The sequence below is a fragment of the Propionimicrobium sp. PCR01-08-3 genome (assembly GCF_030286045.1).
GTDB lineage: Bacteria > Actinomycetota > Actinomycetes > Propionibacteriales > Propionibacteriaceae > Brooklawnia.
Genome location: NZ_CP127390.1, coordinates 1,894,910 through 1,952,580, shown reverse-complemented (window position 1 = coordinate 1,952,580; position 57,671 = coordinate 1,894,910). Strand labels below are relative to the sequence as shown.

The 57,671-nt window shown below is 65.0% G+C and carries 49 protein-coding genes, 1 tRNA gene and 1 pseudogene (2 of these 51 running past the window's edge); 40 read left to right on the top strand and 11 right to left on the bottom strand.

Annotated elements, in window-relative coordinates; all coding sequences use genetic code 11:
* The 3 genes in view from QQ658_RS08965 to QQ658_RS08955 are tightly spaced (at most 2 nt apart) and all read right to left on the bottom strand, a layout consistent with a single transcriptional unit that may run on beyond the window.
* Nucleotides 1-1,484, bottom strand: the 5' portion of a protein-coding gene (locus QQ658_RS08965) for a transglutaminase TgpA family protein (RefSeq protein WP_286024520.1). Its footprint begins 688 nt before the window's first position; the window shows 1,484 of its 2,172 coding nt (coding positions 1-1,484); the start codon lies at nt 1,482-1,484; its stop codon lies off the left edge, out of view.
* A complete protein-coding gene (locus tag QQ658_RS08960) occupies nt 1,481-2,722 on the bottom strand; it encodes a DUF58 domain-containing protein (protein WP_286024519.1) in 1,242 nt (413 codons plus the stop codon). Before QQ658_RS08960 ends, QQ658_RS08965 begins: the two co-directional genes overlap by 4 nt.
* Nucleotides 2,723-2,724: 2 nt before the next feature.
* Nucleotides 2,725-3,702 carry an AAA family ATPase gene (locus QQ658_RS08955; protein WP_286024518.1) on the bottom strand — a complete coding sequence of 326 codons (978 nt, stop codon included), beginning with the start codon at nt 3,700-3,702 and terminating at the stop codon, nt 2,725-2,727.
* A 186-nt stretch (nt 3,703-3,888) separates the two neighbouring features.
* On the opposite strand from QQ658_RS08955, the gene mraZ reads away from it, so the two are divergent.
* From mraZ to QQ658_RS08840, 23 genes and pseudogenes are all read left to right on the top strand, one after another.
* On the top strand, nt 3,889-4,317 hold the full coding sequence (mraZ, locus tag QQ658_RS08950; RefSeq protein ID WP_286027081.1) for a division/cell wall cluster transcriptional repressor MraZ: 429 nt from the start codon (nt 3,889-3,891) through the stop codon (nt 4,315-4,317).
* Between the two features lie 177 nt (nt 4,318-4,494).
* Complete coding sequence (rsmH, locus tag QQ658_RS08945) at nt 4,495-5,532, top strand: 16S rRNA (cytosine(1402)-N(4))-methyltransferase RsmH (protein WP_286024517.1); 1,038 nt, start codon at nt 4,495-4,497, stop codon at nt 5,530-5,532.
* Complete coding sequence (gene ftsL / locus QQ658_RS08940) at nt 5,529-6,089, top strand: cell division protein FtsL (RefSeq protein WP_286024516.1); 561 nt, start codon at nt 5,529-5,531, stop codon at nt 6,087-6,089. Before rsmH ends, ftsL begins: the two co-directional genes overlap by 4 nt.
* Entirely contained in the window at nt 6,086-8,014 is a 1,929-nt protein-coding gene (locus QQ658_RS08935) for a peptidoglycan D,D-transpeptidase FtsI family protein (RefSeq protein WP_286024515.1), read from the top strand. The genes ftsL and QQ658_RS08935 overlap by 4 nt, the downstream gene beginning before the upstream one ends.
* Before the next feature lies 1 nt (nt 8,015).
* Nucleotides 8,016-9,590 (top strand): UDP-N-acetylmuramoyl-L-alanyl-D-glutamate--2,6-diaminopimelate ligase, encoded by a 1,575-nt coding sequence (locus tag QQ658_RS08930; protein ID WP_286024514.1) that lies wholly within the window; start codon nt 8,016-8,018, stop codon nt 9,588-9,590.
* On the top strand, nt 9,587-11,044 hold the full coding sequence (locus QQ658_RS08925; protein WP_286024513.1) for a UDP-N-acetylmuramoyl-tripeptide--D-alanyl-D-alanine ligase: 1,458 nt from the start codon (nt 9,587-9,589) through the stop codon (nt 11,042-11,044). The genes QQ658_RS08930 and QQ658_RS08925 overlap by 4 nt, the downstream gene beginning before the upstream one ends.
* Nucleotides 11,041-12,111 carry a phospho-N-acetylmuramoyl-pentapeptide-transferase gene (gene mraY / locus QQ658_RS08920; protein ID WP_286024512.1) on the top strand — a complete coding sequence of 357 codons (1,071 nt, stop codon included), beginning with the start codon at nt 11,041-11,043 and terminating at the stop codon, nt 12,109-12,111. Before QQ658_RS08925 ends, mraY begins: the two co-directional genes overlap by 4 nt.
* 70 nt (nt 12,112-12,181) lie before the next feature.
* Nucleotides 12,182-13,678 (top strand): UDP-N-acetylmuramoyl-L-alanine--D-glutamate ligase, encoded by a 1,497-nt coding sequence (gene murD, locus QQ658_RS08915; protein WP_286024511.1) that lies wholly within the window; start codon nt 12,182-12,184, stop codon nt 13,676-13,678.
* Nucleotides 13,675-14,961: a peptidoglycan glycosyltransferase FtsW gene (locus QQ658_RS08910; protein ID WP_286024510.1), complete on the top strand. Its 1,287-nt coding sequence runs from the start codon at nt 13,675-13,677 to the stop codon at nt 14,959-14,961. Before murD ends, QQ658_RS08910 begins: the two co-directional genes overlap by 4 nt.
* A 34-nt stretch (nt 14,962-14,995) precedes the next feature.
* Complete coding sequence (murG, locus tag QQ658_RS08905) at nt 14,996-16,129, top strand: undecaprenyldiphospho-muramoylpentapeptide beta-N-acetylglucosaminyltransferase (protein ID WP_286024509.1); 1,134 nt, start codon at nt 14,996-14,998, stop codon at nt 16,127-16,129.
* Nucleotides 16,126-17,574, top strand: coding sequence for a UDP-N-acetylmuramate--L-alanine ligase (gene murC / locus QQ658_RS08900; protein WP_286027080.1), 1,449 nt, complete (start codon nt 16,126-16,128; stop codon nt 17,572-17,574). Before murG ends, murC begins: the two co-directional genes overlap by 4 nt.
* Nucleotides 17,571-18,299, top strand: a complete 729-nt coding sequence (locus QQ658_RS08895) for a cell division protein FtsQ/DivIB (RefSeq protein WP_286024508.1) — start codon at nt 17,571-17,573, stop codon at nt 18,297-18,299. Before murC ends, QQ658_RS08895 begins: the two co-directional genes overlap by 4 nt.
* Before the next feature lie 296 nt (nt 18,300-18,595).
* A pseudogene (ftsZ, locus tag QQ658_RS08890) lies at nt 18,596-19,543 on the top strand (cell division protein FtsZ); the annotation flags it as partial.
* A gap of 253 nt (nt 19,544-19,796) precedes the next feature.
* The gene (locus QQ658_RS08885) at nt 19,797-20,567 is read left to right on the top strand and encodes a purine nucleoside phosphorylase YfiH/LACC1 family protein (protein ID WP_286024506.1); all 771 of its coding nucleotides are present in this window, start codon (nt 19,797-19,799) and stop codon (nt 20,565-20,567) included.
* A gap of 133 nt (nt 20,568-20,700) precedes the next feature.
* Nucleotides 20,701-21,222: a cell division protein SepF gene (locus QQ658_RS08880; protein WP_502928907.1), complete on the top strand. Its 522-nt coding sequence runs from the start codon at nt 20,701-20,703 to the stop codon at nt 21,220-21,222.
* 11 nt (nt 21,223-21,233) lie between these two features.
* Nucleotides 21,234-21,524 carry a YggT family protein gene (locus tag QQ658_RS08875; RefSeq protein WP_286024505.1) on the top strand — a complete coding sequence of 97 codons (291 nt, stop codon included), beginning with the start codon at nt 21,234-21,236 and terminating at the stop codon, nt 21,522-21,524.
* Between the two features lie 168 nt (nt 21,525-21,692).
* Nucleotides 21,693-22,865 carry a DivIVA domain-containing protein gene (locus QQ658_RS08870; protein WP_286024504.1) on the top strand — a complete coding sequence of 391 codons (1,173 nt, stop codon included), beginning with the start codon at nt 21,693-21,695 and terminating at the stop codon, nt 22,863-22,865.
* Between the two features lie 257 nt (nt 22,866-23,122).
* Nucleotides 23,123-23,551, top strand: coding sequence for a TraR/DksA family transcriptional regulator (locus QQ658_RS08865; RefSeq protein WP_286024503.1), 429 nt, complete (start codon nt 23,123-23,125; stop codon nt 23,549-23,551).
* Nucleotides 23,552-23,598: 47 nt separating this feature from the next.
* Nucleotides 23,599-24,114 carry a signal peptidase II gene (lspA, locus tag QQ658_RS08860; RefSeq protein ID WP_286024502.1) on the top strand — a complete coding sequence of 172 codons (516 nt, stop codon included), beginning with the start codon at nt 23,599-23,601 and terminating at the stop codon, nt 24,112-24,114.
* Nucleotides 24,114-25,037, top strand: coding sequence for an RluA family pseudouridine synthase (locus QQ658_RS08855; protein ID WP_286024501.1), 924 nt, complete (start codon nt 24,114-24,116; stop codon nt 25,035-25,037). Before lspA ends, QQ658_RS08855 begins: the two co-directional genes overlap by 1 nt.
* A gap of 111 nt (nt 25,038-25,148) precedes the next feature.
* Nucleotides 25,149-26,564 (top strand): pyruvate kinase, encoded by a 1,416-nt coding sequence (gene pyk, locus QQ658_RS08850; RefSeq protein WP_286024500.1) that lies wholly within the window; start codon nt 25,149-25,151, stop codon nt 26,562-26,564.
* A gap of 206 nt (nt 26,565-26,770) precedes the next feature.
* A tRNA-Leu gene (locus tag QQ658_RS08845) sits at nt 26,771-26,853 on the top strand.
* 367 nt (nt 26,854-27,220) lie between these two features.
* The gene (locus QQ658_RS08840; RefSeq protein WP_286024499.1) at nt 27,221-27,829 is read left to right on the top strand and encodes an ANTAR domain-containing response regulator; all 609 of its coding nucleotides are present in this window, start codon (nt 27,221-27,223) and stop codon (nt 27,827-27,829) included.
* A gap of 1 nt (nt 27,830) precedes the next feature.
* Here the strand turns inward: QQ658_RS08840 and QQ658_RS08835 are convergent, their stop codons facing one another.
* Nucleotides 27,831-28,229, bottom strand: coding sequence for a PaaI family thioesterase (locus QQ658_RS08835; protein ID WP_286024498.1), 399 nt, complete (start codon nt 28,227-28,229; stop codon nt 27,831-27,833).
* Nucleotides 28,230-28,416: 187 nt separating this feature from the next.
* Here QQ658_RS08835 and polA point away from each other — a divergent pair, with 187 nt between their 5' ends.
* Complete coding sequence (gene polA, locus QQ658_RS08830; RefSeq protein WP_286027078.1) at nt 28,417-31,086, top strand: DNA polymerase I; 2,670 nt, start codon at nt 28,417-28,419, stop codon at nt 31,084-31,086.
* Between the two features lie 10 nt (nt 31,087-31,096).
* On the opposite strand, the gene QQ658_RS08825 is transcribed toward polA, so the two are convergent.
* The gene (locus tag QQ658_RS08825) at nt 31,097-31,846 is read right to left on the bottom strand and encodes a class F sortase (protein ID WP_286024497.1); all 750 of its coding nucleotides are present in this window, start codon (nt 31,844-31,846) and stop codon (nt 31,097-31,099) included.
* Nucleotides 31,847-32,131: 285 nt separating this feature from the next.
* Here QQ658_RS08825 and rpsA point away from each other — a divergent pair, with 285 nt between their 5' ends.
* Nucleotides 32,132-33,586 carry a 30S ribosomal protein S1 gene (gene rpsA, locus QQ658_RS08820; RefSeq protein ID WP_286024496.1) on the top strand — a complete coding sequence of 485 codons (1,455 nt, stop codon included), beginning with the start codon at nt 32,132-32,134 and terminating at the stop codon, nt 33,584-33,586.
* 81 nt (nt 33,587-33,667) lie between these two features.
* Here the strand turns inward: rpsA and QQ658_RS08815 are convergent, their stop codons facing one another.
* The gene (locus QQ658_RS08815) at nt 33,668-34,807 is read right to left on the bottom strand and encodes a TIGR04053 family radical SAM/SPASM domain-containing protein (RefSeq protein ID WP_286024495.1); all 1,140 of its coding nucleotides are present in this window, start codon (nt 34,805-34,807) and stop codon (nt 33,668-33,670) included.
* A 237-nt stretch (nt 34,808-35,044) separates the two neighbouring features.
* Here QQ658_RS08815 and QQ658_RS08810 point away from each other — a divergent pair, with 237 nt between their 5' ends.
* The 4 genes from QQ658_RS08810 to QQ658_RS08795 all read left to right on the top strand — a co-directional run bounded on the left by QQ658_RS08810 (nt 35,045) and on the right by QQ658_RS08795 (nt 40,210).
* A complete protein-coding gene (locus tag QQ658_RS08810; protein ID WP_286024494.1) occupies nt 35,045-36,163 on the top strand; it encodes a ferrochelatase in 1,119 nt (372 codons plus the stop codon).
* Nucleotides 36,091-36,771, top strand: coding sequence for a dephospho-CoA kinase (gene coaE, locus QQ658_RS08805; protein ID WP_502928959.1), 681 nt, complete (start codon nt 36,091-36,093; stop codon nt 36,769-36,771). The genes QQ658_RS08810 and coaE overlap by 73 nt, the downstream gene beginning before the upstream one ends.
* 91 nt (nt 36,772-36,862) lie before the next feature.
* Nucleotides 36,863-38,947 carry an excinuclease ABC subunit UvrB gene (uvrB, locus tag QQ658_RS08800; RefSeq protein WP_286024492.1) on the top strand — a complete coding sequence of 695 codons (2,085 nt, stop codon included), beginning with the start codon at nt 36,863-36,865 and terminating at the stop codon, nt 38,945-38,947.
* Nucleotides 38,948-39,208: 261 nt separating this feature from the next.
* A complete protein-coding gene (locus QQ658_RS08795; protein WP_286024491.1) occupies nt 39,209-40,210 on the top strand; it encodes a TerC family protein in 1,002 nt (333 codons plus the stop codon).
* A 7-nt stretch (nt 40,211-40,217) separates the two neighbouring features.
* Here QQ658_RS08795 and QQ658_RS08790 read toward each other — a convergent pair whose 3' ends face one another.
* Both QQ658_RS08790 and QQ658_RS08785 read right to left on the bottom strand, forming a co-directional pair.
* Nucleotides 40,218-40,880 (bottom strand): MBL fold metallo-hydrolase, encoded by a 663-nt coding sequence (locus QQ658_RS08790; protein WP_286024490.1) that lies wholly within the window; start codon nt 40,878-40,880, stop codon nt 40,218-40,220.
* 40 nt (nt 40,881-40,920) lie between these two features.
* Complete coding sequence (locus QQ658_RS08785; protein WP_286024489.1) at nt 40,921-41,655, bottom strand: maleylpyruvate isomerase family mycothiol-dependent enzyme; 735 nt, start codon at nt 41,653-41,655, stop codon at nt 40,921-40,923.
* 259 nt (nt 41,656-41,914) lie between these two features.
* Between QQ658_RS08785 and uvrA the strand changes: the two genes are divergently transcribed.
* The 10 genes from uvrA to QQ658_RS08735 all read left to right on the top strand — a co-directional run bounded on the left by uvrA (nt 41,915) and on the right by QQ658_RS08735 (nt 54,083).
* Entirely contained in the window at nt 41,915-44,929 is a 3,015-nt protein-coding gene (gene uvrA / locus QQ658_RS08780) for an excinuclease ABC subunit UvrA (protein ID WP_286027077.1), read from the top strand.
* A gap of 9 nt (nt 44,930-44,938) precedes the next feature.
* Nucleotides 44,939-46,930: an excinuclease ABC subunit UvrC gene (uvrC, locus tag QQ658_RS08775; protein ID WP_286024488.1), complete on the top strand. Its 1,992-nt coding sequence runs from the start codon at nt 44,939-44,941 to the stop codon at nt 46,928-46,930.
* A 172-nt stretch (nt 46,931-47,102) separates the two neighbouring features.
* Nucleotides 47,103-47,987 carry an RNase adapter RapZ gene (gene rapZ / locus QQ658_RS08770; RefSeq protein ID WP_286024487.1) on the top strand — a complete coding sequence of 295 codons (885 nt, stop codon included), beginning with the start codon at nt 47,103-47,105 and terminating at the stop codon, nt 47,985-47,987.
* The gene (locus QQ658_RS08765) at nt 47,984-48,934 is read left to right on the top strand and encodes a gluconeogenesis factor YvcK family protein (protein WP_286024486.1); all 951 of its coding nucleotides are present in this window, start codon (nt 47,984-47,986) and stop codon (nt 48,932-48,934) included. Before rapZ ends, QQ658_RS08765 begins: the two co-directional genes overlap by 4 nt.
* A gap of 28 nt (nt 48,935-48,962) precedes the next feature.
* Complete coding sequence (gene whiA, locus QQ658_RS08760; protein ID WP_286024485.1) at nt 48,963-49,946, top strand: DNA-binding protein WhiA; 984 nt, start codon at nt 48,963-48,965, stop codon at nt 49,944-49,946.
* A 147-nt stretch (nt 49,947-50,093) separates the two neighbouring features.
* Nucleotides 50,094-51,098: a type I glyceraldehyde-3-phosphate dehydrogenase gene (gene gap, locus QQ658_RS08755; protein ID WP_286024484.1), complete on the top strand. Its 1,005-nt coding sequence runs from the start codon at nt 50,094-50,096 to the stop codon at nt 51,096-51,098.
* A gap of 178 nt (nt 51,099-51,276) precedes the next feature.
* Complete coding sequence (locus QQ658_RS08750; protein WP_286024483.1) at nt 51,277-52,500, top strand: phosphoglycerate kinase; 1,224 nt, start codon at nt 51,277-51,279, stop codon at nt 52,498-52,500.
* A gap of 5 nt (nt 52,501-52,505) precedes the next feature.
* The gene (gene tpiA / locus QQ658_RS08745) at nt 52,506-53,288 is read left to right on the top strand and encodes a triose-phosphate isomerase (RefSeq protein WP_286024482.1); all 783 of its coding nucleotides are present in this window, start codon (nt 52,506-52,508) and stop codon (nt 53,286-53,288) included.
* 137 nt (nt 53,289-53,425) lie between these two features.
* Nucleotides 53,426-53,677, top strand: coding sequence for a preprotein translocase subunit SecG (gene secG / locus QQ658_RS08740; protein ID WP_286027076.1), 252 nt, complete (start codon nt 53,426-53,428; stop codon nt 53,675-53,677).
* A 49-nt stretch (nt 53,678-53,726) separates the two neighbouring features.
* The gene (locus tag QQ658_RS08735; RefSeq protein WP_286024481.1) at nt 53,727-54,083 is read left to right on the top strand and encodes an RNA polymerase-binding protein RbpA; all 357 of its coding nucleotides are present in this window, start codon (nt 53,727-53,729) and stop codon (nt 54,081-54,083) included.
* Between the two features lie 13 nt (nt 54,084-54,096).
* Here QQ658_RS08735 and pgl read toward each other — a convergent pair whose 3' ends face one another.
* Genes pgl through zwf form a run of 3 tightly spaced genes read right to left on the bottom strand, consistent with a single transcriptional unit; the run spans nt 54,097 to nt 57,288 of the window.
* The gene (gene pgl / locus QQ658_RS08730) at nt 54,097-54,837 is read right to left on the bottom strand and encodes a 6-phosphogluconolactonase (protein ID WP_286024480.1); all 741 of its coding nucleotides are present in this window, start codon (nt 54,835-54,837) and stop codon (nt 54,097-54,099) included.
* Between the two features lie 3 nt (nt 54,838-54,840).
* Nucleotides 54,841-55,752, bottom strand: coding sequence for a glucose-6-phosphate dehydrogenase assembly protein OpcA (locus tag QQ658_RS08725; protein WP_286024479.1), 912 nt, complete (start codon nt 55,750-55,752; stop codon nt 54,841-54,843).
* Between the two features lie 9 nt (nt 55,753-55,761).
* Nucleotides 55,762-57,288: a glucose-6-phosphate dehydrogenase gene (gene zwf, locus QQ658_RS08720; protein WP_286024478.1), complete on the bottom strand. Its 1,527-nt coding sequence runs from the start codon at nt 57,286-57,288 to the stop codon at nt 55,762-55,764.
* Between the two features lie 372 nt (nt 57,289-57,660).
* On the opposite strand from zwf, the gene QQ658_RS08715 reads away from it, so the two are divergent.
* A protein-coding gene (locus QQ658_RS08715) for a helix-turn-helix transcriptional regulator (RefSeq protein ID WP_286024477.1) crosses the window boundary here: on the top strand, nt 57,661-57,671 show its 5' portion. It continues 709 nt past the right edge of the window; the window shows 11 of its 720 coding nt (coding positions 1-11); its start codon is at nt 57,661-57,663; its stop codon lies beyond the right edge, outside the window.

Sequence of the window (57,671 nt, the reverse complement as noted above, 5' to 3'; positions counted from 1 at the left end):
GTGCCGGCGGTGAAGCCGACGGCGACCCGGGCAGGAATGCCGATGACCTCGGCCATCACCGCCATCGATGAGGCGAAGTGAATGCAATAACCCCGCCGGTCGGTGAACAAGAAATTCAGCAAGACGTCGTAGCCGGTACCTTCGGGGGCATTCAGGTCGTAGCTGAACTGTGCCGGATCGGCCAGCCAACTCTCCAGGGCCAGGGCCTTGGCTCCGGCGGTGGGGGAATCGTCGGTGAGCTGATGGGCGAGGTCGACTATGTCGGCCGGCACATCATCGGGGACGACGATGCCTTGATCGGCCCCGGCCGACGCGGCAGCGATCTCGTCGTCGCTGGGTTGCACCATGACCGACTCGGCGGCATAGGGCAGACCGGTCAGGGCCTGTCCGCTGCGTCCGGAATCGACATTGAGCACGGTGAGGGTCGAGGGATCGTAGTTCCACGAGCCCTCGGCGTCCCAACCGCGGGGGAAATAGGGCACCGGCAGATAATCGGATTCATAGTCGCCGATCGCGATCGAGGTCGAGATCGGCTGCGGAGTGGTTCCGGTGACCTCGGGCACATCGGGATTGCCCGGCTCGAGATCCATCTGCTGCAGGTGCCAGCCGTTGGCGTCCATCGCGGTCAGGGCGGTGTTGCGTAACTGCACTCCGCCTGGCGCCGAGGTGGTGTAGCTGATCAGCGGACGCTCGTCGGGACGATGCAGATTCTCGTTGAGCTCGATGGTCGGATCAACCAGGTCGACCGACGATCCACCGCTTGACGAACCACGGGGCCGCCACGTCGGGTTGTCGGGCGGGATCGCCATGCCGGCGACCACCGCAACCCCGATCGAGATCGCGCCGAGTGTCGCGGCCAGGCCGGTGAAGCCGCGCAGATTGAATTTGGCGGCGTCTTTGCTCGTCAGCCCGCGAGGCCAGCGTTTTTCGTGGTCGATCGTGCGGGAGGCCAACAAGATCAGCCAGCCCACGCAAACCGCGACGATCGAGACGATGCCGGCCGCGTGATCGAGAACGATCATCGAGGCCAGATAGCCACCGAGCAGCGGAACGGCAGCCAGCAAGGCACTGCCGGCTGCGATGAACGCCAGATCGATTCCGATGGTGAGCAGCCCAATGGCGGCGAGCAGCACCACCAGCACCGGGTCGTTGGCGTCCATCGGCACGGTCTGCTGATAGATGTGCTCGCCGGCACCGCTCCACACCAGCCCGAAGACCTGCCACGGATTGTCCTGGGCCCCGTCTCCTACCGCGGCGGCACAGCCGATCCAGATCATCGCGAGCTGGGCCACCACCTGGGCGAATGTCCCCGGCCAGATCCGGGCGGTGAGTCGTCTGGTCAGCCAGGCGGCCAGCTCGAGCAGCACGATCACGATCGCCGCTGCGGGCAGCAACCGTGCGTCCGAACTCAGCTGAGTGAGGGGAATGGCGCCGAGGAAGGCTGCGAGCACGACGGCGATCGAGTTGCGGGCCGAGCCGATCATGATCTCCCTCCGCTCGCTTCGGCCAGCCTGATCCAGGCATCGGGCACCGACTCCGGGGCGCGTACCAAAGCCACCGACCAGCCGCGCTTGGCCAATTCATGAGCGATCTGAGCCTGTGCCGCGCGCCCGGCGGCACCAACGAAGGTGGGGGAGTCGATCAGCAGCGCATGAGCCGTACCCGAACGGGGAGTGGCGTCGATGAGCGTCGCCAGGTCCGCTTGAGTGAGCCGGCCGAGCACGGCCAGCAGGGCCGAACCGGGCGAGCGTGCCTCACCGGTGCCGAGCAGTCCTGCCGCCAGGGATTCGCTGCTTGTCAAGGTGATGTCGGTCAGCTCGGAGATCAGCCGCTGAGAACGGACATTGCGGTCGGAATCGGGGCCCATCGTCAGACCGTCGGCGTCCGCCAGTTCAAGAATCGACCCGGACGAAAGCATCGCCAATCCGACCGACGCGGCGGCCGAGACCGCCCACTCGAACGAACTGTCCCGGCCGATGCCGGCATGTGCAGCGCGCCTGTTGTCGACCAGCAGCCGGACGCTCGATTGCCACGACTGCTCCTCCCGGCGGACCATCAACTCGCCGGCTCTGGCCGTGGAACGCCAATGCACCCGGCGCACATCGTCGCCGCGCCGGTATTCGCGCACCAGCACATCATCCTGGCCGACCAGCCCGGCCCTGGTGCTGCGCGCCTCCGCCGAGGTGCCCGAGCTGCCCGCGTCCAACCCGGCCAGTTCGAAGACGCGGGGGGTGACGGCGATCTCGGTGGTGGAGACGAACGCCATGTCGTTTCTGGCCAGACCGAACGGGTCGAGGCTGCGCACCAGCAGCGGGCCGATCCGGTAACGTCCGCGCTGCACTCCTCTCAGCCGGTACCCGACCCGGTATCCAGCGGCCGGAACTCCGGCCGACAAAGCGAAACGTGGACGAATCCCCATCGACGGCGGCACCACATCTTCAAAATGCAGGAGCCGGGGAATACTGAACCCCGAGCTGGTGAGTTTCAGCGACACCTGGAACTCGGTGTCCACCGGCACACTGGCCACGGCAAGTCTGCGCTCGTGACGCAGACCCTTGACCGGCCAGGAGACCATCAACAATGCGCCGACCGTGACGAGGAAGCAGAATCCACCCAGCCAGAACAGATCGCGCTGGCCGAAGACAATGCCGGCAGCGACGGCGAGCACGCCGAAACACAGTGCGATGCGTCCCCGAATGGTGAGGCGGCGCCAGGCCCGCACGGTCAGTTGCCCCGCGGCAACGCCACGGTCGCGGCCGCTGCGAGCACGGCGTCGGCCCCGGACCGTCCGGCCAGCCGGGCCGCCGACGTCAAAAGCACACGATGCGCCAGTACCGGAGCCAGCAATGCCTGCACGTCGTCGGGGATGACATAGTCACGCCCGGCCATGGCGGCCCGGACGCGCACCGCACGCAGCAACTGCAGCCCGGCGCGAGGAGAGGCGCCCAGCCGCAGATCACTGCTCTCGCGGGTCGCGTCGACGATGTCGACGATGTACTCCTTGACGGCCTGCGAGACGTGCACCTGCCGGATACCCTCGGCGAGCCGGGTGAGGCTCGGCCCGTCGGTCACCGGTTGCAGGCCGGACAGCGGGTCGGCGCCGCCGTGCGAATTCAGCATGTCGAGTTCGGCGCCGCGGGTGGGGTAGCCCATCTCGATGCGGGCCATGAACCGGTCGCGCTGGGCCTCGGGGAGAGGATAGGTGCCCTCCATCTCGATCGGGTTCTGGGTGGACACCACCATGAACGGGGGAGCAAGCCGATGGGTCCGGCCGTCGACGCTGACCTGGCGTTCCTCCATGGCCTCCAGCAGCGCCGACTGCGTCTTCGGCGAGGCGCGGTTGATCTCGTCGCCCACCACGATGTTCGCGAAGACGCCGCCGGGCTTGAACTCGAACTCGCGGGTCTCCTGGTTATAGACCGAGACGCCGGTGATGTCGGAGGGCAGCAGATCGGGAGTGAATTGGATGCGTCGCACCCGGCAGTCGATCGCGCGTCCCAGAGCCTTGGCCAGCATCGTCTTGCCGACGCCCGGCACATCTTCGATGAGCAGGTGGCCACCGGCGAAGAGCACCAGGATTGCCAGATCGATCTGTTCGGTCTTGCCCTCGATGATGCTCGAAATCGCTTGCCGCATGGACGAAGCCAGTTGCTGTACCTGCGGCACGTCGAGTTGTGGGGTCAAGACGCGTTGAGCTGTCATGCGAACCGGGATCCCCTCGGTAGATGGAAGTCAGGCCGCCCATCATCGTACCCGCGCCGGTTGGTGCTCCAGAAGTGGGGAAACTCTCAACTCCAGGGAGAGATGTTGGCTGCAAGTGGAGCTAAATGGAGTAAGGTGGGGCGAAGTGGAGGACGAGGTCCCGATGTGGAGCTGGGGGTGGTGCCGATGTTTCTCGGTACCTACACGCCCAAGCTCGACGAGAAGGGCCGCGTGGTTCTACCTGCGAAGTTCCGGGACGAGCTGGCCGAAGGGCTGGTGGTGACCAGAGGACAGGATCGCTGCCTGGCGATCTATCCGATGGAAACCTTCGTCGCGAAAACTCAACAGATGGCTTCAGCCCCGGCGACGGTGCGCCAGGTGCGCGATTTTCAGCGCATGTTGGCGTCCTCAGCCAGCGATGAAGTGCCGGACAAACAGGGCCGCATTCAGGTGCCGGCCGTGCTGCGTGACTACGCAGGTCTGGACAAGGACATCGTCGTGGTGGGGGCCATCGACCGGGTCGAGGTCTGGAATCCGCAGGCATGGCAGGAGTACTCCACTGCGCAGGAGGCCTCTTTCGCCGAGTTGAACGAAGAGATCTTCCCGGTCTTGTGATCGGGACGCTTCGCTTCGGCGCGGAGAAAGGCAACGACACCGCTGTGCCGTCCGGCTTCAATCCGGGCTCACAGCTTCCTGGCGTCACTTCCCCGATGCCAGGTGGCTCTGGGTTTCGGAGTCCGGATTGAAACCAGGCCGCACAGCCGACGACTACTGCCTGAAGGAGCGAAGCAGATGAGCGAACCCGACGGGACAAGCGATGCTCCCGCCCCGGCAACGCTCGCGACGGGCCCAGGCGGTGCGGTGGTACACACGCCGGTGATGCGAGAACGCATCGTCGGCCTGCTGGCCCCCGCCCTCCGGGCTCCGGGTGCCGTCCATGTGGACGCGACGCTCGGCATGGCGGGCCACGCCGCCGCCATCCTGCAGGCCAACCCGACCGCCCGGTTGGTCGGCATCGATCAGGACGAAGAAGCTCTCACGATCGCCGAGCAGACGTTGCGCCGGTTCGCCGGGCGTTTTCAGTTGGTCCGGGCGCGGTTCGACGAACTACCCGACGTCTTGGACGACCTGGGCATCACCGAGATCGACTCGCTGCTGGCCGATCTCGGATTGTCGAGCCTGCAGATCGACGAGCGAGAACGGGGCTTTGCCTACGCGGCCGACGCACCGCTCGACATGCGCATGGACAACCGGAACCCGCGCACCGCCGCCGACATCGTGAACACCGCGAGCCGGCGTGAACTGACCCAGATCCTGCGCCGCTACGGCGAGGAACCGAACGCCGACCGCATCGCGAAGGCAATCGTCGCCGAGCGCGCCATCGAACCGTTCAGCAACTCCGCCCGGTTGGTCGCGGTGATCCAGGCCTCCTTGCCCGCGGCCCGCCGCTACGGCGGAGGGCACCCGGCCAAACGCACCTTCCAGGCACTGCGTATCGAAGTCAACGGCGAACTGGACGCGCTCCAAGGCCTGTTGCCGGCCGCACTCGACAGGCTCGCCGTCGGCGGACGCATCGCCGTGCTCGCCTACCACTCGCTCGAAGACCGCCTGGTCAAACAGGCATTTGCGCAGGCGGCCAGCGACGCCGCCCCCGAGCGGTTGCCGGTGGTACCCGAACCGCTGTTGGCCCGCTTCGAGGCGCTCGTCCGGGGCGCCGAAAAGCCCACGGACGACGAGATCACCCGCAATCCGCGGGCTGCATCCGCCCGATTGCGTGCGGTTCAGCGCATCCGTCCCGGTTCGATCCCCTTCGGTAAGGAGTCCCGATGAGTGCCCTGCAGACATCGAATGCGGCCCCCGAAGCCAAACCGGGCTCCGAACGCAGGGCCACCCTGCGCGCGGTACCGAAACAAGCCACCCAGCTTTCCCAGCTGCCGTTCATCTTCTTCATCGCGATCCTGCTCGGCGGGGGACTGGCCGGTGTGCTCGTCTTGTCCACCACCATCCAGACCAATTCGGTCGAACTGCAGGCCTTGCAGTCGCAGGAGTCCGACCTGAGCTATCAAGAGGCCGCGCTGGTGGCCGAGGCCCAGAAACTGCGGTCTTCCCAGAATCTTGCGGACGAGGCCTGGGCGCTGGGCATGCGTCCCAACCCGAACCCGGCCTTCATCAAGATGCCCGCCGGCGAGATCGAAGGCGTGCCCGCCCCGGTGACCGGCGACGAACTGCCCGGCATCGTGCCCCCCGCCACCAGCGCCGAGACTCCGGCCGCGACCTCATCGGCGGGGCCTTCCGCGAGCCCTGAGGCCGAGTCCTCGACCGGCGAAAGCCAAGCTGCCGACCAGCCGACGCAACAGCCCTCGCCAGAACCTGAGGAGACGCCGTGAGCAATCAGCGTAACTCCCGCCCGACTTCGGGCCGAGCGTCCTCTTCGGGCCGGGCGTCTGCTCGTCCGCATACCTCGGCCGGCGCTGTTAGGCGGCGCAGACGCAAAGGTCTGCCGATCGCCTCCACCGACCGCCGGATCACCGTCTTCTTCGTCTTCATCGCGATCCTGATCTCGGTGGCCTCGGGACGCGCCTTGCTGGTGCAGGGCATCGACGCCGAGGCGAACGCCCAAACCGCCGCGGAACAGCTGAGCCAGTCCCAGGTGTTGAAGGCCGACCGCGGAGTGATCCGCGACCGCAACGGGCAGGTGCTGGCCGAAACCCAGCCGGCCTTCTCGGTGATCGCCGATCCCACTTCGATCGCGACCAACGGGTACGACCCCGACCACATGACCGATGAGCAGAAGCAGACCGCGGCGCAGGCTCCGGAGGCCATCGCCGAGCTCTTGGTCAAATACCTCGGCGGCGACAAGGACGAGTACCTCGAGAAACTGACCACGACCCGCGCCGAGGACGGCAGCCCCAACCAATACGAGTTGATCGCCCGCAAGGTTTCGGCCGCCGTCTACCAAAAGATGTCCAACGAGCTCACCGAGAACGGCTGGTACGGCATCTACTCGTCACCCGATCCGGTGCGCTACTACCCGAACGGCACCTTGGCGTCCAACATTCTGGGCTTCGTCAACTATGACGACGAAGGCGCGGCAGGGCTGGAATACGGCCAGAACGATCAGCTTCGCGGCACCGACGGAAAACAGACCTACCAGTCGTCGAGTTACGGCACGATTCCGCTGGGCGACTCCACGCTGGTCGAGCCCGTCAACGGGGCCACGTATTCGCTGACCATCGATTCCGAACTGCAGTGGATGGCCGAGACCACCTTGGCCAACGCCGTGTCCAGTTCCCAGGCCAAGAGCGGCACCGTCATCATCCAGGCCGTCGACACCGGCGAGATCCTCGCCATGGCGAACGCGCCGACCTTCGACTCCAACAATCCGGCCGCCGCCGATGCCGACGACCTCGGCAATCGTGCCGTGTCAGACGCCTACGAGCCCGGTTCGGTGCAGAAGGTGCTCACCATGGCGGCGCTGCTCGATGCCGGCCTGATCACCCCCGACACACCCGTCGAGGTGCCGGGCGAGATCCTTTCCGGCGACGCGCCCATCAAGGACGCCTGGGATCACGGCACGCTCAATCTGACCGCTCGTGGCGTGCTCGCCGAATCGTCCAATATCGGCACGGTCGAACTGGCCCGGCAGATGGACAAGGCCGACCTGTCGAACTATCTGGCGTCCTTCGGGCTGGGACAGTCGACCGGCATCGAGCTGCCCGGCGAAACCGGCGGCGATATGGGCATCTTGCCCGGCACCGACATGGCCGACTACACCCGTGACCAGATCTCCTTCGGCCAGGGCCTGTCGGTGACGGCGCTGCAGGAAGCGTCCGCGATCTCGTCGGTGGTCAACGGCGGCGTGTACCACCAGCCGACCGTGATCGCCTCGGCCACCACCGCTTCGGGCGAACAGCTCAACTTCGACCGCGAGGATCCCTACCGGGTGATCAGCGAAGAGGCGTCTGCCGGAATCGTCAACATGATGGAGGCCAGCGTCGCCTCGCCCGAGATGAGCACCACCGACGCCTTGACGATCGACGGCTACCAGATGGCCGGCAAGTCGGGCACCGCCCAGAAGGCCGACGAATACGGAAACTACAACGGCGGATATACCGGATCGTATGCGGCGGTGGCGCCGGCGGAAGATCCGCAGATCCTGGTCTACGTCGTCATCGACGAACCGGCCAATGGCTACTACGGTGCTACTGTGGCTTTTCCGACTGCGCGCCAATTGATGATGCAAGCGTTGCCCAGGTACGGCATCGCACCCACCGCCGATGTGCCCGCCTACACCGACCCTCTCACCTACTGACGTGACTACTGACGATTTGCGGGCCGAGCCCCGCCGAGTGCCCCAACAGCTTTCCGTGCTGCTGGCCGGCCTGCAAGCGGCGTTGCCTGCGGGCGACGACCCGGTGATCGCCGGGGTCTGTTTCGACTCCCGCCGGGTGGCCCCGCGCGATCTCTATGTCGGGCTGCCCGGCACCCGCAGCCATGGCGCGAAGTTCGCCGAGATGGCACGGGACGTGGGGGCGGCAGCGTTGCTCACCGACGCCGAGGGCGCCGGACTTGCCGCCGGAAGCGGGCTGCCGATCGTGGTGAGTGAGGATCCCCGCTACGCGATGGCGATCGCGGCGGCCCGTATCTGGGGTCATCCGGCCCAAGCGATGACCAGCTTCGGGGTCACCGGAACCAACGGAAAATCGACGACCGTGCTGATGCTGGCGGCTGCCTTGAACGCCGCGTCGCACCGGGTCGGCAGCATCGGCACCCTCGGATTCTCGGTCGGGGGGCAGGCCGTCGAGGTCGAGCACTCGACCATCACCACTCCCGAGGCGCCCGATCTGCAGGCGATCATCGCGACCTTGGGTGAGCGCGACGCAGACGTGCTGGCCATGGAGGTCAGCTCGCATGCGCTGGCCCTCAACAGGGTCGCGGGCATCCAATTCGATGTCGCCGGGTTCACCAATCTCGGACGCGACCACCTCGATTTTCATCACACCATGGAGGCCTACTACCGGGCGAAGGCCCAGCTGTTCACTCCCGACTACGCCAGACGTGCCGTCATCAATGGCGACGACGAGGCCGGACGCAGACTCCTCGCCCAGGCTAGCGAACTCGGGCTGCCGGCGGTCAGCGTCGGAATGGGTGACGAGTGCGACTACCGCATCGCCTCCTGGTGCCCCGAGGGGCCAGGGTCGCGTTTCACGCTCAGCCATCCTGCGGGCCGGCTCGAGGCGTCCATCTGCCTGCCGGGCGACTACAACGTTCGCAACGCCGCCTGCGCGCTGGCGATGATCGACCAGGCCGGTCTCGACATGACCCGGGCGTTGCCGGGGCTCGCCACCGCGGTCATTCCCGGACGCATGCAACCCGTCCCGCTGCCCGGCGACGATGTGCCGCATGTCTATGTCGACTTCGCCCACACGCCGCAGGCGATCGCATCCGCGCTGTCGGCGTTCAACCATCCCGGGCACCGGGGCCAGGTGATCGCCGTATTCGGTGCGGGGGGAGACCGCGATCCCGACAAACGCGGACCGATGGGTGCAGCCGGGGCACACGGCGCCGACATCGTGGTGGTGACCGACGACAATCCTCGCTCCGAGGACCCGGCCGCCATTCGCGCCAGGGTGATCGCCGGGGCCAGGGACGCCGTCGCGGCGGCGACACCTGGTGGACACGAGGCAGGAGTCGAGGTCTACGACGGGGGCTCCCGGTCGGCGGCGATCGGGCAGGCGCTCCGGCTGGCGCGTCCGGGTGACGCGGTGGTCATTCTCGGCAAAGGCCACGAGCGCACCCAGCAACTCGCCGACCGGGTGATCGACTTCGACGACGCTCAGGTCGCGCGCGATAGCTGGGCAGAGATCACCCGGGGAGGCACATCATGAGGACGCGCAGTCTGCAACAGATCGCAGAACTCGTCGAGGCCGGCGGTCAGCCATGTCAGGCGGTCGGCGACCCCGGCACCCCGATAGGGCCCGATGTGCTGATCGACAGCCGCGAGACCACCGATGGTGCGCTGTTCGTGGCGCTGCCCGGCGAGCGGGTCGACGGCCATGACTATGTGGCGGCGGCCGCCGAACTTGGCGCCCATGCGGCCATGGTCACCCATCGGGTCGACGCGCCGATCGCTCAACTGATCTGCCCGGACGCCCAGCAGGGGCTCACCGCCTTGGCCCGCAGCCTGCATGCCCGTGCCCGGGCCGATGGTCTGCAGACGGTGGCGATCACCGGCAGCGCCGGCAAAACCAGCACCAAGGATCTGCTGGCCCAGATCCTGGCCGCCGCCGGACCAACGGTCAGCCCCGAAGGATCCCACAACAACGAACTCGGCACCCCGCTGACGGTCTGCCAGGTCGATCCGACAACCCGCTACCTGGTCAGCGAGATGGGCGCGCGCGCCATCGGCGATATCGCCTACCTGACCTCGATCGTGCACCCCACTGCGTCGGTCGTGCTCAACATCGGCACGGCACATATCGGCGAGTTCGGCAGCCAGGACAACATCGCCAAGGCGAAGGGGGAGATCGTCGAGGCCCTCGATGCCGACGGCTGGGCGATCTTGAATGCCGACGACCCGAGAGTGGACGCGATGGTCTCGCGCACCCGCGCCCACATCGCGAAGTTCAGTCTCGCCGCGGATGCCGGGCCGATCGATGCCGAACTGGTCGTCCGCGCCCGGAATCTGACCGCCGACGATCTCGATCGTTATTCGTTCACGCTCGACTGTTCTCGTCCGGGCGCCCGGCAGGCCGGCGAGTCTGCCAAGGTGCGGCTCCGGGTGCTCGGGGAGCATCAGGTCAGCGACGCGGTCGCCTCCGCCACCGCGGCCCTGGCTCTCGGTCTCGATCTGGAAACCGTCGCAACAGCGCTCAGCGAAGCCGGCGCAAGGTCGAGATGGCGGATGGAGCTGCACGAGCTGGCCAATGGGGCAGCGGTCATCAACGATGCGTACAATGCCAATCCGGAATCGATGGCTGCCGCCCTCCGCACGGTCGCCGCCATCGGGGTCCGGCGGCGCCAACGCAATCCAGGTGCCCGCACCATGGCCGTGCTCGGCGACATGCTGGAGCTGGGCGAGGTCTCCGGAAAGCTGCATTTCGAGGTCGGGGAACTGGCCGCGCGCCTCGGATACACCGAGATCGTCGCAGTCGGCGCCTTCGCCGAAGATCTGGCACAGGGTGCCCGAAGCGCCGGGGGCAGCTCCCGGGTCGCGGAGGCCCGGGACGCCGCCGACTCGCTGAACCTGCAGTCTTCGGACGTGGTCTTGGTGAAGGCGAGCCGGGGACTGCGTTTGGAGAAGGTCGCCGAGCAGTTGATCGGTGGAGAGGACATACGATGAAACCGACTATCGCGGCGGGGGTCATAGCCCTGATCGGGACGCTGATCGGCACCCGGGCCTTCATCGGTTTCCTGGTGCGCAAAGGCTACGGCCAGTTCGTGCGGGACGATGGGCCCGCCACCCACACGGCCAAGCGCGGCACCCCGACCATGGGCGGCGCGGTCATCATCGTTTCGGTGACGCTCGGCTATCTGCTGGCGCACCTGCTCACCCGGCAGCCTCCCACCTATTCCGGTCTGCTCCTGCTGGGGTTGTTGATCGCCTGCGGGCTGCTCGGATTTCTCGACGACTGGAAGAAGATCAGCCACAAACGTTCCCTCGGCCTGACCTCCCGGGGCAAGATCATCGGGCAGATCCTGATCGGTGCTGCCTTCGGCACGGCCGCATTGTTCGGTCCGGACGCCTACGGCAACACGCCGGCCAGTACAGCGATCTCGTTCACTCGCGATATCGAATGGCTCAGGCTGCCGCTGGTGGCGGCGATCGTCTGGATCACCTTCATGGTGATCGCCTCCTCGAATGCCGTGAACCTCACCGATGGCCTCGACGGATTGGCGGCCGGCGCGCTCACCATGGTCTTCGGCGCCTACGCATTGATCAACATCTGGCAGCGCAACCAGTGGTGCCGGCCCGGTTCGACCGCCGGCCCGATGTGCTATCAGGTGCGCGACCCGTGGGATCTGCAGGTGCTGGCGGCGGCGCTGGCCGCAGCCTGCTTCGGATTCTTGTGGTGGAACGCGAAGCCGGCCAAGATCTTCATGGGCGACACCGGTTCGCTGGCGCTGGGCGGCGCGGTCGGCGGCATGGCGATTCTGACCCGCACCGAGATCCTGCTGATCATCCTGGGTCTCGTCTTCGTCATCGAGGCGTTGTCGGTGGCCATCCAGGTCAGCTACTTCAAGCTCACCCACGGCAAACGGGTCTTCAAGATGGCTCCGCTGCACCACCACTTCGAGCTCTTGGGCTGGGACGAAGTGACCGTGGTGATCCGTTTCTGGATCATTTGCGGCGTGTCGGTCGTGGTAGGGCTCGCACTCTTCTACGCCCAGTGGATACTGGGCCAGTAGGCGCCAACGCCTGCCAGTCGACCGCAACCAACTGAATAGATCGGCTCCTACTTCCCCAGGAGGACGAAAAATGACATCGACGAACCCACTCGCGTGGCTGCCCGCCGCCGACCGCTACTCACCGTGGCGCGAGGCAAGCGTGGTGGTCGCAGGATTGGGCACGTCCGGATTCGCGGCAGCCGACGCGCTGCTCGAATTGGGCGCCCGGGTGATCGTGCTCGACGACCTCGACTCCGATGAGAATCGTGACAAGGCCACCTTGCTCGAGCACCTGGACGCCGTGGTGCGGCTCGGCCCCGGTTCGTCGGCAACCATGCCCAAGGCGACCGACCTGGTGATCACCTCGCCGGGCTGGCGTCCCGACTACCCATTGCTGGCCCAGGCCACCGCCCAAGACGTGCCGATCTGGGGAGATATCGAGCTGGCCTGGCGGTTGATGCATCCGGATCGCATCGTGCCCTGGCTGGGCGTCACCGGAACCAACGGCAAGACCACCACCACCCAGATGCTCGATTCGATGCTGCGGGCGGCAGGCCTGAAATCTGCCGCGGTCGGCAACATCGGTCGTCCGGTCATCGAGGCCATCAACGACGAGGTGCCCTATGACGTCTTCGCCGTCGAACTGTCCAGCTTCCAGCTGCATTGGGCGCATTCCCTCGAGCTTCACTCCGCCGTGGTGCTGAACGTGCATGCCGACCATCTCGAATGGTATGGGCCGTGGGCCGGGGGCGGCGACGCGGCGATGGACGGCTACCGGGCCGACAAGGCACGCATCTACCACAATGTGCGGCACTCCTGCGTCTATAACGTGGCCGAGCCGGTCACCGAGAAGATGGTCGAACAGGCCGAGGTGATCGAGGGCGCCCGTGCGATCGGTTTCACTTTGGGCATCCCGTCGGTCTCGATGATGGGCGTCGTGGACGACCTGCTGGTCGATCGGGCCTTCGTCGAGCAGCGCCGGGACTCCGCGCTGCCGCTGGCCAATGTGTCCGATGTGCACCCGAACGCGCCACACAATATCGAGAACGCGTTGGCGGCCGCCGGGCTGGCACGCAGTTTCGGCGTGCCGGGGCCTGCTGTCGCCCAAGGCCTTCGTGACCTGAAGCTGGGCGGTCACCGCATCGCCACGGTGGCCACCATCGACGGCGTGAAGTGGGTGGACGACTCCAAGGCCACCAACCCGCATGCCGCGAATTCCTCCATGCGGGCCTTCGAGTCGATTGTCTGGATCGCCGGGGGACAGACCAAGGGCACCAGTTTCGACGAACTGGTGCAGACCCATGCGTCCAAACTGCGGGCGGCGATCGTGCTGGGCATCGACCGTCAGGTGGTCGCCGAAGCCCTGCACCGCTACGCGCCCGATGTGCCGCTGATCGTGATCGACAGAACCGACCCCACCACAGCGATGGACGAAGCCGTGCAGGCGGCCGCCGCGTTCGCCGAATCAGGCGACACGGTCTTGCTGGCCCCCGGAGGAGCGAGCAAAGACATGTGGCCGGGCTACGCGGCCAGGGGTGATGACTTCGCCGCAGCGGTGGCCAAACTACCCGGCGGGGGCACCAGGTGAGCACCGTCAGTGATCTGCGGCGGCCCCGGCCGGCCACGAAGCGGCGCCGGAGCCGGGGACTGGGCGCCGGTCTGGGCCAGCTGGGCACCCGCGGCAACTCCAATATCGCACGTGCGCTGTCCCATCCGCTGGCCGACTACTACCTGGTGCTGGTCTCGGCGTCCTTGCTGGTCGGGCTCGGGGTGCTGATGGTGCTGTCGGCTTCGTCCCCCTGGTCATCGGTCACGAACCAGGGCGACGCCTACTACTACCTGGTGCGCCAACTGGTCTTCTTGTGCATCGGCATCCCCGTCGCGTGGTGGCTGTCGCGGCGCGGCGAGCAGGCCTACATGGTGTTCGGCTGGCTGGGACTTATCGGCTCCATCGGCCTGCTTGCCTTGATCTTCACGCCTTTGGGATTGGACGCCTACGGCAACCGCTCCTGGTTGCAGATCCCGCTGCTCGGCACCATCCAGCCGTCGGAATTTGCCAAGGCGGCCCTGATCCTCTGGTCGGCCGCCGTGCTGGCCAACCGGACGAAGACCTTGAACGATCCCAAACGGCTGCTGTTTCCGTTCCTCGTCGGATTCGGCGTGATCGAAGGCATGGTGTTGCTGCAAAAGGACCTCGGCACCGCCCTGCTCATCGCGCTGATCATGTTCGCCATGCTGTGGTTCGTCGGCGCGCCGATGCGGGTCGTCGCTGCGCTGGGGGCAGCCGGTGCGCTGTTGGTCGGTGCGCTGGTGGTCACCGACACCGAACGCATGCACCGGCTGTTCAGCTTCATGAACCCCGGTGAGGCGAGCAGCGATCAGCCGATGAACGCGATCTACGCGCTGGCGTCCGGAGGCTGGTGGGGTGAGGGCCTCGGCCGCTCCAGGCAGAAATGGGGAGGGTTGTACAACGGCGCCCAGACCGATTATGTGCTGGCGGTGCTCGGCGAAGAGATGGGGTTGTTCGGCACGTTGTTCGTGCTGGTGCTGTTCTTCGTGCTGGCGTTCACCGGACTGCGGATCGCGGCCCGCTCGTCGAGCAGGTTCCTGAGCTACGCGGCGGGCGGCATGACCGCCTGGCTCACCATTCAGGCATTGATCAATGTCTTCGTCGTCATGCGGCTGCTGCCGGTCGTGGGGGTTCCGCTGCCCTTCCTCAGCCAGGGTGGCTCTGCGCTGCTCGCCAACCTGATCGCCGTCGGGATTCTACTCGGCGCGGCCAGGCAAGAGCCCGAGGCGGCCAAGCTACTCGCCGCCGGGCACAAAGGCAGGCCGCCTAAAATGACCAGCGTTGTCGATACCCGCCGGTGACTCGGGCGGCTGAACACAGAATCGGGGCAGATATATGGTGAGCGTCATCTTGGCCGGTGGCGGAACCGCCGGCCATACGTCGCCGTTGATCGCCACGGCGCAGGCGATCGCGGCGGCCGAACCGGATGCGCAGATCACCTGCGTGGGCACGGCGCGTGGGCTCGAGACCAGGGTGGTGCCCGAGGCCGGGCTGAGCCTGGAGTTGGTTCCGGCGGTGCCGCTGCCCCGCAAGGTCAACGCCGATCTGTTCAAGGTTCCGTTCCGGCTCGCCGGGGCGGTGCGGGTGGCGAAGAAGATTCTGCGCGACCACGGTGCCGACGTGGTCTGCGGCTTCGGGGGCTATGCCTCCCTGCCCGCCTATCTGGCCGCGCGGGCGCTGAAGGTGCCGGTGGTGATCCATGAACAAAACGCGTTGCCGGGGTTGGCCAACAAGATCGCCAGCCGGTTTGCCGTCGCGGTGCTGACATCCTTCCCGAGCACCGAGCTGCCAGGTGCCCGCTTCGAGGGACTCCCGGTGCGTCAGTCGATCACCGACCTGGCCGAGGCCGGACGAGCGTCCCAGGCCGCCGGCGCCCGGCAGGAATTCGGCCTGAACCCCGATCTTCCCGTGCTGCTGGTCAGCGGCGGCTCGCAGGGGGCGCGCAGCCTGAACGATGCGGCGGTGGACGCCGCCGACCGGCTGCTCGCCGCAGGTATCCAGGTGCTGCACGTGTGGGGGCCGAAGAACTTCCACGACGGGCTGACCGAACGCGACGATCCGGCCACCGGTGCGCGTTATGTGCCGGTTCGTTATGTGGACGCCATGGAGCGCGCCTACGCCGCGTCCGATCTGATGTTGGCCCGCTCGGGAGCCGGGACCGTGGTGGAGGTCGCCACCCTCGGGCTGCCCGCGATCATGGTGCCGCTACCGATCGGCAACGGCGAACAGGCCCGCAATGCCAAACCGCTGGTCGACGTCTCGGCCGCGATCTGCATCGATAACTCCGAGCTGACCGCCGACCGCCTGGTCCGCGAGGTACAAGCTTTGTTCGCGGCACCCGGCAAGCTGGCGGCGATGTCGCAGGCTGCGCAGCAGCTGATGCGTCCGGGCGCGGCCCGACGGGTTGCCGACATCGTGCTGGCCGCGGCGCGAAAGACGACTGCCCGCAAGGCCGGAGGGGAGCGCTGATGCTGCGCGACGTGGTCGATCTGCTGCCGGCCCGCGAGGCCGGTTCGCTGCATTTCATCGCCATGGGCGGGGCCGGCATGAGCGGGGTCGCCGAGATGTATCACGAGCTCGGCCGGCCCGTCTCCGGATGCGACCGCGCCGATTCGCCGACTCTGCAGCAGCTGACCGCGGCAGGCATCCCGACCGCAATAGGGCATGATGCGGGCCACCTCGATGGCGTCGATACCGTGGTGGTGTCCTCGGCGATCCGCGACGACAATCCGGAGCTGGTGGCGGCCCGCGAGCGGGGTCTGCGCATCTGGCACCGTAGCGCAGCACTCGCCGCGTTGATGATCGGCAGGCGCGGCGTCTCGGTGGCGGGCACGCATGGCAAGACCACCACCAGCGCGATGACGGCGACCCTGCTCGCCCACGCGGGCCGGGAGCCGAGCTATGTCATCGGCTCGCCGCTGGCCGCCTCGGGACGCAGCGCCCACCTGGGAGCCGGTGATGTGCTGGTCATCGAAGCCGACGAATCCGACGGCAGCTTCCTGCAATACCCGACCGAGATCGCCGTGATCACGAACATCGAGGCCGACCATCTCGACAATTGGGGCACCCCGCAGGCGTATCACGAGGGCTTCAAGCGATTCGCCCACGGCTCCACGGTCCGCTCGGTCGTCATCAATGTGGACGATCCGATCGCGCGTGAACTCGCGTCCGAACTGCGGGCCGAAGGCCGGGTGCAGGTCATCGGATACGGCGAGGCGGACGACGCCGACTACCGCATCTGCGGCCCGAGCTTCGAGGGAACCAGCTCGTCGGCGCGCCTGGCCACCCCCGACGGCGACCACCGGTTGCGGCTGCAGGTGCCGGGCCGGTTCAATCTCGCCAACGCGACCGCGGCGTTCGCCGTCGGACGACTGGCCGGTGTGGCCTGTGACGATTTGCTCCAGGCGGCAGCCGAGTTCACCGGCACTTTGCGGCGCTTCCAGCTGGTCGGCACGGTTCCGTTCGGCACCGATCCCGAGCAGGCGCCCGTGCGCATCTACGACGACTACGCCCATCACCCGACCGAACTGCGTGCCTCGCTCAACGCGGCGGTGCGCGTCAAAGGGTCCGGACGCCTGATCGCCTGCTTCCAGCCGCACCTGTACAGCCGTACCCGTGACTTCGCCACCGAGTTCGGTGACGCTCTCCGGATCGCCGACGTGGCCGTGGTGACAGATGTCTACGGCGCCCGCGAGGAACCGATGCCCGGCGTCAGCGGAGAACTCATCGCAGCTGCGGCACGCGGCGATGACGGCACCGAGGTGCACTACGTGGCCGACAAGACGGAGCTGCCCGGCTTCGTCGCCGGTCTGGTGCGTCCCGGCGACATGGTGATGACCTTGGGTGCCGGCGACATCACGCTGGTCGGGCCGCTGCTGGCCGACCAGTTGAAGCAGCGGAGCCGCCGAGGATGACCTCGAACGGGCAGTCAGGGCGCGCCGATCTGGGGCCCAAGCTCGACCTGCGGCGCAAGAACCGGCAGCGCGTCCGGCGTAAACGCGGCATCATCGTGATTCTCGTCGCGGTACTGCTGGCGCTCGCCGGCTGGCTCGCGTTGTTCTCTCCGGTACTGGAGACCCGCGAGGTGAGCGTGACCGGCACCGAACTGACGTCGGTGGACGAGGTCACCCAGGCGGCGCAGGTTCCGATCGGCACGCCACTGACCCGGCTGCCGTCGGATGCCATCCGGCAGCGGCTGCTCGCGCTTCCCGAGGTTGCCGATGTCAAGCTGCACCGCAACTGGCCGCACACCCTCGAAATCGAGATCATCGAACGCACCATGGTCTATCAGCGGGTCAACGGTGACGGCTACCAGTGGGTGGATGCCACCGGCAAGATCTTTCACACCTCGGCCGAACCTGCCGCAGGCATCACCGCCACCATCGACAGCGATGAGCAACGCATGTTGGCAGATGTGGCCACCGTCGTGCAAGCCCTGCCCGCGGACGTGGCCGGCCAAGTGACCCAGGTCACCGCATCTACCCTCGACCACATCGTCCTCGACCTTGCCGACGGCCGCCAGATCGTCTGGGGCAACGCCGAACAGTCATCGCAGAAGGCGGCACTGCTGCCGGTGCTGCTCGCCCAGCCGGGTACCGTATATGACGTCTCGGCCCCCGGGCATCCGGCGATCCGGTAGGCCGGTCATTGGCAGAGCTGCACCAAACCCTCGATCAATACTTGAGGTTCTGTGCCGATCGGCGTGTCCGGTCTCAACCGCGCTTTCGACCCCACGATGTGGGCCAACTGAGCGGGTGAGCGGGCAGTTTCTTGATCCGGATATCCTCCGGATCACCGATGACGACAGCTTTTGGTGGGTCGCTCGGCACACAAGCCGCGCTGGTCAAGGCAGAATGGGTGCAGTTCGGTGGACGTATGAGCAAGACATGAAGACAGATCGGTGCTTTGAGCACTGGCAGGGAATGGGGCGGACTGGTGGCCACTGCATCGCAGAATTACTTGGCAGTCATCAAGGTAGTCGGCGTCGGCGGCGGCGGTGTGAACGCGGTCAACCGCATGATCGAATCAGGGCTCAAGGGCGTTGAGTTCATCGCTGTGAACACCGATGCGCAGGCCTTGCTGATGAGCGATGCCGACGTGAAACTCGACATCGGCCGGGACCTCACGCGGGGTCTGGGCGCCGGCGCAGATCCGGAGAAGGGCCGCCAGGCGGCCGAGGACCACGCCGACCAGATCGAGGATGCCCTGAAGGGCGCCGACATGGTCTTCGTCACCGCCGGTGAGGGCGGTGGCACCGGCACCGGTGGTGCTCCGGTGGTCGCCAAGATCGCCCGGTCTTTGGGTGCGCTGACCATCGGCGTGGTGACCCGCCCGTTCTCGTTCGAAGGACGCCGTCGCGCCAACCAGGCCGAATCCGGCATCGAGATCCTGGCGGACGAGGTCGACACCCTGATCGTCATCCCCAACGACAAGCTGCTCGAGATGACCGATGTCCGGGTGGCAATCCTGGATGCCTTCAAACAAGCCGACCAGGTGCTGATGCAAGGCGTGTCGGGCATCACCGATCTGATCACCACACCGGGCTTGATCAATCTGGACTTCGCCGACGTCAAATCGGTGATGAGCAACGCCGGCTCCGCATTGATGGGCATCGGCTCGGCCCGCGGCGAGGACCGTGCCAAGGAGGCAGCCGAACAGGCAATCTCCAGCCCGCTGCTGGAGGCCAGCATCGATGGGGCGCGTGGCGTGCTGCTGTCGATCGCGGGCGGGTCGGATCTGGGTCTTTTCGAGGTCAGCGAGGCCGCGAACCTGATCGAGCAGGCCGCCCACGACGAGGCCAACATCATCTTCGGTACCGTCATCGACGATGCCCTCGGCGACGAGGTACGAGTCACCGTGATCGCTGCCGGATTCGACGCCGGTCAGCCGACTCCGAAACCTCGGCCCAAGCCGGAGGGAGCCGTCAAACCGGCCGATGGCGTTGCCCGCGTCAAGCCGGAGCCCATGATCAACCGGGCGGACGAGACTCGGCGCCGCTTCCCGTCTACTTCGCAGGCCGAGGAAGACGACAAGGAGCCCACGCACATGACCAGGCGTCCGGTCACCCCGCCGGCCCCGATCGACGACGAAGAAGACGACGGACTGGATATTCCCGACTTCATGAAGTGAACCGGCCATGTTCGCCACGATGATTGATCCCACCGACAACGGCGGGATAGGGGTCGGGTTCACGGATCGGCTCGGCGGCGTCTCAACCGGGACGACCGGCCAGCTGAATCTTGGACGCAGCGACATCGACGAAATCGATCACCTGCGTCAGAACATGGCGCTGGTGCGCCGTGCCGCCAGAATCACTCGAATCGCCGCGGTTCACCAGGTGCACGGCATCGACGTACACCTGGCCGACGGCGATGGGCGCGACTGGTCGGGCGATGCCTGGATAGGCGATGGCGCCCCGGGCAAATCCCGCCTTCCGGTCGCGGACGCCATCGTCAGCACCACGCCGGGCCTTGCTCTGATGATTCGGGTCGCGGACTGCGTGCCGGTGATCTTTGCCGATCAAGAACGAGGAGTTTTCGCCGCGGCTCATGCCGGACGCCTCGGCCTGCTCGCCGGGGTACTGCCGGCCACGGCCCAGGCGATGCACGAGGTCGGGGCCAGGCAGCTCAGCGCCTGGATCGGGCCGCATATCTGCGGAGCCTGCTATGAGGTTCCCGAGCAGATGGCCCACGATGCGGCCTGCCAACTGCCCGAAACGAGGGCACACACGAGTTGGGGGACTCCGGCCATCGATCTGGGTGCCGGAGCAGCGGCACAGTTGCAGCGGCTCGGCGTCGAGGTGCACCGTGTCGACCCCTGCACGTTCACCACCGACACTCTCTTCTCGCATCGCGGCGATGGCCCGGGTGCAGGCCGTCAGATCGGCCTGGTCTGGTCGGCCCGTTAACGGCCGGGTTTCATGAAAATCTGTCGGGCGTGTCGCGCGCAGATCTTCCTGGCGGTCGCGGTCGGGACCGATAAGCTCGTCCAAGGTTGTGGAATTGGGATTATCCCGGATCAGGGATCGGCCTCGGTTGAGCATGGAAGGGTTCACAATGGCGCAGGGCATCAGAAAGGCGGCGGCGTGGCTCGGGTTGGTTCGTGACGATGAGGACGATCGCTACGGCGATGATGTCGAACAGTTCAGCGAACCGATCTACGGTTATGAGCAAAGCGAGGAGGTCTCGACCGTGACCCCCATCAACCGGCGGCCGGCTTCACCAGGCCACCATCACGAGCAAAGCCAGGCGCCGGAGCCGAAGGCTCAGGATCTGGTCAAGGCCGACCTCGGACGCATCATCACCGTGCACCCACGCGCCTTCAATGAGGCGCGGACGATCGGCGAGCATTTCCGCGATGGCGTCCCCGTCATCATGAACCTGACCGACATGGAAGATTCCGACGCCAGGCGGCTGATCGACTTCGGCGCCGGGCTCATCTTTGGGCTACGTGGCACGATTGAGCGTGTGACCAGCAAGGTGTTCCTGCTGTCACCGTCCAATGTCAACGTGACCGCCGAAGATAAGGAACGCATCAAGGGCGGTTTCTTTAACCAGAGTTGAGGTTCGCCCGGATGCAGTACGTCGGCTGGCTCTTGTACATGCTCCTCCAGATCTATTTCTGGATTCTCATGGCTCGCATGATCATCAGCTGGATTCCCCTGCTGGCCCCGCGTTGGCGCCCCCGGGGATTCGTCGCAAGTCTTTTCGAGATTGCCTATACGTTGACAGACCCGCCCATCAAGCTGTTCCGTAAGATCATTCCGCCGCTGAATCTCGGGGGCGTAAGTCTCGACATCGCCTTCATGGCAGTTTTGATCGCACTTATCGTCCTGCAACGCGTGGTCATTGCCATTTTCTGGTGAATGCCGACCGAACTGCGTCCGCCTTCCGCGTGGTTATCGGGCGTCTCAAGGCACGATGGAGTAACCTGAACAAGTCATAAGTGTGCTCCGGCACACTCAAAGACGAAGACAAAAGGTCGGGCTAGATGGCTCGTCCGGAAACATGAGCCTGCTGATCTGGAGTAAGAGATGACTCTGTCCCTCGATGAGGTCCGCAATATTCGCTTTCCCATGGCGCGTAAGCCAAATGAGGATGGCTACCGGGCCAGCGCGGTCGACAATTTCATGGACAAGCTGGAAGTCAGCTACGCCCAATTGACGGAAGAACTTGACCAACTGCGTGCTGGCGGGGGTGCCGCGCAGGCGAGTTCGGCCGAGGCCGACGAGGAACTTCGTGCGGAACTCGACAAGGCCAAGGCCTCCTCGGGCGAACTGAACGCCGAACTCGAGCAGTTGCGCGATGCCCAGTCATCGTTGCAATCGGCAAACAGCCAGCTTTCCGAAGAAAACGAGCGATTGGGCGGTGAGGTCGGCCAGCTTCGCCGGCAGCTCGATGAGCTTCGTGCCAGCGGCGATCTTGCCAAGACCGGAGGCGATCAGCTTCGTTCGGAGAACGACGACCTGCACCGCCAGCTGGAGGAGCTGCGTAGCCAGCTCGGCCAGACCCAGCAGGAGCTGGCAACGAGCCAGCAGCAGCTGGCCGAGGCCAAGCAGGCCCAAGCCTCCGCACCGCGCGTCGTCATGGAGAACACCGATGGCGATGTCCGCCAGATCAAGGTCAGCACGAGCGCCGAGGCAAGCTCCGCAGTCGTGCGGCTGGTCGAGTTGGCGACCGAACAGGCCGAGACCCTGCTCGCTGACGCCGACTCCGAGGCAGCTCGCCGCATCAGCGACGCCACCTCCCAGGCCGAGCGCACCAGCGCAGAGGCACGTGCCCGTGCCGAGCAGCTGGACCACGAGTCTCGTTCGCGCGCCGAGCAGCTCGATCGCGAATCCCGTACCCGCGCTGAGCAACTGGACGCGGAGACCCGCCAGCAGGCCGACCGGATTCTCGGTGAGGCCCGGGGCCGCGCCGACCGGTTGGACGCGGAGGTCCGTGAGCGCCGCAGCGAACTGTTCAGTGGGCTGGAACAAGACCGCGACGTGTTGGTCGACCGGGTCAACCAGCTGCGCGACTATGAAGAGAACTACCGCCGCACCTTCAACGGATTCCTGCAGTCCCAGATCGATCAGCTCGGCCAGGCAAGTTTCGGCTCGAACCATCGTCCGGACACCGACGCGATGTATGGGCTCGGACAGCCGGCGGTTTCGACTCCGCGGCTGGATGCGCTCGTCGATGAGAGCCGGCAAGAACTGAAGTAGGTCGATAGCCAGCCGAAACCCGGCGTCCCATCCTGATCATGGGTGGGGACGCCGGGTTTGTTCGTCGCTCGACCTTCGTTGGAGTTCACGCGCTTCGCGAGTACAGGCGCTACGCGCGCTGCTCTTTCCTTGATCTCGGTAGAACAAATGGCTTTGTTCTACTCTCGATCTGCGTTGGAGTACACTGCCCGCATTGCAGGGTGCGCCGGTCAACCCCTCCCAGCGGTTGGCGGGCCCTCAACGTAACAAGGAGAATGATGGCAACCACGAAATCAGGCGACGAGGCACTCCTCGCCGCCCTGCCGGTCCTCGATGGCGAGGATCCCTGGACCGCCGAAGAGGTGGCCGAGGTCCGCGAGGCATTGACGAGCGAACGCGATCGTTTACGCGAAGCCGTCGCCAAAGCGGAGGCCGAGATTTCCGAACTGATGACCGAGGGCAGCGATGGTGCTGGAAAGGACCCTGCGGACGTCGGTTCGTCCAATTTCGAACGCGATCAAGAACTTTCACTGCACGCCAACCAGCGCAACATGCTCGATCAGACCGAGCAGGCGCTGAAGGCCCTGGACGCAGGCACCTACGGCCTGTGCGAGAACTGCGGCAAGCCGATCGGCAAGGCCCGGCTGGAAGCCTTCCCACGCGCCACGATGTGCGTGAGCTGCAAGCAGCGTCAGGAGCGACGATAGGGGTTTCGGCTCCCCGGTGCGGTGATCCGGAAGGGGAGCAGCCGCAGGTGCAGGTGATACGGCTGGGCACCGGGGCGACCAGCACGGCGCCTGCACCTGGCAAGTTTCGGATCGTGATGGCGGCCCTGGTGATCGTGCTCTACGCCCTCGACCGCTTCACCAAGCACCTGGTGCTGAACAAGCTGACTCTCGGTCAGCCGATCGAGGTCATCCCCGGATTCTTGTCCTGGGCGTTGCACTTCAATCCCGGTGCCGCATTCAGCATGGGAACCGAGTTCACCGTGGTGCTGTCGGTGCTCGCGCTGGGTGTCCTGATAGCCCTGCTGATCTTCGTGGCGCCCCGGGTGCGCAGCTGGCTGGCGGCCGTGGCAGTGGGCTGGCTGATCGCCGGGGTGGCCGGAAACCTGACCGATCGCCTGGTGCGGGATCCCGGACCTTTCCTCGGGCATGTCGTCGACTTCATCGCGGTGCGCGGATTCGCGATCTTCAATGTCGCCGATATGTGCATCACCGGCGCAGCGATCTTGCTGATTATCTGGTCATTTCGCTCGGAGCGGCGCTGATGGCCGTGCTGCTGATACCCGACGGGCTCGACGGTGAACGAGTCGATGTCGCCGCGGCTCGCATGACGGGACTCACCCGGTCCAGAGTCGCCGACCTGATCGATGCCGGGGGAGTAGCGCTCGGCGGAACGACGATCGCCCGGGCCTCGGTCCGCGTCCACAGCGGTGAAATGCTCGAAGTCGACATCAGCGAGCCGGTGCGTGAGCCCAAGGTCACCCCGGTGCTGGCGGACGGGCTGCGGATCGTCCACGAAGACTCGGATCTGGTGGTGGTCGACAAGCCCGCCGGGGTCGCGGCGCACCCCTCGCTGGGCTGGCAGGGGCCGGATGTGGTCTCGCACCTGGCCGCCGCCGGAGTGCAGGTCTCCACCTCGGGCGCAGCCGAGCGGCAGGGCATCGTCCAGCGCCTCGATGTCGGCACCTCCGGACTGATGGTGGTCGCCAAGAGCGAATACGCCTACTCGGTGCTGAAACAGGCCTTTCGTGACCGGAGCGTCGACAAGACTTACCTGGCCTTGGCTCAAGGTCATCCCGACCCTTTTTCCGGCACCATCGATGCGCCCATCGGACGCCATCCGGGCCACGACTGGAAATTCGCGGTCGTTGCCGGCGGACGACCATCGGTCACGCACTACGAGGCGATCGAGGTGCTGCGCGCGGCCACCTTGCTGAAAGTGCATCTGGAGACCGGCCGGACCCACCAGATCAGGGTGCATCTGTCGGCGATCGGCCATCCGTGCGTCGGCGATCCCCTGTATGGAGCCGATCCCGTGTTGGCGGCCCGCCTCGGGCTACAACGGCAATGGCTGCATGCGGTCCGGCTTGGCTTCACCCACCCCGGAACCGGTGACTACGTCACCTTCGACTCCGATCCCAGTCCGGATCTGGCGACCGCATTGCAGGTGCTGCACGCAGAATCGTAGGGGCGGAGCCCGGCTCCCCGAGGACGAACCGACGATTCTGCAAGGCAATTTGTTGGCAATCGGGCCCGCAGAAAATCCGGCGGAATTGGCGCGCTCGGCTAGGGTAGTTCCGTGCGTAGAGCAAAGATCGTATGTACGCTCGGGCCGGCAACGTCGACCCAGGAGCGGATGGAAGAGCTGATCACAGCGGGCCTTGACGTGGCCCGTTTCAACATGAGCCACGGCGACCATGCCGAGCACAAGAAGCGTTTGGACGAGACCTGCGCCGCAGCAGAAGCTGTCGGTAAGACGGTCGGCCTGTTGGCCGATCTGCAGGGTCCGAAGATCCGCCTCGGCAACTTCGTCGAAGGCAAAGTGAATCTGACCTTCGGGCAGCAATTCACCATCACCGTCGACGACATCGACGGGGACGCGAACCGTGCGTCCACCACCTTCAAAGGCCTCCCGGGTGACGTCACGCCGGGAGACACCATTCTGATCGACGACGGCCGTGTCGAACTCGAAGCCGTCGCGGTCACCGATACCGATGTGGTCACCAAGGTGACCGTCGCCGGGCCGGTCAGCAACCACAAGGGCATCAACCTGCCGGGTGTGGCGGTCAGCGTTCCCGCGTTGAGCGAGAAGGACGAAGCCGACCTGCACTGGGCCCTGCAAAACGGTTTCGACATGATCGCGCTGTCGTTCGTGCGCCGGGCCGACGACATCACCCGCGTCCACGAAATCATGGACGAAGAGGGCGTCCGGCTGCCGGTGATCGCCAAGATCGAGAAGCCGCAGGCCGTCGAGAACCTCAACGAGATCATCGATGCCTTCGACGGCTTCATGGTCGCCCGCGGCGATCTTGGCGTCGAGCTCCCTCTCGAAGAGGTGCCGCTGGTCCAGAAGCGGATCATCCGTAAGGCCCGCAAATGGGCCAAGCCGGTGATCGTCGCCACCCAGATGCTGGATTCGATGATCAGCGCGCCGCGCCCCACCCGCGCCGAGACCTCCGATGTGGCGAACGCCGTGCTGGATGGTGCGGACGCCGTCATGCTTTCCGGTGAGACTTCGGTCGGTGCCTACCCGGTGGAGACGGTGCAGACGATGGCCCGCATCGTGGAGAACACCGAGAAGCATGGTCTCAAGGAGATCAGCAAGATCAAGTGGGATCCGCACACCACCGGTGGCGTGATCGCGATGTCTGCTGCTCAGGCCGCCCAGCAGCTCGATGCGAAGTACATGGTGGCTTTCACCCAGTCGGGGGACACCGCCCGCCGGATGTCCCGGCTTCGTGCCGAGATTCCGCTGGTGGTCTTCACTCCGGAGGAGAAGACGGCGCACTGGCTGACGCTGTGCTGGGGCGCCCAGGTGTTCACCACAGAGTCTTATGCCAGCAACGAAGACATGGTGACCGCGGTCAACGAGATCATGCAGGACCTCGGTCTGGTGAAGGCCGACGAACATGTGGTGATCGTCTTCGGCTCCCCGATCGGCGTGATCGGCAAGACCAACACCTTGCGCGTGCACCGCATCAGGGAACGCAGCTAGTTTCGTCCCCGTTCCAGAGTCACGCGGCGAACTGTAACGTGAGAACTCCTTCGGACTGGTCAGGCGGCCGGTTCGGAGGAGTTTTTCGTTTGGGGCGACTTGTAGCACGGACGCTCACGTTATGGCGAGACCGCTTTCCGTCGTGCGTATCCAATGCCCCAAATGGTCAGCGCGAAATAGTTGTGGCAGAATAATGGGGTTGCCCGGCCCGGGTGGCGGAATGGTATACGCGGACGGCTCAAACCCGTCTGGCTGAAAGGCTGTAGGGGTTCGACTCCCCTCCCGGGCACAGACGATTGACGTCTGTCGTTGGGAGCGCGAAGCGACTGAGATGAGCGAAATGAACGCTCGCACTCATACCCGAATCTCTGAACGATCGAGTTCGTTGGTAGGCCGCGGTCCAACACGCCGAATATACCGATTGGTGTCACTGATCCCGGTGCTCCAGGCCGCCCTGCTCGATGCGGCCGTGTCGTTGCCAGGAGTACGATCCTTGCCGGTTGCTGCAATTTTTGATCATGAACCTCCGGTGATCTGGCCGCGTGCGATAAGCTCAAGAGCGCGTCGGGCAAAGGCGCCGTCCTCGGCTGCCCCGCGTATGTAGCTGAATGATGAACCGTCCGGTTCGTCCGGACCTGCGGATTTGAGGGATCACTGTGAGTGACAGTAAGAAGGCAAGTGCGGCCAAGGCCCCGCGCGTGCTGGTCGCCGAGGACGAGGCGTTGATCCGTTTCGATCTTGTGGAGCTTCTCAACGATGAGGGCTATGAGGTCGTCGGCCAAGCCGGCGATGGCGAGAAAGCAGTTGAGTTGGCTCGGGAACTCGAGCCCGATCTCGTGGTGATGGATGTCAAGATGCCGAAGATGGACGGCATCGCGGCCGCGGAGGCCATTGCCTCCGAGAGGATCGCGCCGGTGGTCATGCTGACCGCGTTCAGCCAGCGCGACCTGGTCGAACAGGCCCGCGAGGCCGGGGCGATGGCTTACGTCGTGAAGCCGTTCGATGCGTCCGATGTCGTGCCGGCGATAGAGATCGCGATGGCGCGCTTCGCAGAGATCCGCGCTCTGGACGACGAGATCGACGACCTGGAGGAGCGCCTCGCGTCCCGCAAGATCGTCGACCAGGCCAAGGGGCTGCTGCAAGAGAGCCTCGGTCTGACCGAACCCGAAGCATTCCGGTGGATTCAGAAGACGGCCATGGATCTGCGCAAGTCGATGCGCGAGGTGGCCGAAGGCGTGATCGATCACGCCAAAGCGGGCCGCTGACTCACCCCAGCAGCCGGCAGCTGAGCCTGCCGGAAGCTATCAGGCGTCCGTCGTCATCGGTGAGTTCGATCCGGTAGACGGCGCTGGTCGATCCCAGGTGTATTGCGGTGGCGACGCCGTGCACCCACCCCGAACGGACGCTGCGCAGATGGCTGACGTTGAGTTCCGTACCGACCGCGTGCCGATCGGGACCGGCGTGAGCGGCCGCCCCCAACGAACCGAGGGTCTCGACCAGAACCGCGGAGGCGCCGCCGTGCCACAGGCCGTAGGGCTGTGTGTTGCCGTCCACCGGAGCCCGTCCGCTCACCCGCTGCGCGCTTTGTTCAGTGATCTCCACTCCCAGCTTGTCGTCCAATGGGCTGCGGGGCACGGCGATCGGCCACGGTTCGGAATCAGTCATGAGCATCACTGTCGCACAGCCCGTGGCGACGTCCCATCGGTTGCCATCTGATGAAATGGCGCCGAGCGCGGACAGGCCGCCTCACCGCCGGTTCCCTGAGCGGAGCAGGTGATGATGGAACCTGTCAGAGCTCCCGGCTACAGTCGGTCAGGTGAACTCTCCAGCGCCCAGTGGCCAGCCCAAAGTGATGCTCATCGACGGTCATTCCATGGCCTACCGCGCCTACTACGCCCTGCCCGTGGAGAATTTCGCGACCGCTTCGGGACAGCACACCAACGCCGTCTTCGGGTTCACGTCGATGCTCATCAACATCTTGCGGGACGAACGCCCGACGCACGTGGCCGTCGCGTTCGACGTGTCCCGTGTCACCTTCCGCACCGCGGAATACCAGGACTACAAGGCGACCAGGTCGAAGAGCCCGGACGAGTTCAAGGGCCAGGTCGCGCTGATCTCCGAAGTGCTGGACGCACTGAAGATTCCGCACTTGTCGGTGGACGACTACGAGGCCGACGACATCATCGCCACGCTCAGCGCACAGGCGGACGCCCGCGGCTGGGAGAACATCATCGTCACCGGCGACCGCGACTCCTTCCAACTGGTCGACGGCAACACCACCGTGTTGTATCCGGTCCGCGGAGTCAGCGAACTGGCCAGAATGACCCCCGACGCGATCGAGACGAAATATGGTGTCGTCCCGGCGCGCTACCCGGAGGTCGCCGCGCTGGTCGGCGAGACCAGCGACAATCTGCCGGGAGTGCCCGGGGTCGGCAACAAGACCGCCGCGAAGTGGCTCGCCAAGTTCGACGGTCTGGACAACCTGCTGGCCCGCGCCGATCAGGTGCCGGGCAAGGCCGGTGATTCGTTCCGGGCCCACATCGACGACGTGCGCCGCAACCGCAGGCTGAACCGGCTGGTCAACGACCTCGCCCTCGATTTGGGGCTGGACGATCTGGAGCTGCACGGCTGGGATCGTGACGCTGTGCACCAGCTCTTCGATGCACTCGAGTTCCGGGTATTGCGCGACCGGCTGATCGAGGCCTTCCCGGACGACGAACACGCCGACGAACAGCAAGGTTTCGAGTTCACCGGCGAGCGGTTGGGGCCGGGAGCGCTCGCCGGATGGATAACCGAGCACGGGCAGGGTGAATTGACCGGTGTCGACTTCACCGGTCATTGGGGGTCGGGCCGCGGCGATATCGCGGCGGTGGCGCTGGCGAGCACCGATGGCTCGGCTTGCTGGTTCGATGTGGCCGATCTCGATGCTCCCGACGAGCAGGCTTTCGCTCACTGGCTCGCAGACCCCGGTTTCGGCAAGGCGATGCACTCGGCGAAGGGTCCGATGCTGGCGGCCTGGGAACAGGGCTGGCAACTGAACGGGCTGATCTGCGACACCGAACTGGCTGCGTATCTGCTTCGCCCCGATCAGCGCAGCTACGACCTGGCGGATATGTCGATCAGATACCTCAAGCGGGAACTGCGCGCGAATTCCTCGGGTCAAGAAGCCACCGACCAGCAGATGCTCGATTTCGGCAGCGAAACCACCGACGAGGAATCCGATGCGGCGATGCTGCGGGCCCGCGCCGTCGTCGACCTGACCGATGCCATGTCGGTCGAGCTCGGACGGCTCGGCCAGCGCCGGCTGCTGGACGACCTCGAACTGCCGTTGCAGCGGATTCTGGCCCGGATGGAGCGCACCGGCATCGCACTCGATGGTGAGGTGCTCGATCAACTGCACTCCGAATTCGATGCCAGGGTGCGGTCAGCCGAGCAGGCCGCGTGGGACAGCGTGGGCCGCCAGGTCAATCTCGGCTCGCCCAAGCAGCTACAGGCGGTCTTGTTCGACCAGCTGGATCTGCCGCGGACCAAGAAGATCAAGTCGGGTTACACCACCGATGCGGAGGCCCTGGAGGGGCTCTATGTCCGCACCGAGCATCCCTTCCTGGAGCATCTGCTCGCGCATCGCGACTCCATCAAATTGCGGCAGGCGGTTGACGGATTGCGTAAGTCGGTGACCGACGACGGCCGCGTCCACACCACCTATTTGCAGACCATCGCCGCGACCGGACGCCTGAGTTCGGCCGATCCGAACCTGCAGAACATTCCGATCCGTACCGAGGAGGGCCGCCGGATCCGTTCCGCGTTCTGTGTCGGCGAGGGATATGAGGCCCTGATGAGCGCCGATTACTCGCAGATCGAGATGCGGGTGATGGCCGATGCCTCGGGTGATGAAGACCTGATCGAGGCGTTCCGCAGCGGGGTCGATTTCCACACCGTGACCGCGTCCAAGGTCTTCGGTGTACCGGCCGAACAGATCACCGGCGCCCAGCGGGCCAGCGTGAAGCAGATGAATTACGGGCTCGCCTACGGGCTGTCGGCCTACGGCTTGTCGACCCGGCTGGGTGTGCCGGTGCCCGAGGCACGCGCGCTGATGGACGATTACTTCACCACCTTCGGTGGCGTTCGTGACTATCTTGGCGAGGTCGTGGCGCAGGCCCGCCGCACCGGCTACACCGAAACCTTGGCCGGTCGTCGCCGCTATCTGCCCGACCTGAATTCGTCCAACCGGCAACGCCGCGAGATGGCCGAACGGATGGCGCTCAACGCACCGATTCAGGGATCGGCCGCTGACATCATCAAGATCGCCATGATCGGGCTCGATCAGGCATTGATCTCGGCTGGCCTGAAGTCACGGGTGCTGTTGCAGATCCATGATGAGCTGGTGCTCGAGGTGGCGTCCGGCGAGCACGATCAGGTCACTACATTGGTGCGCGAGCAGATGGCCGGTGCGGCAAACCTGATGGTGCCGCTCGATGTGTCGATCGGCTACGGTCCGACCTGGCTGGACGCCGCGCACTGAGGTACGCCGGTCAACGCTGGACGGGCTGCACCTGCGTGTCGGCGCTCGTCTGGCCGGAGGTGGCGGCTTCACCGGAAGCGGTATCGTCACCGGCCGGATCGCCGGTGACCAGATCGCCGTAGTAGATCATGCGTCCCAGGGCTTCGCCGTCGGGCGCATAGTCGGAGCAGACCACCAAGGCGATCTGTGGCGCGCCCTGCTCGTCGTAGAGAATGTCGGAGGCCGGGTCGTAGTCGGCCACCATGACATGAGTGCTGCCCGAATACCGGTAGCAGGCGGACGACCCGTCCGAGCCACCGACCAGAACCACATCGCCATCGCTCAGCAACCCGTCGTTGAGGTCATTGCCCAGCGCGCCACCATATTGGAAGGTGTGACTGCTCAGCACCGCCTTGCCCTGGGTCGATCCCAGCAGGGGGCCTTGGTCGTACCAGGCGATCGTGTATCCCTCGTTACCAGGGGGCGCAGCCGGGGCGGCACCCGCCTCGTCCAAACCGAGGCTGAGCATCGGCATCTCGAGATCGTGATCGAGCAAGGTCATCGAGATCGGATCGGTGATCTGCTCCGGAGCCGACGGGCAGCCGGCAAGGGGATCGACGGTGGGCGTCTGGGAAGTCTGGGTCGGGGTGGGGGTGGTCGGCTCGGGGGTAACAGCCGGCTCGCTGGTGTCGCGCTGGAAAAAGCGGGCCGCGGCCACGGCGAGTGCTGCCACGACGACCACAGCGACAACGATCAGCGCAATTCTTGTTTTCCGACGCATCTGGCAGCTTTCTTCGACTTGTCCGGGGGATCGGACCTCAATCAAGACGTCCGTTTAGAACCTATCAAAGCCTGGATAACTCACCTAGAGACTGCGGTTGCTGTTCCGATCGGCGGATCATGGCCATCAGCGGCAGTCAGATTGACCCTCTTTGCTACTCGCGCCTACTATTGAGAGGTATTTGCGGTCTGTGTGGTCTCGGACGGAGCAGACGACGCATGCAGGGAATCTGCGGGGCCGTGATGCGTCCAATCGAATACATTTCAGCAATCGGAGCCCTACTACATGACCTCCTCCACTGAGGCCTCGAACAAGGTCGCAATCGACGACATCGGCACGCCAGAAGCCTTCGAGGCCGCGGTCGATTCCACTATTAAATACTTCAACGACGGAGATATCGTCACCGGTACCGTCGTCAAGGTCGATCGCGACGAGGTCCTCCTCGACATCGGCTACAAGACTGAAGGCGTAATCCCTTCCAAGGAACTGTCCATCAAGCATGACGTCGACCCGTTCGACGTGGTCAAGGTGGGGGACGAGGTCGAGGCTCTCGTTCAGCAGAAGGAAGACAAAGAAGGCCGCCTGATCCTGTCCAAGAAGCGCGCCCAGTATGAGCGCGCCTGGGGCACCATCGAAAAGATCAAGGAAGAGGACGGTGTCGTCACCGGTACCGTCATCGAGGTCGTCAAGGGCGGCCTGATCGTCGATATCGGCCTGCGCGGCTTCCTGCCGGCGTCCTTGGTCGAGATGCGCCGCGTCCGCGACCTGCAGCCCTATGTCGGCCAGGAACTCGAAGCCAAGATCATCGAGCTCGACAAGAACCGCAACAACGTGGTGCTTTCCCGTCGCGCTTGGCTGGAGCAGACCCAGTCCGAGGTTCGCCAGTCCTTCCTGCACCAGCTGCAGAAGGGCCAGATCCGCAAGGGTGTGGTTTCCTCCATCGTCAACTTCGGCGCATTCGTCGATCTCGGTGGTGTCGACGGCCTGGTGCACGTCTCCGAGCTCAGCTGGAAGCACATCGATCACCCGAGCGAGGTTGTCGAGGTCGGCCAGGAGGTCACCGTCGAGGTCAAGGACGTCGAGCTCGACCGCGAGCGCGTCTCGCTGTCGCTGCGCGCCACCCAGGAAGATCCGTGGCAGACCTTCGCCCGTACTCACCAGATCGGTGAGATCGTGCCCGGCAAGGTCACCAAGCTCGTTCCGTTCGGTGCGTTCGTGCGCGTCGAGGACGGCATCGAGGGTCTGGTGCACGTTTCCGAGCTGGCCGAGCGTCACGTGGAGATCCCCGAGCAGGTCGTCTCCGTGGGCGACGAGGTCATGGTCAAGATCATCGACATCGACCTGGAGCGCCGGCGCATCTCGCTGTCGCTCAAGCAGGCCAACCAGGGTGTCGACATCCAGGCCGAGGACTTCGATCCGTCGCTGTACGGCATGACCGCCAGCTACGACGAAGCAGGCAACTACATCTACCCCGAGGGCTTCGATCCGGAGACCAACGAGTGGAAGCCGGGCTTCGAAGAGCAGCAAGCCGCCTGGGAGGCCCAGTACGCCGAAGCCCAGGCTCGCTGGATGGCTTTGAAGAAGCAGGCCGCCGAAGCGGAGGAGTCGGCTGTCGCCGCTGCCCGCGCCGAGGCCACCGAGTACTCGTCCGAGCCGACCAGCAACGCCCCGTCAGAGGGTTCGCTGGCATCCGATGAGGCTCTGCAGGCGCTGCGCAACAAGCTGACCAGCAGCAACTGATTGGGTCGGTTCGCCAACTGAACAAAAGAAATTCGGCTCGGAGTCCATTAAGGATTCCGAGCCGAATTTTTGTTCCGGTGGTCAGGCCACCGGCACGGTGTCTGCCCGCATGAGTTCGGCGTAACGCCCGCCCGGCTGGTAGGGGCACATCGGATCGGTGGCCAGCGGATCGCCGGTGCGTGCCCAGGCGCGAGCCCTGGACCCACCGCACCAGCGGTGGAATTCGCAGACTCCGCAGCGTCCGTGGAACTCTTCGGGACGCCGCAGTTGACGCATCAGCGGGGCGTTCTGATAGATGTCCGCCAGCTGCTGCTCGCGGACCGAGCCGACCTCGATCGGCAGGAACCCCGAGGGATACACCTTGCCCTGATGAGAGATGAAGACCACTCCGTTGCCGTCGCGGATGCCGAATCCGGCAGATGCCCGTCCGGCTTCGATCTGTTCACGGGTCTTGCCTTCGGCGAACAGCCGCTGGGCGAGGATGCGCCGGTATTGCATGGCTTCGGTGGTCTTGATCCGGAACGGCGCGGTCGCCGAGCGGGCTCCCCAATGGGACAGCAGCCGTTCGGCCTCGCCCGGATCGAGTTCGGTGAGCTGGGTGCCGCGTCCGACCGAGATCAGGAAGAACAGCGACCACTGCATCAGAGTCTCATTGCTGAGCAACCCGTACATCGCCTCGAGGTCATCCGCGTTGTCGGCGCTGACCAGGGTGTTGACCTGTACCGGAAGCTTGACGGCGGCCGCCTGTCGCAAGGCCTCCAAGGTGGCGTCGAAGGTGCCGTCGACCTGACGCAACGCATCGTGATCGTGCGCGTTCGAGGCGTCCAATGACAAGGAGATGGCGCCGATGCCGAGGTCTTTCATCCAGGCGATCCGCTCGGCGGTGAGCAGCGGAGTGACCGCCGGCGCGAGCGAGACCCCGATGCCGCGGTCGATGGCCGCGTTGACGAGCAGTTCGAGATCCGGACGCCGCAGCGGATCGCCGCCGGTCATCACGATGTGCGGCAGCGGCTTGCCGAACTCGGCGATGCTGTCGAGCAGCCGCAGCGACTCGTCGGTGTTCAGTTCATCGGGAGCCGGATCGGGCATCGCGGTCGCCCGGCAATGCTTGCAGGCCAGCCCGCAGGCATTGGTCATCTCCCAGTAAATGATCATCGGCGCGCGGTCGTATGCCCAGTTGATTGGCTTGACCGAACCGATGCCACCCGGATGTCCTGCCATGAATGGTGCCTTCTCTCGTGTGGTGAATTGTCAGATGCCTGATCTCGGTCGTCCGAGGAATAGCCGCCGATCTTCGTCACACCCTAATCCACTCGTTTCGCGGCGAGGTGCCAGGGGTAGGGGCCGATCGCCGACGTGACCGCGGGCGTCGGAGCGCCGGTCGATTCAAACGCAGAGTGGAGGCCGGCAAGATGGGCTGGGCAAGGGGCCGACGAATCGGGGGATAGGCTCAAAGGCATGCCCGATGCCGATTCGTTCGATGGAATCATGCTCGTATCATTCGGCGGTCCCAGAACCTGCGATGATGTGATGCCATTCTTGCGCAATGTGACCCGCGGCCGCGGAATACCCGACGCGCGGCTGACGGACGTCGCCGAGCACTACTACCACTTCGGTGGCGCGAGCCCGATCAACGAGCAGAACGACGCACTGGTCGCCGCGCTCGACGCGGAGTTGCACGCCCGCGGCCACCGGCTGCCGATCTGGATAGGCAATCGCAACTGGGATCCCTATCTCGGCGACGCTTTGACGCAGGCCTATCAGGCAGGGTGCCGCAGCCTGCTGACCGTGCGGACGAGCAGCTATGCGTCCTATTCGTCGTGCCGGCAATACACCGAGGATCTGGACAAGGCCCTGGCGAAGACCGGATTACAGGGGAAGCTCCGGCTGGGCAAGGTACGGCAGTTCTTCAACCATCCCGGCTTCGTCGCCCCGTTCGTGGCCGGACTCGAGCACTCCCTCGATCGATTGCAGGCCGATAATCCCGGGCTGACCGCAGACGACGTCGAAGTGATCTTCACCGGGCACTCACTGCCGCTGGGCGCTGCACGCAGCTCGGGTTTCGGCGGGTGGCGATCATCTGAAGGCGGCGCCTATGTGGCCCAGCACCGTCAGGTCGCCGAGCAGATCGTCGCAGCGGTACGCGGCGCGCGTGACGGCACGGAGACCCTCGGATTCCGGCATTGGCAGCTCGCCTGGCAGTCACGCTCAGGTCCGGCGTCCCAGCCCTGGCTGGAGCCCGACATCAACGATGCGATCGCCGAACTGCCGGCCGTGGGACGCAAGGCCGTCATCACGGTTCCGATCAGCTTCATCTCCGACCACATGGAGGTGGTCTGGGATCTTGACATCGAGGCCGCAGCGACTGCGGCCCGGCTGGGGCTCGACTACGCGCGGGTACCCGCCCCCGGTACGCATCCGGCGTTCGTGCAGGGGCTGGCCGACATGATCGAGGAACGGCTGGGGCTACGCGAAGGCAGGATCAGCACCGGTGCCGTCGGGCCCTGGCCCGACTGCTGCCCGGCCGATTGTTGCCCGCCCGCAATTCATCCGCACACCAAGGCGGCGCAGCGATGAGTGTTCTCAGCGTTGGGTTGACGGGTGGGATCGCCTCGGGAAAGACCACCGTCGGCAAGCTCCTCGCCGAGCGCGGCGCGCTGATCATCGACTCCGATCTGCTGGCCCGCGAGGTTGTCGAGTCCGGGACGCCGGGGCTGGCCGCCATCGTCGAACGCTTCGGCGCGTCCGTGCTGGCATCTGACGGAACGTTGAACCGGCAGGCTCTGGGGGCGCTGGTGTTCGCCGACGAGCGGGCCCGCGCCGATCTCAACGGCATCGTCCACCCGGCGGTTCGGCAGCGCCGCGCCGAGCTGATCGCGGCGGCCGTCGATGGCTCGATCGTGGTCTCGGTGATCCCGCTGCTGGTGGAGACCGGAATGCAGGACGATTTCGACAAGGTGATCGTGGTCGACCTGCCGGTCGAGACCCAGCTGGAACGCCTACAGCTGCGCAATGGCCTGGATGAGACCGACGCCCGGTCGCGGATCGCCGCCCAGGCAACCCGGCAGCAACGGCTGAGTGCCGCTGACTGGGTCATCGAGAACTCCGGCTCCTATGATCACCTCCGGCAGCAGGTCGACATGGTGTGGGACCAGCTCGTCGCCGAATTGGACGAGCCCCGCTGATCGCTCCGCTCCGCGCCGCGATCGCCATCGGCTGAGCGCAGGAGCGTCTCGATGCCCGGAAATGTCAGTGCCACGACCTAGCCTTGTGGTTATGCGTCCGGTAGAACAAATCACTCGTCGGCTGGCACCGTTCAAGGTGCATTCCGATTTCGAGCCGGCAGGTGACCAGCCCGCCGCCATCGACGAACTCGACCGTCGGATCAAGGCCGGCGAGAACGACGTGATTCTGCTCGGAGCCACCGGCACCGGCAAGACGGCGACCGTTGCCTGGCTGGCCGAACGGCTGCAGCGTCCGATGCTGGTGATGCAGCCCAACAAGACGCTGGCCGCCCAGTATGCGGCCGAGCTCAGGCAGTTCTTTCCGGAGAACGCGGTCGAATACTTCGTCAGCTACTACGACTATTACCAGCCCGAGGCCTACGTGCCGCAGACCGACACTTACATCGAGAAGGACTCCAGTCTCAACGAGGAGGTCGAAAGGCTGCGGTATTCGACGACGAACTCGCTGCTGACCAGGCGCGACGTGATCGTCGTTGCCACCGTATCGGCGATCTACGGGTTGGGCACCCCACAGGAGTACGTCGATTCGATGCTCAGCCTGCACGTCGGCGAGACCCGCGACCGCAGTGAGCTGGTGCACAAACTCGTCGATATGCAGTATGTGCGCAACGATCTGGCAGGCACCCGCGGCACCTTCCGGGTGCGCGGCGACACACTCGAGATCTTTCCGATGTATGAGACCAACGCCGTCCGGGTGGAGTTCTTCGGCGATGAGATCGACGCTTTGTCGACCATGCACCCGACCACCGGTGAGATTCTCAGCAATGACGACGAGATGTATGTCTTCCCCGCGTCGCACTACGTGGCCGGCCCCGAGCGTATGGAGCGGGCGATCTCCGGTATTGAGGCAGAGCTCGCCGTGCGGCTCAAAGAGCTCGAATCGCAGAACAAGCTGCTGGAGGCTCAGCGCCTGCAGATGCGCACCGGCTACGACATCGAGATGATGCGCCAGATCGGCACCTGCTCGGGCATCGAGAACTATTCGCGCCATATCGATGGACGCGCGCCCGGCAGCGCACCGAACTGTCTGCTCGACTACTTCCCGGAGGATTTCGTTCTGGTCATCGACGAGTCGCATGTCACCGTGCCGCAGATCGGCGGTATGTACGAAGGCGACATGAGCCGCAAACGCACCCTGGTGGAGCACGGTTTCCGGCTGCCGAGCGCGATGGACAATCGTCCGCTGCGGTTCGAGGAGTTCACGCAGCGGATCGGGCAGACGATCTATTCATCCGCGACCCCGGGGCCTTACGAACAGGCCAGGGCCGAGGGAGTGGTGGAGCAGATCATTCGTCCGACCGGGCTGGTCGACCCGGAGGTCATCGTGAAGCCGACCAAGGGGCAGATCGATGATCTGCTCGGCGAGATCCGGGTGAGGGCCGAGCGTGACGAGCGCGTCCTGGTGACGACGCTGACCAAGAAGATGGCCGAGGACCTGACCGATTATCTGACCGAGCGCGGCGTCCGTACCCGATATCTGCACTCGGAGGTCGACACCCTGCGGCGCGTCGAACTGCTGCGTGAGCTACGGATGGGGGAGTACGACGTCTTGGTGGGCATCAACCTGCTGCGCGAGGGTCTCGACCTTCCGGAGGTCTCCCTGGTGGCCATTCTGGACGCCGACAAGGAAGGTTTCCTGCGTTCCGAACGCTCGCTGATCCAGACCATCGGACGAGCGGCCCGTAACGTTTCCGGTCAGGTGCATATGTACGCCGACCAGATCACCGCATCGATGCGCAACGCGATCGACGAGACCAACCGCCGCCGGGCCAAGCAGGTCGCCTATAACACCGAGCACGGCATCGACCCACAGCCGCTGCGCAAGCGGATCGCCGACATCACCGATCTGATGGCCCGTGAGGACGCCGACACCGCCTCCTGGGTGCAGGCAAACGGACGCAAGAACGGCTCGAATGCGCCGGTGCTGAGCGACCAGTTGCGGGAGCTCGACACCTCCAACCTGCCGGCTGCAGAGCTGGCGAACCTTATTCAGGAGATGACCGAGCAGATGCATCAGGCCGCCGCAGAGCTGCAGTTCGAATTGGCTGCCCGGTTGCGCGATGAAGTGGCCGATCTGAAGAAGGAACTACGCCAGATGGTGGAGGCAACCCGCTAGCCAGGATTATCTTGACTGCCAGGCAACTCAATGCAATGTGCTGTAGGAAATAGCAACTGTTGGTGACACTGCTATAGTCACTTAAATCGGCGGTGGCGCTACCAAGTGTTCGTCGAATCCTTACAATTCCATATGGAGGCTCGTACCCCCGTAAGGAACCCTCGATGCGCAGCCCCCACACGCCGCACGGCACAGGTCGCAGAATCTGGTCGATCAATTGGTGAGTCCTCCAGATATCCGCTCAATCGGAAGGTATACCCGATGCACGTAACCCCGGTGGTGTGGGTTGTCACATTGACAGTCCTGACACTGGTGTTGGTCTTTGACGTCCGGCACATGATGAAACACCCGCACGAACCTTCGATGAAGGAATGCGGGCTTGCGATTACAGGTTTCGTCTCGGCCGCCATATTGTTCGGTATCGGCATCGGGCTCTTTGCCCGCCCGCTTCCCGAATCCAAGCACTCCAGCTGGGACTACGCGATCGAATTCTTCTCGGGCTATCTGACCGAGTATTCGCTGTCGATCGACAATTTGTTCGTTTTCATCATCATTCTGGGCAGCATGAGTGTGCCCCGCAAATACCAGCAGTTCGCGCTGATGTGCGGCATTATCTTGGCCCTCATCTTCCGCGGAATCTTCATCCTGGTGGGCGCCGCCATCATCGAGGCGGCGGCCTGGGTCTTCTTCATCTTCGGCGCCTTCCTGCTGTACACCGGCATCAAGCTGGTGATCGACTACCGAAAACATGATGACGAGGAGAAAGACGAGTCCGACAATGCGGTGATGCGCTGGATCAAGCGCGTCGTGCCCTCCACGCCGGAATACCACGACACGCACTTCTCGGTGAAGATCGACGGCAAGCGGTTGTTCACTCCGCTGTTCTTCGTGATCGTGACGTTGGGCACCGTCGACATCATGTTCGCGCTCGACTCGATTCCGGCCATCTTCGGCCTGACTCAGGAACCCTATCTGGTGTTCACCGCGAACTTCTTCGCTCTGATGGGGCTTCGCCAGCTGTACTTCCTACTGGGCAATCTGCTGAAGCGCCTGATTTATCTTTCGCTGGGGCTGGCGTTCATTCTGTGCTTCATCGCGGTCAAGCTGGTGCTGCACGCGCTGCATCACTACCATGTGGTCGCGTTCGAGGTGCCGACCATGCTTTCGCTGGCCGTCATCGTGGTGACGATCGGCATCACCGCAGCGGCGTCCCTGATCAAGACGAAGCACGACGGCAAGGACGAAGGGGCAGTCGCGGCCTGAGCCGGATTCACCAGCCGCGGGCCCGCCATTCGGAGAGCTGGCCACGCTGGTCACCCAGCGTGGCCGAGTCTCCATGGCCCGGGTGGACGATGGTCTGGTTGTCGAATCGGTCGAAGATCTCGCGGGTCACATCGTCGAGCAGAGAAGTGAACTGACTCGGTGATCTGGTTGCCCCCACGCCACCGGGAAACAGTGAGTCGCCGGTGAAAAGATGCACCGGAACACCTTCGGCGTCGGGATGCAGCACCAAGGTGATCGATCCCGGCGTGTGGCCGACCAGGCCGATGACCTCAAGCTTGATGGCCGCGGTCTCGATCTGCTCTCCTGACCAGACCGGCGTCGATTCGATACCGGTCTGGTCGGCGATGGCGGCCACATCCGGGGCGCCGGCCCAGGCCTGGGCCCCGGTGGCGTGCACGACTTCGGCAAGGGCCTGAACATGGTCGTGATGCTGATGAGTGGTGACGACTGCGGCGACCGGTCTGCCGGCGATCAAGGTCAGCAGTCGTTGCGCGTCGTCGGCGGCGTCGATCAGGACGAGCGGGCCGCCCGCGTCCAAAAGGTAGGCGTTGTTGTCCATCGGGCCGACGCTGATCTTGGTGCAGGTGACAGAACCGACGGTGAAGCTCACCGGGGATAGCTCGACGGAGGTATGAAACAAACCGGGCATCGTTACTCCTAGACGGTGATGAGTCGTTGCCACCAGTCTTTCAGGCGAGCGGTGGCTGAGCAGGCAGATCCAGTGCTTCGTCCGCATTCAGCCGCCCCGACAGCCAGCCGAGCAGGACGGCGTCCGGCCCGCTGATGACGGTCTCGGCGTTCCCGGCCCCGAGAACGGCAGTGAACCCCGAGCTGGAGAGCAGCCGCACCGCCATGCCCCGGGGAACCTTGTAGGACAACACGATCCACTCCAACAGCCACCTGGCGGTCACCGGGTTGACCTGGCTGACCTCGAAGCCACAGTCCAGATCGACATGGTGGATGATCACTTCGTACAGCCTGGCCAGCGGAAGCAGATCTGCCCGCAGGAAACTGCCCGAGCTGAACTCGACCGACAGATCGCCGGGAATGGTCTCCAAGACGTCGAATCGCTCGCTGAGATTTCCGGCGCTGGTGTCGAGATCGATCTGCAGTTCGAGCGCGCCGCGTTCGGACCCACGTTCGATGGCCAGATCGCGGTCTTCGTCGGAGTCGTACATCAAGCCCCGGCGACCGCCGAGGACCGAATCAATGGAACGGACGAAGGCGTCGGCGTTACGGGCCAGGTGGGTGGCGATGTGCGCGCGCGTCCAACCGGGGAGTTTGCCCGGCTCCTGCCAGGCACGCTCACTCAGCGAGATGGTGTCGCCCAGCAGCCGTTGGGTTGCCTCCAGCTTCACCTTGCGCACTTCGTCAACCGAGACAAAGGAACTCAATGCAGCCTGACGGACCAGGTCCCACGCCATTGCTTTGCCTCACCCGATTCATGCTTGTCCGTTGCCTGCCGGTGCGATCGCTTCGCGGAACGGCCGCCGGACCGCGCTGCCGGCCAAGCCGTATACACCCGCCTGGCAGAGCGAACCTCCGCCTATTATGCCTCCCGGCACAATGCGGGAGGCCGAGAGCAGGGAAATCGTGGTCCCGACACCGAACGGAGCCTGCGCGGTGCGCTGGGTGCGAACGTGCGAACCTCTCGTCCGAAAAATGTCAGAGCCCGCGCATACGATGAACAGCGTGAAAGATCGACTCGTCATCTCGGGTGCCCGGGAGCATAACCTGCATAACGTCTCGTTGGACCTGCCACGAGACGCGATGATCGTGTTCACCGGGTTGTCGGGCTCCGGCAAGTCATCGCTGGCTTTCGACACGATCTTCGCCGAAGGTCAGCGACGTTATGTCGAGTCGTTGTCGGCCTATGCCCGGCAATTCTTGGGCCAGATGGACAAGCCTCAGGTCGACTTCATCGAAGGCCTGTCGCCTGCGGTCGCCATCGACCAGAAGTCCACCAGCCGCAACCCGCGTTCGACAGTTGGCACGGTCACCGAGATCTATGACTATCTGCGGTTGCTGTTCGCCAGGGTGGGGCACCCGCACTGTCTGGTCTGCGGGGCGCCGATCTCGAAGCAAACCCCGCAGCAGATCGTCGACCAGGTGCTCGGCCAGCCCGAGGGCACCCGTTTCCAGGTGCTGGCTCCGGTCGTCCGTGGACGCAAGGGCGAGTACGGCGAACTCTTCCGCAACCTCACCACGCAGGGCTACGCGCGGGTGCGCGTCGACAACGAAACATACCGGCTCGCCGAGGTGCCGGCGCTCGACAAGCAGCGCAAACACGATATCGATGTGGTGATCGACCGGGTCGCCGTGAAGCCATCGGCGAAGCAGCGCATCACCGACTCGGTGGAGACCGCGCTCGAGCTGGCGTCCGGCCTGGTCATCCTCGATTTCGTCGATCGTGATGAGGACGATCCGGCGCGCCGCCGCAGCTACTCCGAGAAGCTCGCCTGCCCGAACGGGCATGACATCTCGCTGGACGAAATGGAGCCGCGGCAGTTCTCCTTCAACAGTCCGTGGGGCGCCTGCCCCGAATGCACCGGCCTGGGCACCACCTTGGAGGTCGATCCCGATCTGGTCGTCCCGGATCAGTTGAAGAGCCTGGCACAGGGGGCTATCGCGCCGTGGGCCAGCCCGATGGTGGCGGCGCACTACTCGCATGTCTTCGAGTCGATGGCGGAGAAGTACGGCTTCTCGGTCGATACGCCCTGGGAGGACCTGAAGCCTTCGGTCCGTAAATACATTCTGCAAGGTGCCGACGATCCGGTGCTGGTGCGGTATCGCAACCGCTTCGGCAGGGTGCGCACCTACAGCCAGAAGTATGAAGGTGTGCTTCCCCAGGTGCGGCGCCGCTACGACGAGGCCGAGACGGACGCGGCCAGAGACCGCTGGGGAGCTTACCTGCGGGAGATTCCCTGCGCGAGCTGCCATGGTGCCAGGCTCAAGCCGGCGACGCTCGCGGTGACAATAGCCGGCAAGAATATCGACGAGGTGTCCCGGCTGTCGGTGGATCAACTGGCGGATTTCCTGGGCAAGCTCGAACTCGGCGAACGCGAGAAGGCCATCGCCGGGCAGGTGCTCAAAGAGATCAACCAGCGACTGCGATTCCTGCTCGATGTGGGCCTCGACTACTTGACCCTGGCGCGCAGCGCCGGATCGCTGTCGGGCGGCGAGGCACAACGCATCCGGCTGGCCACCCAGATCGGCTCGGGACTCACCGGAGTGCTCTACGTTTTGGACGAGCCGTCCATCGGTTTGCATCAGCGCGACAACCGCCGCCTGATCGAGACGCTGCTCAGGCTACGAGATCTGGGCAACACCCTGATCGTCGTGGAGCATGACGAGGACACCATCCGTTCGGCCGACCATGTCGTCGACATCGGCCCGGGGGCAGGCGAACACGGCGGCGGGGTGGTGGTGAGCGGCTCGGTCGACGATCTGCTCGCCAGCAAGGAATCGCTGACCGGCGCCTATCTGGCCGGCAGACGATCGATCGCCTTGCCCGAGGTGCGCAGGCTTGGCAACGGTGATGAACTGGTGGTGCACCGGGCGAGCGAGAACAACCTGAAGGACGTCACTGTCACGTTTCCGCTGGGCCGGTTCATCGCGGTGACCGGCGTCTCCGGGTCGGGCAAATCGTCGCTGGTGAACACGATCCTGTACCGCTCGCTGGCCAAACAACTGTACGGCTCCAAGGATGTGCCCGGCCGGCACAAGGGCATCACCGGCGCCGAGGACGTCAACAAGGTGGTGCATGTCGATCAATCACCGATCGGTCGTTCGCCCCGGTCCAACCCGGCGACCTACACCGGGGTGTTCGACAAGGTCCGCACGCTGTTCAGCCAGACCCCCGAAGCGAAGGCGCGCGGCTACCGTCCGGGGCGCTTCAGCTTCAACGTCAAAGGCGGACGCTGCGAGAACTGCATGGGTGACGGCACCATCCGGATCGAGATGAACTTCCTGCCGGATGTCTACGTGCCCTGCGAGGTGTGCCACGGCGCCCGCTACAACAGAGAAACCCTGGAGGTGCGGTACAAGGGCAAGACCATCGCCGAGGTGCTCGATATGCCGATCGAGGAGGCGGCCGAGTTCTTCGCGCCGATCTCGGCGATCTCGAGGCATCTGAAGACGCTGGTCGAGGTCGGGCTCGGGTACGTGCGGCTCGGTCAGCCGGCCACGACGCTGTCGGGCGGCGAAGCCCAGCGGGTGAAGCTGGCGTCCGAGTTGCAGCGCCGGTCCACCGGCAATACCGTCTACGTGCTCGACGAACCCACCACAGGTCTGCATTTCGAAGACATCCGCAAGCTACTCGACGTGCTCAATCGGCTGGTCGACGGTGGCAACACCGTGGTGGTGATCGAGCACAACCTCGACGTCATCAAGACCGCCGACTGGGTGATCGATATGGGTCCCGAAGGGGGTTTCCGGGGCGGCCAGGTGATCGCCACGGGTACCCCAGAAGACATCGCGCAGTGCCGGCAGTCATATACCGGCCAATTCCTGGCGGAGATCCTGAACGGTCACGAGGTGCCACTCGCCACCCCGGCGCCCCAACCGCTGATCGCTGCCGAACCGGCGCCCAAGAAGAAGCGGACGCGCAAACCTGCCGACGCGAAACAGGCGAGCAAGCCGCGCAGTACCCCGACCAGGACGAAGCGGGCACCCGCCCGCAAGACGTCCGCAGCCTGAGCCGCAGCGATGAGTGACCCGGCAAGCTACCGTCCCAGCCCCGGATCGATTCCCACCGATCCGGGTGTCTACCGGTTCAGCGATCCGAACGGGCAGGTGATCTATGTCGGCAAGGCGATCAACCTGCGCAACAGGCTCAACTCGTACTTCCAGGACCCGGCAGGCCTGCATTTCCGTACCCAAACCATGGTGCGGACCGCGGCCAAGGTCGAGTGGACCGTCGTGCACAACGAGGTCGAAGCGCTTCAGCTCGAATTTACCTGGATCAAGCAGTACGACCCCCGCTTCAACATCAAGTTCCGCGACGACAAGACCTATCCGTGGCTGTGTGTGACCTGGAGCGACGAATACCCGAGGGTCTTCGTCGGGCGGGGCTCCAAGCGCAAGGGCTACCGCTACTTCGGGCCGTTCGGCCAGGCGTGGGCGGTACGCGAATCGGTCGACCTGTTGCTCCGGGTCTTCCCGATGCGCTCATGCAGCAACGGCGTCTTCCGGGACGCCCGGGCATCGGGGCGGCCCTGCCTGCTCGGGCACATCGGCAAATGCGCGGCGCCGTGCGTGGGGCGGGTGAGCGCCGACGAACACCGCGAGATCGTGGACGATTTCTGCTCGTTCTGGTCGGGCAACACCAGGGGCCTGGAGCGCAAGCTCAGCAAACAGATGCGCGACGCGTCCGAGCAGATGGAGTACGAACGTGCCGCAATGCTGCGCGACGCCCGGGAGGCGTTGCGCCAGGCAACCGAGAAGAGCGCGGTCGTGCTGCCGGACGGAACCGACGCCGACGTGTTCGCGCTTGCCGCCGACGAACTCGAGGTGGCCGTGCAGATCTTCCATGTCAGATCGGGTCGCATCCGCGGCGAACGCGGCTGGGTGGCCGACCGGGCCGACGACACCGACCTGAACAGCCTCATCGAGGGCTTCCTGTTCAGCTTCTACGCCGATGATCAAGGTTCGGAGACCCGAAGCGGAAGCACCGTGCCGCCGGAGGTGCTCGTCCCGGTGCAGCCGGCGTCCGGTGATGTGCTCGCCGAGCTGCTGAGCGAACAGCGTGGCTCCAAGGTCACGATCCACGTGCCGAAACGCGGCGACAAGAAGACTCTGCTGGAGACCGTCACCCGCAACGCCGACCAGGCGCTCGCCCTGCACAAGACCAAGCGGGCCGCCGATCTGGCCACCCGCAGCCAGGCGATGGCGGAGCTCCAAGAAGCGCTCGGCATGGCGGGCCCGCCGCTGCGCATCGAAGGGTTCGACATCAGCCATCTGCAGGGCACCGAGGTCGTGGGCTCGATGGTCGTCTTCGAAGACGGAATGCCCCGCAAGTCCGAATACCGGCGCTTCATCATCAAGAGCTTCGAAGGCTCGAACGACATCGCCGCGATGGACGAAGTACTGCGCCGCCGATTCAAACGGCTGCTGGCCGACCGCGCCGAGATGGCCGAGGCCGCCGAGAACGTCGACGACGATGAGGGGCCGTCGCTGATCGATCCGACCACCGGGGCGCCACGCAAATTCGCCTACGCTCCGGCGCTGGTGGTCGTCGACGGCGGCCTGCCGCAGGTGAACGCGGCCCAGCAGGTTTTCGACGACCTGGGGCTGGCGGGTGAAATCATGCTGATCGGGTTGGCCAAGAGGCTGGAAGAGGTGTGGATACCCGGCGAGGATTTTCCGCTGATTCTGCCGAGAGCCTCCGAGGCGCTCTACCTGTTGCAGCGGGTGCGCGACGAATCTCACCGCTTCGCGATCACCCATCACCGCAACCGGCGCTCGAAGGCGATGGTCGAATCGGTTCTGGACGATGTGCCGGGCCTGGGGGAGGTCCGCCGCAAGGCGCTACTGACCCGTTACGGCAGCCTCAAGAAGCTCCGCGCTGCCAGCGTGGCCGACCTGCGGGCGCTGCCCGGATTCGGCCCCCAAACCGCCCAGGCCGTGGTGGACGCCCTGGCAGCCGCCCAGGCCGGTGAGGCGATCAACACGGCGACCGGTGAGGTCACCGAGCTTTAGAGCTCTCGGACCCTTGGTCTGAGCCCATCGACGGACGCCGCGGGCGAGTCGCACCCGAGGCGCAATCGGCGGACGCAATCGGCGGAGTTGGGTTCAGGACCCTTTCATGGCTGCGGACCCGCCGATCCGGCTTTGGCGTCCGCAGCTGGTGGCAGGCGCAATAATGGGGACTGTGAGCGAGCCACAGCAAGCCAGCCAGCAGACCTCCCCGCGAGTCGTGATCGTGACGGGGATGTCCGGCGCGGGACGGCGCACCGCCGCCCACGCGATGGAGGACCTCGGATGGTTCGTGGTCGACAATCTGCCGCCCAGCATGGTCTCGCAGCTGGTCGAGACCGCCCGCCGCGGTGGGCAGGACAGGGTCGCGGTCGGGCTCGACGTGCGTTCCCGGGAGATGTTCGATCAGCTGCCCAGGAGCCTGGCGCAACTCGAAGTGCAAGGCGTCCGGCGGGAGATCTGCTATCTGGAGGCCAACGACGACGCCATCGTGCGCCGCCAGGAGTCGGCACGCCGCCCGCTGCCGCTGCAGGACGGCGGCAGCCTGATCCAGGCGATCGCGCAGGAGCGCAGGATGCTGGGCAATCTACGTGCCGACGCCGATGTGGTCATCGACACCTCCAACCTGAACGTGCACCAGCTGGTTCACCGGGTCGGGCACATCTACGGATCGGGCGATGACCAGGCCACCCGCTTCCAGATCATGAGCTTCGGTTTCAAGAACGGTGTGCCGGTCGATGCCGACATGGTCTTCGATGTCCGCTTCTTGCCGAACCCGCATTGGGTGCCCCACCTGCGTCCGCAAACCGGGCTGTCACGCGAGGTGAGCGACTACGTGCTGGCCCAACCAGGCGCCCAAGAATTCCTTGATCAGCTGGTCGGGCTGGTCAACACGGTCGGGCCGGGGTACTTCCGGGAAGGAAAGAGACAGGCGACGATCGCCATCGGCTGCACCGGCGGCAAGCACCGCAGCACCTCCATGACCGAGGCATTCGCGGCGCGGCTGCGAGCCGAGGGGGTGCAGGTCAGCGTCCTCCATCGTGATTTGGGGCGAGAATGACTTCTTCGAATCCGTCGAATCCCAAGGTGACCGCACTGGGTGGCGGACACGGCCTGTCGGCGTCCTTGCAGGCTCTTCGCCAGATCACCGACCAGCTGGTCGCCGTGGTGACGGTCGCCGACAACGGAGGCTCATCGGGCCGTTTACGCCGCGAACTGGGCGGGCTGCCGCCGGGTGACCTGCGGATGGCGCTGGCCGCGCTGTGCGGTGACAACCCGATCGGACGCCAGTGGGCCAACGTGCTCCAGTCACGCTTCCACAGTTCCGGTCCGCTCGATGGCCATGCGATCGGCAACCTGCTGATCGAAGGCATCTGGCAGCAGCTGGATGCGGTGCACGGCCTGGACATGGTCGCCGACCTGCTCAACGTGTGTGGCCGGGTGCTGCCGATGTCGCTGGAGCCGCTGGGCATCGAGGCCGACGTCATCGGGGTCGATCCCGGTGCTCCCGACGAACTCTCGGTGGTCACCGGCCAGCATGAGGTCGCGGTCACCAAGGGCGACGTGGTCGCGGTGCGGCTGGTCCCGGGCAATCCGGTCGGCTGTCCCGAAGCGATCGCGTCGATCCGCGACGCCGACTATCTGGTGCTGGGGCCGGGCTCCTGGTTCACCTCGGTGCTGCCGCATCTGCTGGTGCCCGAGCTGGCCGACGCGGTGATCAACTCGCCGGCCCACCGGGTGCTGACACTCAACATCGAAGCCGATTCGGAGACCAAGGGCATCAACGCTGCCCAGCATCTGGACATCCTTGCCGAGCATGCCCCGAAACTGCGTTTCGACACCGTGATCGTCGACGCCGGTTTCGATGCGGACGACCAGCATCTGCGCACCTTTGCTCGCGTGCTCGGCGCCGACCTGGTGGTGGCCGACGTCCGTTGCCACGACGGCACCGCCCGGCACGATCCGACGAGGCTGGCGCAGGTCTTCAGTCGCATCATGGGCTGCTGAACCGAAGTGATTGTGGCATGATGCGACCGTGGCTTTGACGCAACAGGTGAAATCTGAGTTGGCGACGGTGCGGGTGAACAAACCTGAGACCCGTGCCGCCGAACTGGCCGCAATTCTCCGGTTTTCCGGCGGACTGCACGTGGTGAACGGACGCATCGTCATCGAAGCCGAGCTGGACAGCGGGGCGGCCGCCCGCCGGCTTCGGGCGATGATCACCGAGTTGTACGGCTACGACTGTGAAGTGCTGGTGCTGAACAGCTCCGGCATTCACAAGAACACCCGCTACGTCTTGCGAATGGTGCGCGGCGGTGAAGCCCTGGCACGGCAGACCGGACTGATCGATTCTCGTGGACGCCCGACCCGCGGCCTGCCTGCCCAGGTCGTCGGCGCCGGAATCAACGAACAGGTGGCCGTGTGGCGCGGCGCCTTCTTGGCGCGAGGCTCGTTGACCGAACCCGGGCGCTCGATGGCCTTGGAGATCACCTGCCCCAGCTCGGAGGCGGCCCTCGCATTGGTCGGGTCGGCCCGCCGGCTCGATATCGCGGCGAAGGCGCGGGAGGTGCGCCAGATAGACCGGGTGGTCGTCCGCGACGGAGATGCGATCGCGGCGCTGCTCACCAGAATGGGAGCCCATTCCTCGGTGCTCGCCTGGGAGGAAAGCCGCGTCCGCCGGGAGGTTCGTGCCTCGGCCACCCGGCTGGCGAATTTCGATGATGCGAACCTGCGGCGTTCGGCCCGCGCCGCGGTCGCCGCGGGAGCCCGGGTGGAGCGCGCATTGCAGATCTTGGGCGACGATGTTCCCGACCATCTGCGGCAGGCCGGGCTGCTGCGTCTCGAACACAAGCAGGCCAGTCTCGAAGAGCTCGGCCAGTTGCATGATCCCCCGCTGACCAAGGACGCGATCGCCGGGCGGATCAGGCGGTTGTTGGCGATGGCCGACAAGTCGGCCTCCGAGAGATCTCTGCCCTCCACGTCGGCCGCACTGACGCCGGAGATGCTGGAAGACAACTAGCGCGTCCCGCGAAAGTGTTTGCATCATCGTTGCAGCACGAAGTGCTCAAAATGTTACTGAGACTGGGCAATTTGGGTACCATAGAGGGCGACCATCCAGTCTGAATAAGTGCTTCCCGCACAGTATCTCTAGAAGGAGATCACATATATGACCGTCAAGGTTGGCATCAACGGCTTCGGCCGCATTGGCCGCAACTTCTTCCGTGCACTTCTCGAGCAGAAGGCGGATCTGGATGTCGTGGCTGTAAATGACCTGACCGACAACAAGACCCTGGCCCACCTGCTCAAGTATGACTCGCTGCTGGGCCGCTTCCCTGGTGAGGTCAGCTTCGACGACGAAGGCATCATCGTCGATGGCAAGCACATCAAGGTGCTCGCCGAGCGCGACCCGGGCAACCTGCCCTGGGGTGATCTCGGTGTCGAGGTCGTTGTGGAGTCCACCGGTTTCTTCACCGATGGAACCAAGGCCAAGGCCCATATTGATGGCGGAGCCAAGAAGGTCGTCATCTCTGCCCCCGGCAAGAACGTCGACGGCACCTTCGTGATCGGCGTCAACGATGCCGAGTACGACAACGCCAAGCACAACATCATCTCGAACGCGTCCTGCACCACCAACTGCCTGGCGCCGCTGGCCAAGGTGCTGAACGATGAGTTCGGCATCGAGCGTGGCATCATGACCACCATCCACTCCTACACCGGCGATCAGCGTCTGCTCGACGCCCCGCACAGCGATCTGCGTCGCGCCCGCGCTGCCGCCCTCAACATGATCCCCACCAAGACCGGTGCCGCTCAGGCCGTCGCTCTGGTGATCCCCGAGCTCAAGGGCAAGTTCGATGGTCTGGCCGTCCGCGTGCCGACCCCGACCGGCTCGCTGACCGACCTCACCTTCGAGGCCTCCAAGGAGGTCACCGTCGAGTCCGTCAAGGCTGCCGTGAAGAAGGCCGCCGAGGGCCCGCTGAAGGGCATCCTGGTCTACACCGAGGATCCGATCGTCTCGACCGATATTCAGGGCGATCCGGCCTCCAGCGTCTTCGACGCCTCCGAGACCAAGGTCATCGGCAACCTGGTGAAGGTGCTCTCCTGGTACGACAACGAGTGGGGCTACTCGAACCGTCTCGTTGACCTCACCGAGTTGGTCGCCAGCAAGCTCTGATCGAGCTGCACAGCTACCTGATTTAGTTGTGAACCATGGCGGGGCGTGTCGGCAGTTGGCTGGCGCGCCCCGCTTATCTTGTACCCCGATTCTTGGGCCCCGCAGCCGTCCCGATGGTTACGATCGGCGGACCTGGGCCTAGCCTTATTCCGATATCTCCTAAAGAAGAGGATCCATTGTGCGATCAGTGAACGAACTGCTGGACAACGTTCGCGGCAAGCGAGTTGTCATCCGCTGCGATTTCAACGTGCCGCTCGACGGCGACGTCATCACCGACGATGGACGTATCAAGGCCGCTTTGCCGACCTTGACCAAGCTGCGTGACGCCGCCGCCCGGATCACGGTGCTCGCCCACCTCGGACGCCCGAAGGGGCAGGTCAACCCGAAGTACTCGCTGGCCCCGGTTGCCAAGCGGCTCGGCGAACTCATCGGCACCGAGGTCAAGCTGGCCACCGACGTCGTCGGCCCCTCGGCCCAGACGCTGTCACACGGGCTCGCCGATGGCGAGATCTGCCTGGTGGAGAACGTTCGCTACGAGCCGGGCGAAGAGTCCAAGGACGAAACCGAACGCGCCGCGCTGGCCGCCCAGTATGCCAAGCTCGGCGACTTCTACGTCTCCGACGGCTTCGGTGTCGTGCACCGCAAGCAGGCCTCGGTCTATGACATCGCGAAGCTGCTGCCCGCCTATGCCGGTGAGCTGGTCGCCAAGGAGGTCGGGGTACTGAGCAAGCTCACCAACGATCCCGAGCGTCCGTTCGTCGTCGTGCTCGGCGGAGCGAAGGTAGCCGACAAACTCGCTGTCATCGACAACCTGCTCAAGGTCGCCGACGCGCTGGTGATCGGCGGCGGCATGGCCTACACCTTCCTCGCCGCCAAGGGCTACGAGGTCGGCAACTCGATCCTGGACGAGTCCAAGGTCGAGGAATGCGCCGGATACCTGAAGCAGGCCTGGGACCAGGGCAAGAAGATCGTGCTCCCGGTCGACGTACGGGTGGCCGACGGCATGGACTTCGCCGCCCGTGAGGTGAAGGGTGACGTCGAAGTCGTCGCCGCCGACCAGATCCCGGCCGGCAAGGAAGGCCTGGACATCGGCCCCGAATCGGAGAAGCTGTTCGCCGATACCGTACGTTCGGCACATACCGTGTTCTGGAACGGCCCGGCCGGCGTCGCCGAGATCCCCGCATTCGCGCAGGGCACCGCTGCCGTCGCCAAGGCGCTCGTCGAGACCGACGGCCTGACCGTGATCGGCGGCGGCGATTCGGCCGCCGTGGTGCGCGACCTGGGCTATGCCGACGATCAGTTCGGCTGGATCTCCACCGGCGGCGGCGCCTCGCTGGAGTATCTCGAAGGTAAGGAACTGCCGGGCCTGGCGGTTCTCGAAGAATCCGCGAAGGGGGAGTGACCATCATGAGCCGGACACCGATCATGGCCGGAAACTGGAAGATGAACCTGAACCACATCGATGCCGTGGGCCTGGTTCAAAAACTCGCGTGGACGCTGGCCGACGAACGCTACGACACCAGCAAGTGCGAAGCCGTGGTGATCCCGCCGTTCACCGGTCTGCGCAGCGTGCAGACGCTGATCGACGGCGACAAACTGCCGCTCAAGCATGGCGCGCAGGACCTGTCGCCGCATGACGACGGCGCCTTCACCGGAGACATCTCGGCCGACATGCTGACCAAGCTCGACTGCAGCTATGTCGTTGTCGGGCACAGCGAGCGCCGCGAATATCACGGTGAGACCGACGAGGTCGTCAACGCCAAGGCCATCAAGGCTCTCTCCAAGGGCCTGGCCCCGATCATCTGCGTGGGCGAAGGCCTGGAGGTGCGCAAGCAGGGCGATCAGGTCGCCCACACCGTGGCTCAGGTCACCGGTGCGCTGGCCGGTATCTCGGCCGCGGATGTCGCGTCCCTGGTCATCGCCTATGAACCCATCTGGGCCATCGGCACCGGCGAGGTGGCGACTCCGGCGGACGCCCAGGAGGTCTGTGGCGCCATTCGCGGCGCGGTCGCCGACCTCTACGATCAGCCGACCGCCGAGGCCGTGCGGATTCAGTACGGCGGCTCGGTGAAGTCGTCGAACGTGGTCGACATCATGGCCCAGCCCGACGTCGATGGCGCGCTGGTCGGCGGTGCCAGCCTGAAGCCCGAGGAGTTCGCCAAGATCGTGCTCTTCTACCAGCAGGCCTGACAGCGGCTCAAAGATCGCATCCTGCCAAGCGGCGACCGTGCTTTGGCACGGTCGCCGCTCGCGTCCGGGCTTGCATCAGCGATTCGGGCACACGCGGCGGCTGGGCTACAATCTCCTGCGTGACTCTTGTACCGCTGATGACCTGGCCGGTGACGACTCTGTCGATCGTGCTGATCGTTTTGAGTGTGATCCTGACCGCCTTCATCCTGCTGCACAAGGGCCGTGGTGGTGGACTGTCCGATTTGTTCGGCGGCGGAATGACTACCGGCATGAGCGGCACCTCGGTTGCCGAACGTAACCTCGACAGGTTGACGATCGTGGTGGCCGGATTGTGGGTGCTGTGCGTCGCCGGCCTGCTGATCTTGTACGGCATGGGCGCCGGTGCCTGATCCGGATGATTTCACTCGAATTTTACTCATTGGTTAGGGGAACAAGACTGTGAGTGGTGGCAACGCCATTAGGGGAAGCCGTATCGGTGCCGGTCCGATGGGAGAAGCAGAGCGGGGAGATTCGGCCCCCCGCACCCGGGTGAGTTTCTACTGTGCGAACGGGCACGAGACTCGTCCGGCGTTCGCGATGGACGCAGAGATTCCCGAAGAATGGGAATGCACCCGCTGTGGTTTGCCTGCCAGCACCGATCAGCAGAACCCGCCGCCTCCGCCGAAGAACCTTCCCTATAAGACCCATCTCGCCTACGTGAAAGAGCGTCGCAGCGACGAGGAAGCCGTGGCCATCCTGGCCGAGGCCCTCGACGGCTTGCGGGCCCGCCGCGCCGCCGGCGAAGTCATCTACTGAGAATGATCCGGCGCTACAGCCGGCAGCGGTAGTAGGGCAGCTGCGCGGCAGCGTCCCGGTCGAGGAACCAGTAGGTCGCCGAGGCACCGTGCACCAGCCCGGCGGGCAGCGCCGGGTCGTGGGCCACCGCGCGGGCCGCAACGTCTGCCTTCTTCTCGCCGCTGGCCAACAGCCAGACCTCGTTCGAGGCGTTGATGGTCTTCAGCGTCAACGTGATTCGTTCCGGAGGATCGATCGGCGCCTTCGTCACCCCGACCACGCTCAGCGTCGTGTCGGCCTGCAGCTGAAGACTGGGATGGTTCGGATAGATGGACGCGACATGCCCATCGGGGCCCATGCCGAGCAGGCAGATGTCGAAGGCGACATTCTCCAGCTCTTTCGAATACGCATAGGCCGCCTCGTCCGAATCCATCGTGCCGGTGCTGCTGGGCATCGGGTGAACCTGCGCGGGAACGAAGGGCAGGGTTCTCGCCAACACCGTCAGCGCCCGAGTCGAGTTGCGCAGCTGATCGGTGGTCGGCACATAACGCTCGCTCGTCCACCACAGTTCGAGCCGGGCCGGGTCGAGATTGGTCGCCTGGGCCAGCGTCGCCAGCGATTCATACAACGCGAGCGCGGTCATCCCGCCGGTCAGAGCCAGGTGGACGCGTTCTTTCTCGCGCTGAAGCTCCGCAAGCCGTTTGGCGAGCCGGCCGGCCATGCTGGTGGTCAGCTCGTCCAGGCTGCGATAGCGGAAGACCCGTTGCAGACTCACGTCCTAGCCCTGCTTCTCTGTCGCGATGAATGACATCAGCCCATCGAACGCACCGTCGCCGCTCAGCTGCGACAGCTCCTCGGACAGCAACTGGGGGACGGTGCGTCTGGCCAGCGCCACCTGACGGTCCGGCTGGCCGGGCAACGAGAGCGACGCCTCAATGGGCGAAAAACGCTGCAGGACGATGTCCCCGGCCCGGGTCGCCAATTTCACCAGATGCAAACCGGGATAGCTGCTGACCGGGTCGGGACGCTGCACCGTAACGTCCAGCCGCATCCGCAGCCAGGCAGCGAGCAGTTCACTGGGCGCCGAGCTCAGAGGGCCGACGACCTCGGCGGAAAGCACCGGGGAGCGCACCTGATTGAGCGCCGCGACCAACAGTGCGCGCCACCGGGTGAGCCTCGTCCACGACAGGTCGGTGCTGCCCGGGCGGTGAGTACGGGCAAGTTCGCGGGTGGCAGCGATCGGATCGCTTGCCGTCGAAGAGTCGACGATCAGGCGGTTGCTGAGCGAGGTCAGATCGCAGCTGCCCAGCTCGTCGTCGCTTCCGGTGCGAGACCAGATCACCACAGGAAGCTCGGACAGCAGCAACGGCAGCAGCACCGAGGTGGCATGCTGATCGACCTCGCCGGAGAACTGCAAGGTGATGACCTCTGCGGCAGATTGTTCGGTCTGGATTTCTGCGCTCAGCCCGGGCTCGTCCTGTTTGCCCCGCACCGCCACGAGGATGCGGGACGGGTGCAATTCGCCGGCGGCCTGCGCGCCTTCCATCGCCTGCTCGTAGCCGTCGGCCGAGGTGTTGACCACCAGCGTCAGAACCTGCCCGGATTTCGCGGGCGCCTTGCCCTCTTTGCGCAACCGGAAAAGCGTCTCGTTGATCTCGTGGGCATCGGTGTTGTCGAGTTTGATACTCATGTGTGACTCCTAAGGACGCCGCCAGCTGAACCCGTCGCGGGCCAGCATCTCGTCCGCGCACCGGGGCCCCCAGGTGCCGGACGAATACTGCTCAGGTTGGCCGTCCTGAGCCCACGAGGCAAGGACAGGATCGAGGATCTGCCACGACAGCTCGACCTCACGCTGCCTGGGGAACAACGGGGGATCGCCCAGCAACACATCGAGGATCAGCCGCTCGTAGGCCTCAGGACTCGATTCGGTGAACGAACCGGAGTAAGAGAAATCCATGCTCACCTGCCGGATCTCCATCTGGGTGCCGGGCACCTTGGCGCCGAAGTTCATCTCGATGCCTTCGTTGGGCTGAATCCTCAGAACCAGCGAGTTCACCCCCAGCGCCTCGATGTCGGGCTGGCTGAACGGCATATGCGGAGTGCGCTTGAAGTTGAGCGCGATCTCGGTGATGCGCCGGGGCGCACGCTTGACCGTGCGCAGATAGAACGGGACGCCCGCCCAGCGCCTGGAATCGATATCGACCCGAAGCGCCGCATAGGTCTCGGTACGAGACCCGGGATCGATGCCGTCCTCTTCCAGAAACCCCTTGACGAGTTTGCCGCCCTGCCAGCCGGTGGCGTACTGGCCGTTCGCGCTGTGCTGGGCGAGAGTCGCGGGAACCTGGCAGGCCTCGAGCACCTTCTCCTTCTCACGGCGCAGGTCATTGGGGTCAAAGGTATTGGGCTCTTCCATGGCGGTCAACGCCATCAGCTGGAAGAGATGATTCTGCATCACATCGCGGGCGGCACCCACACCGTCGTAGTAGCCGGCCCTGCCGCCGATGCCGATATCCTCGGCCATCGTGATCTGCACATCGGAGACGAAATTGCGAGTCCAGACCGGCTCATACATCATGTTGGCAAAACGGAAAGCCAGCAGGTTCTGAACCGTCTCCTTGCCCAGATAGTGATCGATGCGGAAAACCGACTCCGGCGGGAAGGCCGCCGACACAGCGTTGCTCAACTCGATGGAGCTTTGCAGGTCGTGGCCGAAGGGCTTCTCGATGATGGCACGCTTCCAGCCCTTGGACTGATCGGTCATGCCGTGCGCATTCAACTGCTCGATGACCTGCTCGAAGTTCTTCGGAGGAATCGACAGGTAGAACGCGTGGTTGCCGTCGGTGCCGTGCTCCCGGTCGAACCGGTCGAGCGTCCTCTTCAATCGGACGAACGCCTCCGGATCGTCGAAGGTGCCCTTGACGAAGTCGATACCGCCCACCAATTGACGCCAGACCTCAGCCCGGAAGGGGGTACGGGAGTTCTGCCGGACGCTGGTCGCCAGCTGCTCGATGAACTGCTCACGCGTCCAGTCTCGGCGGGCGAAGCCGATCAGGCCGAAGCCCGGGGGGAGTGCCCCGTGGTTCGCGAGGTCGTAGATCGCCGGGATCAGTTTCTTGCGCGCCAGATCGCCGGTGACACCGAACAGCACGAGCACGCTCGGCCCCGCGAGCCGCGGTAGCCGTCTATCAGCGCCGTCCAGCAGCGGATTGGTCCAGGTTTTGTCCACAAATCCTCCAGGTACCCGTCATCGGTCCGATCCCATCCAACCATGAACAACCGACGGGCGCAGCCACTCTATCTGCGGTGGCCAAGCGGGCCGTGCCTCGCTGTCTGGTGCAGGGCGCCCGAAGCCCGCATTTGTCGGTTCGCCGTCTCCGCGTCCCCAAAGGCGGGTCGGGTGAGCGTGTTCAGGTCCATCGCGATTCTGCCGGCTTTGGGCGGGTGGCGAGATGGGGGCGTGGCTACATCGATCTCGTACGAGGAGACCTTGTACTTCCAGTTCGCCGCTGGTGAAAAACGTCTAAAACTTTGGTTAGGTAACCCTAATGGAGTTGAAGTGGGTTTGGTTTTTCCGGGCTATTTAGACAACATGGAACGCGTGGAAATCGA

What these genes read in the sequence shown, in the direction of transcription:
- murG (WP_286024509.1), top strand. Translation starts at nt 14,996, where the DNA reads ATGGTGAGCGTCATCTTGGCCGGTGGCGGAACCGCCGGCCATACGTCG.
- polA (WP_286027078.1), top strand. Translation starts at nt 28,417, where the DNA reads ATGCTCATCGACGGTCATTCCATGGCCTACCGCGCCTACTACGCCCTG.
- tpiA (WP_286024482.1), top strand. Translation starts at nt 52,506, where the DNA reads ATGAGCCGGACACCGATCATGGCCGGAAACTGGAAGATGAACCTGAAC.
- QQ658_RS08885 (WP_286024506.1), top strand. Translation starts at nt 19,797, where the DNA reads ATGTTCGCCACGATGATTGATCCCACCGACAACGGCGGGATAGGGGTC.
- QQ658_RS08895 (WP_286024508.1), top strand. Translation starts at nt 17,571, where the DNA reads ATGACCTCGAACGGGCAGTCAGGGCGCGCCGATCTGGGGCCCAAGCTC.
- mraZ (WP_286027081.1), top strand. Translation starts at nt 3,889, where the DNA reads ATGTTTCTCGGTACCTACACGCCCAAGCTCGACGAGAAGGGCCGCGTG.
- QQ658_RS08865 (WP_286024503.1), top strand. Translation starts at nt 23,123, where the DNA reads ATGGCAACCACGAAATCAGGCGACGAGGCACTCCTCGCCGCCCTGCCG.
- gap (WP_286024484.1), top strand. Translation starts at nt 50,094, where the DNA reads ATGACCGTCAAGGTTGGCATCAACGGCTTCGGCCGCATTGGCCGCAAC.
- secG (WP_286027076.1), top strand. Translation starts at nt 53,426, where the DNA reads ATGACCTGGCCGGTGACGACTCTGTCGATCGTGCTGATCGTTTTGAGT.
- QQ658_RS08785 (WP_286024489.1), bottom strand. Translation starts at nt 41,655, where the DNA reads ATGGCGTGGGACCTGGTCCGTCAGGCTGCATTGAGTTCCTTTGTCTCG.
- rsmH (WP_286024517.1), top strand. Translation starts at nt 4,495, where the DNA reads ATGAGCGAACCCGACGGGACAAGCGATGCTCCCGCCCCGGCAACGCTC.
- QQ658_RS08795 (WP_286024491.1), top strand. Translation starts at nt 39,209, where the DNA reads ATGCACGTAACCCCGGTGGTGTGGGTTGTCACATTGACAGTCCTGACA.
- QQ658_RS08880 (WP_502928907.1), top strand. Translation starts at nt 20,701, where the DNA reads ATGGAAGGGTTCACAATGGCGCAGGGCATCAGAAAGGCGGCGGCGTGG.
- QQ658_RS08870 (WP_286024504.1), top strand. Translation starts at nt 21,693, where the DNA reads ATGACTCTGTCCCTCGATGAGGTCCGCAATATTCGCTTTCCCATGGCG.
- uvrA (WP_286027077.1), top strand. Translation starts at nt 41,915, where the DNA reads ATGAACAGCGTGAAAGATCGACTCGTCATCTCGGGTGCCCGGGAGCAT.
- QQ658_RS08825 (WP_286024497.1), bottom strand. Translation starts at nt 31,846, where the DNA reads ATGCGTCGGAAAACAAGAATTGCGCTGATCGTTGTCGCTGTGGTCGTC.
- QQ658_RS08810 (WP_286024494.1), top strand. Translation starts at nt 35,045, where the DNA reads ATGCCCGATGCCGATTCGTTCGATGGAATCATGCTCGTATCATTCGGC.
- ftsL (WP_286024516.1), top strand. Translation starts at nt 5,529, where the DNA reads ATGAGTGCCCTGCAGACATCGAATGCGGCCCCCGAAGCCAAACCGGGC.
- QQ658_RS08815 (WP_286024495.1), bottom strand. Translation starts at nt 34,807, where the DNA reads ATGGCAGGACATCCGGGTGGCATCGGTTCGGTCAAGCCAATCAACTGG.
- uvrB (WP_286024492.1), top strand. Translation starts at nt 36,863, where the DNA reads ATGCGTCCGGTAGAACAAATCACTCGTCGGCTGGCACCGTTCAAGGTG.
- mraY (WP_286024512.1), top strand. Translation starts at nt 11,041, where the DNA reads ATGAAACCGACTATCGCGGCGGGGGTCATAGCCCTGATCGGGACGCTG.
- murD (WP_286024511.1), top strand. Translation starts at nt 12,182, where the DNA reads ATGACATCGACGAACCCACTCGCGTGGCTGCCCGCCGCCGACCGCTAC.
- rpsA (WP_286024496.1), top strand. Translation starts at nt 32,132, where the DNA reads ATGACCTCCTCCACTGAGGCCTCGAACAAGGTCGCAATCGACGACATC.
- QQ658_RS08855 (WP_286024501.1), top strand. Translation starts at nt 24,114, where the DNA reads ATGGCCGTGCTGCTGATACCCGACGGGCTCGACGGTGAACGAGTCGAT.
- QQ658_RS08835 (WP_286024498.1), bottom strand. Translation starts at nt 28,229, where the DNA reads ATGACTGATTCCGAACCGTGGCCGATCGCCGTGCCCCGCAGCCCATTG.
- uvrC (WP_286024488.1), top strand. Translation starts at nt 44,939, where the DNA reads ATGAGTGACCCGGCAAGCTACCGTCCCAGCCCCGGATCGATTCCCACC.
- QQ658_RS08875 (WP_286024505.1), top strand. Translation starts at nt 21,234, where the DNA reads ATGCAGTACGTCGGCTGGCTCTTGTACATGCTCCTCCAGATCTATTTC.
- QQ658_RS08765 (WP_286024486.1), top strand. Translation starts at nt 47,984, where the DNA reads ATGACTTCTTCGAATCCGTCGAATCCCAAGGTGACCGCACTGGGTGGC.
- QQ658_RS08725 (WP_286024479.1), bottom strand. Translation starts at nt 55,752, where the DNA reads ATGAGTATCAAACTCGACAACACCGATGCCCACGAGATCAACGAGACG.
- QQ658_RS08925 (WP_286024513.1), top strand. Translation starts at nt 9,587, where the DNA reads ATGAGGACGCGCAGTCTGCAACAGATCGCAGAACTCGTCGAGGCCGGC.
- QQ658_RS08790 (WP_286024490.1), bottom strand. Translation starts at nt 40,880, where the DNA reads ATGCCCGGTTTGTTTCATACCTCCGTCGAGCTATCCCCGGTGAGCTTC.
- QQ658_RS08955 (WP_286024518.1), bottom strand. Translation starts at nt 3,702, where the DNA reads ATGACAGCTCAACGCGTCTTGACCCCACAACTCGACGTGCCGCAGGTA.